Raw genomic sequence first — 57,671 nt, 5'->3', positions numbered from 1 at the left:
GGCGGCGTTCGCCCTCGCCGCTCTCACGGTCGGGACGCGGCGCATCGCCGCGCGGCGCGCCGTTGCGCGCGCCGGCGGGAGCGGGTTCGCCCTCGCGCTCGGCGCGCGGCGCCGGAGCGCCGTTGGAGCCGCCGGTTTCGCCGGTCAGCAGCGCCTTGCGGCTCAGGTTGATGCGGCCTTGCGAGTCGATCTCGATCACCTTGACCATGATCTGGTCACCGATCTTGACGACGTCCTCGACGCGCTCGACGCGCTGCGGCGCGAGCTGCGAGATGTGCACCAGGCCTTCCTTGCCGGGCAGAATCGCGACGAACGCACCGAAGTTCATCAGTCGCGTCACGGTGCCCAGGTAGGTTTCGCCGGCCTTCACTTCCTTGGTGAGCGCCTCGACCATCTGCTTGGCCTTCTCGGCGCCCGCCGCGTTCGCGCCGGCGATGAAGACGCGACCATCGTTCTCGATGTCGATCTTCACGCCGGTGTCGGCGACGATCTTGTTGATGACCTTGCCGCCGGGGCCGATCACGTCCTTGATCTTGTCGGGGTTGATGTTGACCACGATCATGCGCGGCGCGAACTCGGAGAGCTCCTTGCGCGGCTCGGCGATCGTGTCTTTCAACTTGCCGATGATGAACAAGCGCGACTTCTTGGCCTCGGCCAGCGCCTTGCGCATGATCTCGAGCGTGATACCCGCGACCTTGATGTCCATCTGGATCGCAGTGATGCCGTCGGTCGTGCCGGCGACCTTGAAGTCCATCTCGCCCAGCGCGTCCTCGAGCCCCTGGATGTCGGTGAGGATCGCGTAGTCCTTGCCCTTCATGATCAGGCCCATCGCGACGCCCGCGACGTGGCCCTTGATCGGCACGCCCGCATCGAGCAGCGCCAGCGTCGAGCCGCACACCGAGGCCATCGACGAGGAGCCGTTGGACTCGAGCACTTCGCTGATCAGGCGCAGCGTGTAGGGGAACTCGTCCTCGGGCGGCAGCACCGGAACCAGCGCGCGCTCGGCGAGCATGCCGTGACCGATCTCGCGGCGGCCCGGCGAACGCATCGGACGCGTCTCACCGACCGAGTACGGCGGGAAGTTGTAGTAGTGCATGTAGCGCTTGTTGGGGATCGCGAGGATCCCGTCCAGGCGCTGCTCGTCGCTGATCGAGCCCAGCGTCGCGGCGGTGAAGACCTGCGTCTGACCGCGGGTGAACACGCCGGAGCCGTGCACGCGCGGAACGTAGTGCGTCTTGCACCAAATGGGGCGGATCTCGTCGGGCTTGCGGCCGTCGGGGCGGATCTTCTCGTCCACCACCATCGTGCGCAGCTCGTCCTCTTCCATCGCCTTGACGATCTTCTCGAAGTCCTTGTTCTTGGGATCTTCGATCAGCGACTTGACGACGGGGTCCGCCTTCTTCTCGAGCTTCGCCAGCGCGGCTTCGCGCGAGAGGTCGTCGAAGGCGGCGTTGCGCTCTTGCTTGTCGACGACGCGCATCGCCTTGGCGACTTCCTTCTGGAAGTTCTTGCGCATCCACTTGTCGAGCCGCTCGTCGGTCGCGAGCAGCGGGTACTCGCGCTTCGCCTTGCCGGCCTTCTTCGCGAGCTCGTCGATCGCTTTGACGATCTTCTTGATCTCGCCGTGCGCGAACTCGACCGCGCCGAGGAGGTCGTCCTCGCTGATCTCCTTCGCGCCGCCTTCGACCATCATGATGTCGTTGGCGGTGCCGGCGACGACGACTTCCATCCCGCCGGTCTCGTACTGCTCGAGCGTCGGGTTGGTGATGTACTTGCCGTTCTCGTCGCGGCCCACGCGCACGCAGGCGACGTTCTTCTGGAACGGGATGTCGCTGACCGCGAGCGCCGCGCCGGCGGCGATGACCGCGACCGTGTCGCTGTCGAGCTGCGGATCGGTCGAGAGGACGGTCGCGATGATCTGGACGTCATTGCGGAAGCCGTCGGGGAAGAGCGGGCGGATCGGGCGATCGATCTGACGCGCGCTGAGCACGGCGTGCTCCGAGGGACGGCCCTCACGCTTGATGTAGCCGCCCGGGATCTTGCCGGCTGCGTACATCTTCTCTTCGTAGTCGCAGGTGAGGGGGAAGAAATCGATCCCTTCCCGGGGCTTCTCTGACGCCGTCGCGGCGCAGAGGACGACGATTTGATCGCCGTAGCGGACGAGGGCGGAGCCGTTGGCTTGCTTGGCAAGCTCCCCAGTCTCGATGACCAGGCTGCGGCCTCCGATCTCGAGCGAGACGGATTCTGGCACGGGTTCTCCTAAATTTTGCTTCTGTTTTTCGCTTACTTTTCTACTCGTAAACGTGCCCCGCTTCGCCGCGCCCGCAAAACCGGCCTCCGCTCAGCGGGCGGGCACGCGAAAACGAAACGCCGGCGCGTCGTGGACGCACCGGCGTTCTGAGTGAAGCGAGGGGTCGGTTAGCGGCGCAGACCGAGGTCGGCGATGAGCTTGCGGTAGCGCTCGAGGTCCTTGTGCTGCAGGTACGCCAGCAGACGGCGGCGCTGGCCGACCTGCATGAGCAGGCCGCGGCGGCTGTGATGGTCCTTCTTGTGGACCTTGAGATGCTCGGTCAGCTGGTTGATCGACGAGGTCAGGATCGCGATCTGCACGTCGGCCGATCCGGTGTCGTTCGGGCCGCGGCCATACTTGGTGGCCAGCTCGGCCTTGATTTCTTTGGAGACGGGCACGGGAAAACTTGAGCTCCTTTCGACTCGCGCGTCTGCAGGCTCCGTGGGCCCGCGACGGCGACCGACGGATCATACCAGACCCGGCCACCTGCCGCAACGACCGGCAAGACGTGCCCCCGCCGGCGCGGAACGGGGCGGGCGTGAGCGACGACTTCGTGGCGGTGGCGCGCGTGACCGACCTTGCGCCCGGGACCGGGAAAGCAGTGTGGGTCGGGGCGCGCGAGATCGCGCTGTTCAACTCCGGCGGCCGGTACTACGCCTTGGACAACACCTGTCCGCATCAGGGCGGCCCGTTGGCCGAGGGGTGGATCGAGGGCGAGCAGGTGACCTGTCCCTGGCACGCCTGGACGTTTCGGCTCACCGACGGCGGGATGACGCTGGGCGAGTACGCCCGCGTCGCCGCCTACGAGGTCAAGGTCGAGGGCGAGGACGTTCTGGTCAGCCGCACGCCGCGGCCGTCCTGACCGCCTCGGCCGCTCGCGCGCCCCACGGCACCGTCAGCCGCAGCGTCACCGACGAGGGCGGTCCCGCGCGATCGATCGAGGTCAGGTAGTAGCGGTCGGTCAGGTTGTCGACGCCCAGCGCGAGCGAGGTGCCGCTCTTGAACTGATACGTGATTCGCTCGCCGACCAGGAACGCGGTGCCGATCGGCTGCTGCTGCAAGCTGTCGGCGAAGGTCGGACCGCTGTACGAGAGCTCGACCGCGGCCGTCACCGGTCCGGTCGTGCGCTCCACGTCGACCGCGGCGGCTTCGTCGGGGATGTAGGCGAGCCGCTTGCCGATCTGGATCGGCGTCCCTTGGGTGACGCGATCGTGGTTGAGCGCGCCGAACAGACGCACGTCGGCGCACGGACCGCCGCGCCGGTAGTCACCGGTGAACGTGTTGGTCGCGGTCTCGCCGAAGTTCGAACGCATCTGCACCGTCGGTGAGATCGTGCTGAAGCCCAGCGCGTCGTGCACGATCGTGCCGGTGTAGTCGACCGCCAAATGCGAACCGGGCGAGGCGACGTCGAACCCGACCTGTGCGGAGCGGCTGCGCTCGGGCGCCAGATCGGGGTTGTTCTCGTAGAGCGTGGTGCCGATGCGGTAGCTGCGGATCAGCTCGTTGAGGAACGGCGCCCGCAAGCCGGTGCCGTACGCCGCGCGCATCGTCGTCGCCGGCGAGAGGTCGTACTTGGTGTCGAGCCGCGGCGAGATCGCGTTGGCATCGCGCGGTCCGAGCGCGTCGGTGTGCACGGCGTCGTAGCGCGCGCCGAGCACCGCGCCGAAGCGGCCCTCGAACGTGCGCTGCAGCGCGAAGCCGTCGAGGCCTTGCGTCCCGGCGATGTTGCTCTGCGTGACGCCCGCGCCGGAGACCTGATCGTTCCAGCCGCTCACCAGGTGCCGCTCGGCGATCAGCGAGTACGCGCCGCCGGGAACGGGATCGTCCCAGCGCGCGCGCACGCCGGCGTCCGAGGTCGGCACGTACTGCGTGTAGAGCAGCGCGCCCGGATGCGTCGTCGTGTTGTCGGCCAAGTTCGTCAGCTTCGTCTCGCGCGCGAACGCGGTCAGCGCGAAGGTCTGGATCGTGCCGGTCGTCCAGGTCGCGGCCAGCTGGTCCAGGCTGCGCGAGAAGCCGTCGTTGGGTTGACCGTCCTGCTGCGCGTCGGTGCCGACGATGGCGTCGAACGCCAGCGAGTTGCCGGGATCGCTGTGCAGCAGGCGCACGTGCGCGGTGTCCGCGGTCGAGACGCCGGGCCGGTCGATCGATTCTTCGAGGTTGGTCGGCACGACCCCGAAGCTCAGGCGCGTCGACGAAAGCGTGATCGCGCTCGCCCAACTGCCGAAGGCTTGAGTCGAGGACATCACCGCCGTGCCGTGATCTTCGCCGCCGTAGCTGCCCTCGACGACGCCGCCGTCTTGCAGCGAGGGTTGCGTGGTCGTCAGCGAGAGCACGCCGCCGATCGCGCCCGAGCCGTACAGGGCGGAGCCCGGACCGCGCAACAGCTCGCCGCGCGCGATGCTCAGCGGCGCGTACAGATTCCAGTCGACTTGACCGCCGAAACCGTCTTGCGCGGGGATGCCGTCGACGAACAGCGCGCCGCGATCCTGGCCCGCGCCTTCGAACGAGAGCCGCAGCTGCCCGTAGTTGGTGAACGGTGCGTCGCCGCGACTGCGATCGAAGCCCGGCAGCGTGCGCAGCGCGGCGTCGAGCGAGGTCGCGGTCGAGGCCTGCAGCGCGCTCGCGCTGACGACCGACGTCGCTTGCGGCGCTTTGTGCAGCGACTCCGGGCTGCCGGTGACGACCGTGACGTTCCCGATCGACGCGGGCGGCGTCGGGCTGGGGCTCGGACTCGGACTCGGGCCGGCGGTGGCGACGAGCGTGGCGGTCAGCAAGGCGCCGATGAGCGGCATGGCGTTCCTCCCACCCGGCGGGTGGCTGGTAGCCTACGCCAATGCGTCGCGCAGGTCCCCTAACGTGCGCGAGCCGGATGCGAACACGGCGATGCGCAACGCGGTGAGCAGCTCGTCGATCAGCTCGACGACGGCCGCATCGGAGGTCTCGGCGGCTCGCAAGAACGGCAGCGCCAGGCCGACCAGATCGGCGCCGAGCGCGATCGCCTTGGCGACGTGCACGCCATTGCGCACGCCGCCGCTGGCAACCAGCGGGACGCCGGGCAACGCCGCGCGGATCGCGGCCGTCGCGGCCGGCGTCGGGTAGCCCCAGTCGCCGAACGCTTCGGCGATTCGTTCGCGCGACGCGTCGTCGGCGCGTCGTCCCTCGACGAGCGCCCACGAGGTCCCGCCGGCGCCGGCGACGTCGATCGCGGCGACGCCGCACTGCACCAGCCGGGCGGCGGTCGACGGCGCGATGCCCGACCCGACGCTCTTGGCGATGACCGGCACCTCGAGCCGCGCGCACAGCGTCGCGATCGCCGGTTCGAGATTGCGGAAGTTCGTGTCGCCGCCGGGCTGGATCGCTTCTTGCAGAGGGTTGAGATGCAGGTACAAGCCGTTGGCGCCGAGCGTGTCGACCAGCCGGCGCGCGTCGTCGACGGTGACGCCGTAGTTGAACTGTACCGCGCCCAGGTTGGCGAACAGCGCCGCTTTCGGCGCCACCGGCCGCACGTCGAACGTCGCGCGCAGGCGATCGTCCTCGAGCATCGCGCGTCCGCTGCCCAGGCCCAGCGCGATTCCGGCCGCTTCGGCGGCGCGCGCCAAGCGGCGGTTGATCTCGGCGGCGCGGCCGGTGCCGCCGGTCATCGAGGAGATCAGCAGCGGCGCGCGCAGCGGCAGGCCCAGGAAGCTGGTCGCGAGCTCGACGTCCGCCAGCGCCAGCTCGGGCAGCGCCTCGTGGCGCAGGCGCACCCCGTCCCAGCCCGCGTCCAGCCGCGAGGCGACGTCGTCGTGGAGACAGACGTCGAGGTGGCGGGTCTTGCGCGCTTCCGTCGATTCGGCCATCCGCGCCAGGCCTCCGCGCCGCGAGTGGCGATCACCTCCCCGATGGATGCCGCGTCGACGCCCGCCTACGATGGGACGCTGGGAACCGCCGGCGGCCGCGCCTTCGGGGCCGCCCTGGCCGCGCTGGCCGCCGGCCGGGACCTCGACGTGCCCGGCTTGGCCGCCGCGGCCGAGATCGACCCCGACCTGCTGGCGGCGGTCGTCGCCGGCGAAGCGCGTCTGGCGGTGCCGGCCCTGGCCCGTCTGGCCCGGGCGCTCCGGCTGCGCGCGATCGCCTTCCTCCAACAGACCGACCTGTTGGGGCTGGCGACCTACGCCGGCGGGCTGGACCCGCTGTACTTCCTGCCCGACGGCCAGATCCGGTACGACGCGCGCATTTACATGCGCGAGATCAACCCGCGCCACGCCGTCCCCGAGTACGACATGACCAAGCGTAATCCGGTCCTGGCCGGCCTGGCCGGCGACCCCGTTCTCGACCCGCTCGGCAAGCTGGAGCTGGAGCTGGCCTACCTCTTGCGCGCCGCGGTCCAGCAGACCGGCGGCACCCTCTGAGGGCTGGGGCTCGCCAGAGAGGCGGGCTGGGCGCCTGGTGAGAACGCCCCGTCCCCATGGACATCGAAGGGAAACGGATCGCGGCCTTGGTTGGTGACGGCTTCGAGGAATCGGAGCTGGTCGAGCCGCGCCGCGCGCTCGAGGAAGCCGGCGCGGTCGTCACCATCGTCGGCGTCGACGATCGCTCGTTGCAGAAGATCCGCGGCAAGCGCGGCCTGGACGAAGGGCAGAGCGTGAAGGCCGAAGAGCTGGTCGCGGACGTCACCGCGGACGACTTCGATGCGATCCTGATCCCGGGTGGTCAGTCGCCGGATCACATCCGCACCAACAAGGACGTGCAGCGCTTCGTGCGCGAGTTCGACCAGGCGAAGAAGCCGATGTTCGTCATCTGCCACGGACCGCAGGTACTCATCTCGGCCCAACTGGTACGCGGACGCACCCTGACCGGCTTCGCCGCGATCGCCGACGACATCCGCAACGCGGGCGGTCTGTACCGCGATCAGCCGGTCGTGCTCGACGGCAACTGGGTGACCTCGCGCAATCCGGGCGACCTGGTGCTGTTCAACCGCGCCATCGTCGAGAAGCTCGCCGCGCAAAACCAACCGGTCTGACCGGCTTCGGCTGCGCCGAAGCGTTCGCGGTCCTCGCTGCGCTGCGTTCCGCTGCGCTACGCTACTGAGGTGAGCCGCGGGTTGGGGCGCTCGGGGCGCCCCACCTTGTGGCACTCGCGCCAGCCCGCGCCGAGGTCGAGCGCGACGATGTCGGCGGTGAAGTCGAACTCGCCCGCGCGCTTGAAGAACGCGCTGCCGACGGCGTAGGCGTCGACCGGGACGCGCGCCGCCTCGAACGCGTGGATGCGCGGAACGTCGAAGCCGCCGCTCACGACGATCTTGACGTGGCCGAAGCCTTCCGCGTCGAGCGCGCTGCGCACGTTGTGGACCAGCCGCGCGTTGACGCCGGTCGGGTTGAACGTCCCCATCTGCGGGATGACGCTGGCGTCGACGAGCGTCCCCGAGGTGTCGAGCCGCACGCCCCACAGCCGCGTCCCCAGCGCGCGCGCGACCGCCAGCGACGTGCGCACGCAGTCGTTGTCGAAGTCGACCAGCGAGATCACGTTGACGGCCGGATCGATGTACTGCGCGAACTTGCGCGTCGCCAGCACCGTGTCGCCGGCGTAGGCGGCGATCAGCGCGTGCGGGACCGTCCCCATCCCGCGCGAGCCCCACCACTCGGCGTTGGCGTCGGTCGAGACGCCCAGCGCGCCGGAGATGTACGCCGCGTAGCCGTCGCCGGTCTGCACGAGGTGGTGGTCGAAACGCGCGGGGAAGAACAGCACGTCCTTGCCGGCCGCCGCGTCGACGATCGCGCGCGCGTTGCTCGCGATGCGCGTGCGGCGCGCCAGCACGCCGAGATACTCGGTCTCCAGGTGCGCGAAGAGCGCGTAGTCGCCCTCGATCGTCATCACGGTCTCGTACGGACCGATCGCGTCGCCGTCGTAGAGCGCGCGGACCGTCAGCGCGTTCCAGCCCTCGTCCCACCCGCCGTCCGCGGTGCGGCGCCCGCTGCACAGGCGCAAGATCGCCAGCGCTTCGTCGATCCCGCACAGCACGGCCTCGTTGCGCTGGAAGACCTGCATGCGCACGCGCGGATGATAGTCGTCTCGCTCGAGGATCTCGCGCGCCCGGTTGAAGTAGACGTCGGAGTAGTACCCCTCCCGCATCTTCTCGACCGGAAGGTTGAAGATCGAGGCGTCGAGGCGGTGGCGCTCCGTGCCGGGCATGGGGACGCCCTACGCGGGGCCGGACCGAAGTCCTCGCTCGTGGAAGCTCGCCGTCCGCCATGGCCACGCTGACCAACGCCGATATCGCGCGGCTCTTGCGCGAGATCCGAACCCTGATGGAGTTCGCGGGCGAGCCGTTCTTCAAGTTCATGGCCTACGAGCGGGCGGCCGAGACGCTGGAGAACGCCCCGCCGCTGGGCGCGAGCGTCGACGTGGAGGCGCTGACGGCGCTGCCGGGCGTGGGCAAGACCATCGCCGGCCGGATCGCGACCATGGTCGCGACCGGCACCGACCCGTACCTCGAGGAGCTGCGCGGACGCTACCCGGCCACGCTGCTGGAGGTGCTGACCGTCCCCGGGATCGGGATGAAGACCGCCCAGCAGCTGTTCGAACGGCTGGGAGTGGCCTCGCTGGCCGACCTGGACGCCGCGCTGCGCGACGGCGCGATCGCGACCATGCCGCGGCTGGGCGCGAAGTCGATCGAGAACATCCGGCGCGGCGTGCTGGCGGCCAAGGGCCGGGCGCGCCGCACGCCGCTGGGCGTCGCGCTCCCGCTGGCGCACGAGATCATCACGTACTTGCAGCGCATGAGCGACGCCGCCGACTTGACCCCGGCCGGCAGCGTGCGCCGCCAAGAGCCGACCGTCGGCGACATCGACATCATCTGCACCTCGGCCAACGCCGAGACGGTGATCGCCGCCTTCACGGCCTGGGAGCGGGCGGCGTCGGTGCTGGCCGAAGGCCCGACCAAGGCCAGCATCTGGCTCGAAGGCGGACTGCAGATCGACCTGCGCGTGCTGCCGGCGCATCTCTACGGCAACCTCTTGCAGCACTTCACCGGCTCGCGCGAGCACAACATTCAGTTCCGCGAGCTAGCGGTGCGCAAGAACCTGCGGGTGAGCGAGAACGGAATCGTCGACCTGACCGACGGCCGCACCATCACCTCGCGTCACGAAGAGGACGTCTACGCGGCGGTCGGGCTGCCGTACATTCCACCCGAGCTGCGCTTGGGCGTCGGCGAGATCGAGGCCGCCCGCAACGGAACGCTGCCCGAACTGGTCGCGCTGAGCGACCTGCGCGGCGACTTCCACATGCACTCGACCTGGTCCGACGGCCGCGACGCGCTCGACACGATGATCGCCGCCGCCGCCGCGCGCGGCTACGCGTACCACGCCATCAGCGATCACTCGTGGGGCCGGGGCGCGATCGGTCTGAGCCCCGAGAAGCTGCGCGAGCAACGCGCGCAGGTGCGCGCGATCGGCGAGCGCTACGGCGTGCACACGCTGTGCGCGGCCGAAGTCGACATCCGCGCCGACGGCAGCTTGGACTTCGAGGACGCGGTCCTGGCCGAGCTGGACCTGGTGGTCGCTTCGGTCCACTCGGCGATGCAGCAGTCGCGCGAGACGATGACCGCCCGCCTGATCCGCGCCTGCGAGAACCCCTACGTCACCGTGATCGGGCACCCGACCGGCCGCAACGTGGAGACGTTCCCCGGGTACGACTTCGACCACGATGCGGTCTTCGCGGCTGCGGCGCGGACCGGGACGGCGCTCGAGATCGACGGCCAGCCCAAACGGCTGGACCTCCCCAATCCGCTCGCGCGCCACGCGCGTCAATTCGGCGTGACGTTTGCCTGCGACTCGGACGCGCACGGCGTCGCCGACCTGGCCAACGTGTCCTTCGCGGTCGGTCAGGCGCGCCGCGCCTGGATCGGCCCGGCCGAGGTGCTCAACGCCCGGCCGCTCGAGGAAGTCTTGGCCTTCGTGCAGGCGAAGCGCTCGCGGAGAGCTTGATGGCGAAACGACCGCCGGTCCCCGCGGACGAAGAGCGGCGACTGGCCGCCCTCCACGAGTACGAGCTCCTCGACAGCCCGCCCGAGGCGGTTTTCGACGCGCTCACGCGGGTGGCGCAGGAGACCTGCGGGGCGCCGGTCGCGCAGATCAACCTGATCGACCACGCGCGCCAATGGACCAAGTCGTGGGCCGGCATCGAGAGCCCCGAGGTGCCGCGCGACCTCTCGTTCTGCGCCCACACCGTGGCCGGCGCGGGGCTGCTCGAAGTCGCCGACACGCACGAGGACGCGCGCTTCGTCGACCATCCGTTCGTGACCGGCGGCCCGGAGGTGCGCTTCTACGCCGGCGTGCCGCTGCGTTCGTCGGACGGCCACGCGATCGGTGCGCTGTGCGTCGCCGACGTCAAGCCGCGCACGCTCGAGCCGCACCAGCGGGCGGCGCTCGAAGCGATCGCCGCGGCCGTCGTCCAGGAGTTCGAAGCCCGGCGCACGCTGCTGCGGCTGTTCGACTCCTCGCACACCGAGCTGTACCACGTCGACTTGGGCTCGCGGCACGTCGTCTTCGCCAGCGAGGCCGCGCGCCGCAACCTGGGGTACTCGCTCGACGAGTTGCACGCGCTCCCGCTCGCGCAGCTGTTGCCCGCGCTCGAAGCCGACGGGGAGCTCGACGCGCGTCTGCGCGAGCTGCACGCGGCGCCCGACCGCCGCCTGACGATGCGCACGACCGCGCGGCGCAAGGACGGCAGCACCTATCCGATCGAGCTGCGGCTCGAGCTGATGCACGCCCGCGGTCACGAGTTCGCGATGGCGGTCGCGACCGACTTGACCGAGCGCGAGCAGGCTCAAGAGCGCATCAACCTGCTCTCGACCGCGATCGAGGCGGCGCACGATCCGATCCTGATCACCAAACCGTCGGCCGATCCCGACCAGAGCTCGACGGTCGTCTACGCCAACGAAGCGTTTCTGCGCCAAATGGGCTATCCGGCCGATCGCGTGCTGGGGCGCCGCGTCGACACCTTCTTCGGCGCGCGCACCGACATGGTCAGCATCGACGCCGCCCGTCACGAGCTGCTGAACGGACGGCCGGTGCGGATCGAGTTCATCTCGTACCGCGCCGACGGCTCGACCTGGCATGCCGAGGCCAGCGTGCGACCGTTGCCCGACGAGGACGGCCGCACGGCGTACTTCGTCATGGTGCTGCGCGACGTGACCGAGCAGGTGCTGCGCGGCGTGCAGCTGGCCATGCAGAACGAACGGTTGACCGCGATCACCTCGATCGCGCGCACGCTGTTCGCCTCGCTCGAGCCGACGCTGCTGGTCGAGGCGCTGCTCGGCGGCGTTCGTCAGCTGGTCGACGGCCGCGCGACGCTCTACGTTCCCGGCACGCGCGGCGGCTTCGTCGCTACCAGCGATTTGGCGCCCGATCACGACACCGCGACCGGCGACCCGTTCGTATCGCTGGCCTCGCGCACCGACGTGGCGGTGCTCGACGAGGCCGAGCAGCGGGTGGCGGTGCGCATCGTCGGCTCGGGCGGCGGCACGGCCTACGTGCTCGACGTCCAGCGGCAGACGCGTTTCACCACGGCCGACGTCTTCGCGCTAGGTCTGCTCGGTCAATACTTCGGCGTGGCCGCGCGCAACGTCGAGCTGTACCAAGAGCTGGCCGCGCGCCGCGACGCCGTGGTCGAGCTCAACCAGGTCAAGAACGATCTGATCGCGATGCTGGCGCACGACTTCAAGGGCCCGCTGACGACGATCGTCGGCTTCGCCGACGTATTGGCCGACGACGACCGCTTCGACGCCGAGTCGCGGCAGTATCTGGGCATGATCTCCTCGAGCGCGATGCGCTTGGCGGCGCTGGCGACCGACACGCTCGCGCTCTCACGGCTCGAGCAGAATGAGCTCGCGCTGACCCTGGACGAAGTCGACTTCGGCGCGATCGTGCGCGAGGTGGTGCGCGTGCTGGGCGTCACCCGGCCGATCGAGCTGCGCGTGCAAGGCGATCGGCTGTCGGTCTACGGCGACGCCAGCCGCTTGCGCCAAGTCATCGAGAATCTGATCGGCAACGCGATCAAGTATTCGCCCGGGGGCGAGCCCGTCGAGGTGACGGTGCGCGCGCGCAACAAGCACGTCGAGCTGGCCGTGCGCGATCGCGGCATCGGGATTCCGGAGAACGAGCGCGCCAAGCTGTTCGGGCGTTTCGCGCGCGCCAGCAACGCGCGCGCGCTCGGCATCGCGGGGACCGGCTTCGGTCTGTACCTGACCAAGACGATCGTCGACATGCACGGCGGCTCGATCGAGGTCGAGTCGGCCGAAGGGCAGGGCGCGACCTTCCGCGTCGCGATCCCCACGCGCGCGGTCACGCGCGCGGCACCCTCGCTGCGCCTGGCGCTGCTCGACACCGACGGCGACGCGCGCTCGTACATCGCGCACACGCTGCGCGACGACGGCGCGGCCGTCACCGTCGCGACCAGCGGCGAAGAGCTGCTGCGCGTCCTGGCCGAAGGCCGTTTCGACGCCGCGGTGGTCGACGGCGATCGCCTCGAGCTCCAGCCGGGCGTCTTTCTCCGCCGCGCGGGCGCGCGCGTACCGCTGATCTGGCTCGGACTGCGTTTCCCCGCCGAACGCGGCGGCTGGTCGGCGTTCTTGACCAAGCCGTTCTTGATGAAGGATCTCTACGGCGCGGTGCGCACCTCGCTCGACGGCACCTCGCACGCGACCTCGGCCTGACGTCAGCTCGGCGCCGGCGAAGCGGACGCGGCCGGCGCCGGGCTGGGCGCGGCAGCCGCGAGCGCGTCGGCGCGCTGCTGTTCGAGCCACTCGACGGTCGACTCGTCGTAGTGCCACGAATACAGACAGCCGTTGGGATCGAAGACGATGGTGGTCGGCAGGACGCCCTTGGGCGTCAGCGCGTCGAGGAAGCCGCCATTTTCGTCCATCGCGATGCGATAGGGGATGGCGAAGCGCTTGCGCCAGGCGCGCACGGTGTCGTCGCGCTCCTGGACGTCGACCGCCAGCACGACCGTGTCCGGATGCGCGTTCGCGAAGGTGACGAAGGCGGGCTGTTCCTCGACGCACGCCGGGCACCAGGTCGCGAAGAAAGTGGCCACCACGACGGAGCCGCGGTGATCGGCCAAGTGGAAGTCGGGACCGTCGAGCACCCGAATCCGCCAGTTCGTCGGCACCCCGAGCTTGAGCGAGGGTGGGCGATTCGAACCGTCGTTGGGCAAGATGACCGCGACCAGGCCGGTCAGGAACTCCGCGCGACCGAGCATGGGCGGAAATTAGCCACTTCGCCGTTCCCTCGCCTGCTGGCGTACGCGGCGGCAATTTGGTATACCACGAAATAGGAGAGCACCGATGGACGAGCGCAGACCGCCCGAGCGGGCGGAAGAGGGCGAGAACGTCGTCGGCCGCCCGGCCGTCGAACGGCCGACCACGGCGTTTCACGCGCCGACCGAGACGGCGGCCGAGGAGCGCGAGCCGTTCAACGCGGAGGAAGCGCTGCGCGAGGGCGGCAGTTTTGACGGGCTCGGCCCCGATGGCAGCGCCGAGCGCGAGGAGTAGCGGTTGGATACGATCGACCTGATCGGCGGGAACGTCCCGCTCGGCCGAGCCGCCCGGCTCGGCCGGCCCGGCGACGAGCCGCAGCGGCGCAAGAAGCGGCGTGAGGGTCGCGGGCGCCCGGTCGATCCGGCCGCGCTGGCCGAGGTCCGCGCGCTGCTCGGCGACGAGCCGCGCCGGCGCGACCTGCTGATCGAGCACCTGCACAAGATCCAGGACCGCTACCACGCGCTCTCGAGCGCGCATCTGACCGCGCTGGCCGACGAGATGCGGCTGGCGCCGGCCGAAGTCTACGAGGTCGCGACCTTCTATCACCACTTCGACGTGGTCGCCGACGGCGCGGCCGCGCCGCCCGTGATCACGGTGCGCGTGTGCGACGGGCTCTCGTGCGAGCTGGCCGGCGCGCGGCAGCTGCTCGGATTGTTGCGCAACGGCGGTTATGGCGAGGGCGTGCGGGTCATCACCGCGCCGTGCGTCGGTCGCTGCGAGGTCGCGCCGGTCGCGCTGGTGCAGCAGAACGCGCTCGGAGGCGCCACCGTCGCCGACGTCGACGCCGCGCTCGAGGCGAAGGCGTACGACCCGGTCGTGCCCCCCTACACGACCTACGAGCAGTACGTCGCCGCGGGCGGTTATCGGACGCTGGTCGCCTGTCACGACGGGCGCCGCACGCCCGAGGACGCGATCGCGACGATGGAGCACTCCGGGCTGCGCGGTTTGGGCGGCGCCGGCTTCCCGTCGGGGCGCAAGTGGAAGATCGTGCGTGCCGAGCCGGCACCCAAGCTGATGGCGGTCAACATCGACGAAGGCGAGCCCGGCACGTTCAAGGACCGCTGGTATCTCGAGCGCGACCCGCACCGCTTTCTCGAAGGGATGCTGATCGCGGCGTGGGCCGTCGGGATCGACGCGATCTACGTGTACCTGCGCGACGAGTACGCGCACGTGCGCCGCATCCTGACCGACGAGATCGCCGCGCTGCAGGCGCGCGCGTCGTTCCCGATCCCCGCGATTCACCTGCGGCGCGGCGCGGGCGCGTACATCTGCGGCGAAGAGTCGGCGATGATCGAGTCGATCGAGGGCAAGCGCGGGATGCCGCGCTTGCGGCCGCCGTTCGTCGCGCAAGTCGGGCTGTTCGGGCGGCCGACGCTCGAGCACAACATGGAGACGCTGTTCTGGGTGCGCGACATCCTCGAGAAAGGCGGTGACTGGTTCGCCGGGCACGGCCGGCACGAGCGTAAAGGGTTGCGCTCGTTCTCGGTCAGCGGCCGCGTCGCCAAGCCCGGCGTGCACTTGGCGCCGGCCGGCATCACCATGCAGGAGCTGCTCGACGAGTACGCCGGCGGCATGCTGCCCGGTCACACGTTCTACGGCTACTTCCCCGGCGGCGCGTCGGGCGGTATCCTGCCGGCCGCCATGGCCGACATCCCGCTCGACTTCGACACCCTCAACACGTACGGGTGCTTCATCGGCTCGGCCGCGATCATCGTGCTCTCGGACCAGGACACGGCGAAGGACGCCGCGCTCAACATGCTGCGCTTCTTCCACGACGAGTCGTGCGGGCAGTGCACGCCGTGCCGCGTCGGCACCGCCAAGGCGGTCGCGTTGATGGAGCGCGCCGATTGGGACGAGACGTTGCTGCGCGACCTCTCGGCGGTGATGATCGACGCCTCGATCTGCGGCTTGGGCCAGGCGGCGCCGAATCCGTTCCTCTCGGTGTTCAAGTACTTCCCCCACGAGGTGTCCTAGCGTGGCCATCACCCCGCAACAGATCGACCAGGCGCGCAACGCCGCGATGAACGGGGAGGTCGCGGCGACCAACGGCGCGCCGGACGTCAGCTTCACGCTCAACGGCGCGCCGATCGTCGCGCGCGCCGACGAGACGATCCTGCAAGCCGCCGACCGTCACGGCGTGTCGATACCACGCCTGTGCTACAAGGACGGGTACCGGCCCGACGGCAACTGCCGCGTCTGCATGGTCGAGATCGAGGGCGAGCGCGTCCTCGCGCCCTCGTGCTGCCGTCGCCCCAGCGAGGGGATGAAGGTGCAGAGCACCAGCGAGCGCGCCGTGCGCTCGCAGAAGATGGTCACCGAGCTGCTGCTGACCGATCAGCCGGCCGCGACCTCGCCCTACAAGCGCGACTCCGAGCTCGACCACTGGGCCGCGCTGCTCGGCGCGAGCGCCGGCCGCTATCCGCAGCGCGCGCAGTGGCAACCCGACCTTTCGCATCCGGCGATGGCGGTGCACCTCGACGCCTGCATCCAGTGCGGCCGCTGCGTGCGCGCGTGCCGCGAGGAACAAGTCAACGACGTCATCGGCTGGGGCGGCCGTGGTGAGCACGCCAAGATCGTGTTCGATTTCGACGACCCGATGGGCGGCAGCTCGTGCGTCGCGTGCGGCGAGTGCGTGCAAGCCTGTCCGACCGGTGCGCTGGCGCCCGCCAACGGCGCCTACAACGTCGTTCCCGACGCGCAGGTCGATTCGGCGTGCCCGTACTGCGGCGTCGGCTGTTTGCTGACGTACAACGTCAAGGACGGGAAGATCATCTCGGTCGAGGGCCGCGACGGTCCCTCGAACGCGAGCCGCTTGTGCGTCAAGGGCCGCTTCGGCTTCGACTACGTCAACAACCCCAAACGGCTCACCGTGCCGCTGATCCGGCGCGCCGACGCGCCGAAGAGCGCCGACCTGGTCGATCCCGACGACATGATGACGCTCTTCCGCGAAGCGAGCTGGGAGGAGGCCCTCGACCGCGCCGGCTTACCGCTGCGCGCGATTCGCGACGAGCACGGGCCCGGCGCGCTGGCGGGTTTCGGCTCGGCCAAGGGTTCGAACGAAGAAGCGTACTTGTTCCAGAAGCTGGTCCGGGTCGGCTTCGGCACCAACAACGTCGACCATTGCACGCGCTTGTGCCACGCCTCGTCGGTGGCCGCGCTGTTGGAGGACGTCGGTTCGGGCGCGGTCTCGAATCAGGTCGAGGACGTCGCGCTGGCGGAAGTCGCGATCGTCATCGGCGCCAATCCGACCGTCAACCATCCGGTCGCGGCGACCTTCATGAAGAACGCGGCCAAGCACGGCACCAAGCTGATCCTGATGGACCCGCGCCGCAGCGACCTGGCGCGCCACGCGACCTACTTCCTGCAGTTCAACGGCGACACCGACGTCGCGCTGCTCAACTCGATCATGCACGTCATCGTCGAGGAGGGGCTGGTCGACGAGCGCTTCATCCGCGAGCGCACCGAGAACTACGAAGCGCTGGTCGAGAACGTCGCCGACTACGCGCCCGAGAAGACCGCCGCGATCACCGGCATCGACGCCCGAACCGTGCGCGAGGTCGCGCGCCTGTACGCGACGGCGAAGGGGGCGATGATCTTCTGGGGGATGGGGATCTCGCAGCACGTCCACGGCACCGACAACGCGCGCTGCCTCATCTCGCTGGCGCTCATGACCGGCCAGATCGGCCGGCCGGGTACCGGGCTGCACCCGCTGCGCGGGCAGAACAACGTGCAAGGCGCCTCTGACGTCGGGCTGATCCCGATGATGTTCCCGGACTATCAGCGCGTCGACAATCCCGACGCGCGGGCGAAGTTCGAAGCGTTGTGGGGAACGCCGCTCGATCCGAAGGCCGGGTTGACCGTCACCGAGATCATGGACGCGGTCCATCACGGCACGATCCGCGGGATGTACATCATGGGCGAGAACCCGGCCATGTCGGACCCCAACGTGCAGCACGCGCGCGAAGCGATGGCGATGCTCGAGCACCTGGTGGTGCAGGACATCTTCTTCACCGAGACGGCCAGCTACGCCGACGTCATCCTGCCCGCCTCGGCGTTTCCCGAGAAGACCGGGACGTTCACCAACACCGATCGCCGCGTGCAGCTCGGCCGCAAGGCGATCGATCCGCCCGGCCGGGCGCGCCAGGACCTCGAGCTGATCCAGGAGATCGCGCGCCGCCTCGGGCTGAACTGGCAGTACCCCGACGCGCGCGCGGTGTTCGAGGAGATTCGCGCGGCGACGCCGAGCATGGCCGGCATCACCTGGGAACGGCTCGACGCCGAAGGCTCGCTGACGTATCCGCTCGAGCACGAAGGCGATCCCGGCGAGCCGGTGATCTTCACCGAGCAGTTCCCGCGCAAGGGCGGTCGCGGCTTGTTCTATCCGGCCGCCTTCACGCACGCCGACGAGCTGCCCGACAACGCGTACCCGTTCATCTTCACCACCGGCCGGCAGCTCGAGCACTGGCACACCGGCTCGATGACGCGCAACGCCAGCGTGCTCGACGCGCTCGAGCCCGAACCGGTCGTCAGCATCCATCCCGACGACCTGGCCGCGCTCGGCGTCGAACCCGGCGGCTTGATCACGCTCTCCTCGCGACGCGGCTCGCTGACCGCGCACGGGCGCGCCGATTTCGGCATGCAGCGCGGCGTGCTGTTCATGCCCTTCGCCTACAACGAGGCGGCGGCGAACCTGCTGACCAACGACGCCATCGACCCGTTCGGCAAGATCCCCGAGTTCAAGTTCTGCGCCGTCCAGCTCAGCAAGGGCGAACGCATCCCCGCTCGCATCTGAGCGACACAAGAGAAGAGGCCCGTGCAGTGCACGGGCCTCTCGTGTCATCAGACCGCCGTCATTGGAACAGTTTGGCGGCGTTGATGCAGGTCAGGACCACGCCCCACAGGAGCGGGATACCGACGAAGGCCCAGGCCAGGAACAGGGCCACGGCGTTCGAGGACGATGGAGGCGTGTTCGTGTTCATCGTTCTCCCTCCTCAGGCCACGGCTTCGGCAGCGCCGGCCGGCACGTAGAAGCGATCAGCCACCGGCCGGATCAGCAGGTTGCAGATCAAGCCGAGCACGAGCAGGATCGCCATGACGTACATCGTCACGCCGTAGGCGTCATTCTTGGCCACGCCGTGGTCCAGCTCGAACTGGCGGATGTAGTTGATCAGCACCGGACCGGCGACGCCGGCCGCCGACCACGCCGTCAACAGGACGCCGTGGATCGCGCCGACCTCGACCGTTCCGAACAGGTCGCGCAGGTAGGCCGGTACCGTCGCGAAGCCGCCGCCGTAGAACGTGAGGACGATGCAGTACGCCAAGACGAACAGCACGACGGCGTGAGTTTGTCCGAGCGTCGGCGTGAGCGCGTACAAGATCGCGCCGACGACGAAGAAGATCACGTACGTGCCCTTGCGCCCGATGAAGTCCGACATCGAGGCCCAGAAGATGCGGCCGCCCATGTTGAAGAGCGAGAGCAGGCCGACGAAGCCGGCCGCCGCCGCGGCGGTGACGCCCAGGACGTCTTGCGCCATCAGCGAGGCTTGGCCGAGCACCCCGATGCCGGCGGTGACGTTGAAGAACAGCACCAGCCAGAGCAGGTAGAACTGCGGCGTGCGCAGCGCCTGCGCTCGCACCACTTGGCGGGTGGTGATCATCTTGCCCGACTCGTCGGTCGGGCTCCAGCCGGCAGGGCGCCAGCCGGGAGGCGGGACGCGCACGATCTGCGAGCCGACCATCATCCAGATCAGATACAGCACGCCGAGCACGACGAACGTCGGCGCGACGCCGACCGAGGTCGGGCCGCCGAAATGCTTCATCAGCAGGACCGAGAGCGGCGATGCGATCAGCGCCGCACCCCCGAAGCCCATGATCGCCGTCCCGGTCGCCAGGCCCGGGCGATCGGGGAACCACTTGATCAGCGTCGAGACGGGCGAGATGTAGCCGATGCCCAAGCCCCAGCCGCCGATCACGCCGTATCCGAGATAGACCAGCCACAGCTGGTGGACCTGAACGCCGATCGCCGAAACGAAGAAACCGGCGGCGAAGGCGATCGCGGCCCAGAACATCGCCATGCGCGGGCCGACGCGCTCCATCCAGCGGCCCCAGACCGCCGATGAGATGCCGAGCACGGCGATGGCGACGCTGAAGATCCAGCCCAATGCGGGGATCGACCAGTCACCCGGGGCCGGTGCGGTGATGCCGATCGCCTGGCTCAGCGGCTTGTTGAAGACGCTGAACGCGTACACTTCACCGATACACAGGTGGATACACAGCGCCGCGGGGGGCACGAGCCAGCGGTTGAAGCCCGGGCCGGCGACAGAACGGGAGCGGTCGAGGAAGTTGGTAGCCAAGTCCTCTCCTCCGCGTCGTGGAACGACGCAAGCGACAAATGTCCCCTTGGTCGTACGGGTGACGGGCGCTTCTACCCTGCGAGCGGTCGGGTGCAGGTATTTTCCGGATATCGGCTCAGTCGCGGACGACGTCGGCGTCGAAGCCGCGCTCGCGGATCGCCGCCAGCACCCCGGCCAGATCTTCGGCCCGCTCCAGCTCGACGGTGAGGTCCAGCTCGGCGACTTTCGCCGGGACCGTCCCCAGCACGCGGTGGTGCGCGACGTCCAGGACGTTGACCCGCGCCTGGGCGATCGCCTCGGCGACGCTGGCCAGCTCCCCCGGTTTGTCGACCATCCGCACCCGGATGCGCACGACCCGCCCGGCGCGGATGCGCGCGCGCACGATCACCGACGCCAGCGTGCCCAGGTCGATGTTCCCGCCGCACAGCACGATCCCGACCCGCAGGCCGGCGAACTGCGCCGGGCGCATCAACAAGGCCGCGACGCCGGCCGCGCCGGCGCCTTCGACGACCAGCTTCTCCTCTTCGAGCAGGGTCGCGATCGCGGTCTCGACGGCCGGCTCGTCGACCAGGATCGTCTCGCGCACGGCGTCGGCGACGACGGCCAGCGGCAAGCTGCCCAGCCGCGCGACCGCGATCCCCTCGGCGATGGTCACGCCGCCCGGCACCGCGTCGCCGTGGCGGGCCGCCGCCAGCGAAGGGAACGCCTCGCTCTGCACGGCGACCACGGTCGCGCCCGAACCGTGGGCCGCGCGGGCGAGGACGGCCCCGGCGATGAGCCCGCCTCCGCCGACCGGGACCAGCAGCGCGTCGAGCGGGCCGGCGTCCTCGAGCAGCTCGAGGGTCGCGGTGCCTTGCCCGGCGATGACGTCCGCGTCGTCGTACGGGTGGACGAGCACCGCGCCCGTCCGCGCCGCCAGTGCCTGCGCGTGCGCGGCCGCGTCGGCGAAGCCGTCGCCGACGAGCACGACCTCGGCGCCGAAGTCCCGCGTCCGGCGGACCTTGAGCAGCGGCGTGTTCTCCGGCATCACGACGGTCGTGCGCAGTCCCAGCCGCGTGCCGTGGAACGCGACGGCTTGGCCGTGGTTGCCGGCCGACATGGTGACGACGCCGCGCGCGCGCGCGTCGTCCCGGTGCACGAGCAGCGCGTTGAGCGCGCCGCGCTCCTTGTACGCGCCGGTCGCCTGACGGTTCTCGAGCTTGAGGTGGACCTCGCCGCCGATCAGCTCGGAGAGGACGCGCGAGCGCGCGGTCGGCGTGCGCAGCACGCCGCCGCGAATGCGCGCGGCGGCGGCGTGGACGGCGTCGGCGTGGAGCGGGAAGGCGGCGGTCATCGGAAGCCTTTCAGGAACGCGGCGGTGCGGAAAAACGAAAAGCCCCTCGGCCGAATCCGGCGAGGGGCTTGCACGTCTGCGATCGTCGTTCGTCTACGCGGAAGCTGCTCGTCGGCCCGGAGGAGCCGCGATAATGATCCGAGAGGCGATGATGATCGAGGACGAAGCGAACATCGGTGTGGCGTTGTGTATCACGGCTGCGCCGCGCGTGTCAAGGGTGGACTACAAACCGACCGTTCGTTGGGGGAAGCCGGCAGCGTCGATGTAGCGCTCGCCGCCCGCGCGCTGCCATTTGACGACCGTCTCGAGCCCGAACAGACCCGGCGCCGAGACCTCCTCGCCGTGCGTCACCACCGGCATCGTGCCGCCCGGCATCGCCTCGAGGAACGGGCGGCCGAGCAGTACGCCTTTGGCGACGTGCCGCAGGTCGAGCCCGATGATGCGCGCGATCGTCATCCCGACGTCCGCGTTCGAGACCGGTGCGGTATCGACGAAGCCGCGCTTGAAGTCGGGGCCGATCGCGGCGGTGAAGTTCGCCGTGTCGGCGCGGCTGAACGAGCCGTGCATCCCTTGGCCTTGCTGCAGGGTCGTGTCGGCGATCTCAGCCGTGCAGCGCAACGCGTTCTCGCAGCCGGTGCCGCGCGAGCGGAAGCTGACCGCGATCGCCGGGTGCGGGGTGATCGCCTTGCCGACGAGTGAAACCGCGTCGGCGGGCAACGTGCCCGGGTACGCGCCCAACCGCGGGTCGACGAACAAGCCGCTCACGTAATCCTGATGTTCGAGAAAGGTGACGATCGTCGGCGCGAGCGCGACCGCGTCATCCTTGGGCAGATAGATCAGATCGCTGCCGCCGTTGGCGGCGACGATGACCTCGGGATCGGTGATGCTGGTGCCGATCAATCCGTCGCCGTGACTGGGGAACTTGTGCTCGAGGTCGGGGTGCACGACGGTGTCGTTGGCGTCGGGATCGCTCAGCGGCAGGTTCAGCGCGGCGGCGAGGTCGAGAGCGAGGAAGCCGGGCGGGAGCTGGCCGGCCGGGACGCCGGTCAGCGCGTACTTCGCGGACGGCGAGGTCTGCGTGTCCTTGGCGATCGTCGAGAAGCCGTGATCGCTGGTCACGATGACGTCGGTCGTGCGCTCGAGTCCGAGATCGCGCAGGCTCGCGCGCAGCGCGCGCAAGTCGTCGTCGGCGTTGCGGATGGCCGCCAGCGAGGTCGGGCCGTTGATGCCGGGGACGAGCCGGCCCAGCGAGTCGCCCTGGTTGTGCTGCGTGCCGTCGGGGTCGCGCGACCAGAACACCAGCACGAACGGTTTGCCGGCGGCTTTGAACGCGGGCAGCACCACCTTGGTCGCGGCGGCCACGAACCAGTTCTGCTGGTCGGCGTTGGTGCTGGTCGTGCCGGGCGTCGTCGCGCTGCCGGCGACGCCGTTCGCGCCGCGGGTCGGCGCGATCGCGGTCCCGGTCTGCTGTGCGAGCGCGCTGACGACGTCGGCCGGCAGCGGACGGCCGATCAGCTTGCCGCCGGGATCGGTGTGGCCGGTCTGGTCGTCGATGACCAGCGTGCGCGTGCCCTGCACGTCGGCGGCGTCGAAGATCGCGACCGGACCGACCTTGCCGACCGCCGCGGTGGCGAAGCCGCGCGCGTGCGCGAGCGCGAGGATCTCGTCCTCGTCCAAGTAGTTGCCGGCGAAGCGTTCGTCGACGTCGGCGATGACCGGATCCGACTCGAGGAAGGGCGTGAACGAGTAGCCGGCCGACGGCGCCTTGTAGCCGACGTCGATCGTGTTCGAGAAGTCGCCCGTGTCGCCGAGCAGATGGCCCGTCGCCATCGTCGAGGCGTTGGCGGTGGTGAAGGTCGGAAAGATGGCGTGGCTGTTGGAAAAGGTGACGCCGGCGTGCCGGAGCGCGTCCATGGTCGGCGCGGTGGTCGCGTCGACCATCGCGCCGCGTAGGCCGTCAGGGACGAACAGGATGACGTTGTGCGGCGCCGGTTGCGCGTCCAGCGGCGCGTTCGGCACCAGCGGCGCGGCGGTCGCGAGCAGAGAGGCGAGCGCGGCGGTACCGGCCCGGCGAAGAACGGACGACATACGCGGGACGGTACGGGTCGAAGGTTAAGGTGAGTCTAAGCCGGCGTCATTTCGCGCACCGCGATCGAGCCGCCCGGCGACGAACACGCGATAGACGGCGACGATCACCAGCCCGACGACGATGACGGGAAGCATCGTGGCCAGCGCGATCGGCGATTCCGGCACGGTGTAGATGCTCAGCCCGTTCGCCGCCGCCGGAAACCCCGGCAAGAGGTAGGGAAACACCGTCGCGCCGGCCGAGCCGAGCATGCCGGCCAGGAACAGCGACGAGGCCGCGAACACCAGCCGCGGCTGCGCGCGCAGTGCGACCATGCCGATCAGACCCGCCAGCGAGGCCAGCGGCGCGAGCGCGATCCACGGCATGGCGACCAGGTTCGGCCACGGCGAGTGGACGCGAAAGGTGGCGTAGGTGATCACCACCGCAAGCGCCGTCACGGCCGGCCAGAGAATGCGCTGCGCTCCGACCGCGCGATCGGCCGGCCACCCGTCGACGCGCATCGCGACCCAGGCGGCGCCGTGCAGCGCCAGCGCCAGCACCGCGAGCAGGCCGACACCGAGCGCGTACGGGTTGAGCAAGAACGCAAAGGTGCCCTCGAAGTAGTGCGACGCGTCGAGCGGCACGCCGCGCACGACGTTGCCCAGCGCCACGCCGAACAGCAGCGCGAGCAGCGCGCTCGCGAGCGCGAACGTCACGTCGAAGAACTGGTGCCAGAGATCGCTCGGGAAGTGCCCGCGCAGCTCGAGTGCGATGCCGCGGAACATCAAGAGCCAGAGCACGACGATGAACGGCAGATAGAAGCCGCTGAACGACGAGGCGTAGACCAGTGGGAACAGGCCGAACAGCGTGCCGCCGGCCGCGATCAGCCAGACCTCGTTGCCGTTCCAGAACGGACCGATGCTGGCGATCGTCGCGGCGCGCTCGCGATCGGTGCGCGCGACGAAGAGATGGAGCATCCCGACGCCCAGGTCGTAACCGTCGAGCAGCACGTAGGTGCCGAGCATGAGCAGCAGGATGACGAACGCGGCGACGATCACGGTACGCCCTGCGCGGACAACGCCGGCGTGTGCTGCTCGTCGGGCCCGACGCCGATCTCGTGCAAGACCAGCAGCATGAAGAGCAAGCCGAGCAAGAAGTACATGCCGACGAATCCGGCGATGGTGAAGATCGTCTCGCCGCCGGCGACGTTGGCCGACGCTCCCTCCGAGGTGCGCATCACGCCGTAGACGATCCAGGGCTGGCGCCCGACTTCGGTCGTCACCCAGCCGGCTTCGTTAGCGATGTACGGGAACGGCATGGCCAGCATCAGCAGCCACAGCAGCCAGCGGCTGCGTTCGAGCAGCCGCAAGCGCCACAGCACGATCGCCAGGGTGGTCAGGCCGAGAAAGATCGTGCCCAGCCCGACCATGACGTGATACGCGTAGTAGGTCACCGCGACCGGCGGGCGTTCGTCCGGCGGATAGGTCGCGATGCCGCGGACGTTGGCGCGGAAGTTGCCGTAGGCGAGGAAGCTGAGCAGGTCGGGCACCGTCACGGGATCGATCAACGTGCCTTTGTCGGTATCCGGCATACCGATGATCGCGAGCGGCGCGCCGGTCTCCGATTGGAACAGCCCTTCCATCGCCGCGAGCTTGGCCGGCTGATAGACGGAGATGTCGGAGCCGTTGCGATCGCCGGTCGGAAACACGGCCAGCACGGAAAACGCGAACGCGACGACGATCCCGGTCCGCAGGAAGAGCTGCCCGTGGGGTTCTTGCCGGCGCGCGAGCAGATAGTACGCGCCGACGCCGGCCATCACGAAGCCGCCGGTCAGCACCGCGCCCGTGAGGACGTGCGCGAACTGCCACCAGGCGAACGGCGAGAGCAGGACGGCGCCGAGGTTCGTCAACACCACCTGGCCGCCGCCGGCCACCGCATAGCCGACCGGGTGCTGCATCCACGCGTCGGTGACGACGATGAAGAAGCCGGACAGCCAGGAGCCGAGCCAGACCAGGATCGCCGAGGCGGCGTGCAGGCGCGGCGAGATGCCGCGCCCGTACAAGAAGACGCCCAGGAAGACCGACTCGAGGAAGAACGCGAAGATGCCTTCCATCGCCAGCGGTTGACCGATGACGGCGCCGGTGCGCGCGGAGAACAGCGCCCAGTTGGTGCCGAACTGGAACTCCATCGGAATCCCGGTGACGACGCCGACGGCGAAGTTCACCGCGAAGATGCGCGCCCAAAAGCGCGCCGCCCGCTGGTACGCGGCGTCGCCCGTTCGCAGCGCGCGCAACGTGTACCAGGCGACGAAGGGTGCCAAGCCCATCGTCCCGATGGGGAACAAGTAGTGAAACATGATGGTGAACGCAAACTGAATGCGATCCGCCGCCAGCGCCGTTTCCAAAACCGCTACCTCCCGCCGTGCTCTCGTTCGCGCCCGTCCGCGCCGTCCGCCATACCGTTCGCGACGTCGACGAACGCCGCGATCGCCGGTAGCTTCGCGGTCTCGCGCCAGAGGGCCCAGCGCTCGATCGTCGCCGGCGGCTCGAGCCGCACGTAGCGCAAGCCCTCGATCGCGATCACGCGCGCCGAGCCGGGTACGATCGCGACCCCGGCGCCGCTGGCGGCCAAGCCGCAGATCATCGGGATCTCGTTGACTTCCTGCGCGACGGCCGGCTCGAAGCCCGCGTCGTGGCATAGGCGCAGTACCTCGTCGTACAGGCCGGTGCCCTTCGTCGGCGGGTAGAGCACGAACAGCTCGTCGCGCAGCTCGCCGATGCCCAGCGTCTCGCGCGGCGCCAGCGGATGGGTCGCCGCCAGCGCGACGTACAGCTCCTCGGTCGCCACCCGCACGCCGGCCAACTCGGGATCCCAGACCGGACCGCGCGCGATTCCGACGTCGATCTCATCGGCTTTGAGCGCCGCGATCTGCTGCGCGGTGCTCAGCTCGATGAAGTGCAGCCGCACGCCGGGATGCGCGGCCCGGTACCGGCGCACCAGCTCGGGCATGATGCGCAGCGCCGAGGAGTCGATGAAGCCGATGCGCAGCTGACCGATCGTGCCGTTGCCGACCATGCGCGCGGTGTCCGCCGCGACCGCGGCCTGCGCCAGCACCGTGCGCGCCTCGCGCAAGAACGCCGCGCCGGCGTCGGTCAGCTCGACCAGATGGTGGGCGCGCGCGAACAGCGCGACGCCCAACTCGTTCTCGAGCTTCTTGATGGCCTGGCTGAGCGAGGGCTGCGCGAGGTGCAGCGCCTCGGCGGCGCGGCTGAAGCTGCGCGCTTGCGCGACGGCGACGAAGTAGCGAAGGTCGCGGAGCTCCACCTCAGCTCGGGGCGGTACGCGTGCGCAGCGCGCCCGTCGTCGTGCCCGCTGCCGCCAGCACGATCGCGGCCAGATAGAACAGTGCGACGTCGTCGGCGGGCCAGCTCACGCCCAGGCCTTCGCCGGTCCAGAAGATGCCGAACGCGGTGACCATCACGCCGACGACGTACTTGAGCGCGTTCTCCGGAACGCGCTCGAGCGGGCCGCGGACGGCGACGCCGAGCAGCGCGACCGCGACGATCGCGATCAGCGCGCCGCCGGTGGCCGCCGCCAGCGTCTGCGTGGTTCCGCTGCCCAACGCGAGCACGATCGCGACGACTTCGATCCCTTCGGTCAGCACGCCGCTGAACGCGGTGGCGAAGGCGGCGGCGTCGTCGCCCGCGGCGACCTTGGCGCGACCGCGCTCGAACGCCGCGTGCTCGTCGCGCAGCGCCTTGCGTCCGGCCGCGCGCAAGATCGCCTTGCGCAGCCAGGTGACGCCCAGGTAGAACGCGATCAGCCCGACGATCAAACGCACGAAGCGCAGGTCGGCCAGTTCCGGCAGGCGCGGGCCGGCCAGTGCGACGACCGCCGCCAGCACGACGATCGCGCAGAACGCCGCCGTCAGCGCGCGGCCCCATCCGCGGGTGACGCCGACGGCGACGACGATCGTCAGCGCCTCGATCGCCTCGACGGCACAGGCCAGGAACGCCGTGATCCCCAGCGCCAGCGCGTGCGCGGTCACCGCGCGAACGCCCCGTACGGCGGCGGCGTCGCCTGTGCGCCCTTGATCGCGCGCCAGAGGATGTCGTTGAAGGTGGCGTCGTCCACGCGGTCCTCCTCGGCGAGATCGAAGCGCGCGCTGTCGGCCGCCCGGTATGCCGTCCGGCCGTTCTTCGCGTGGACGTCGGTCGTTTCCGCGAGGGCGTCGTAGGGGCGCAGGTTCGGCGTGGCGGTGAAGGCCGCGCTCAGCGGCGGCGCACCCGCGTCGTAGGTCGAGAGCGGCGGCAGGCCGAGGATCAGCTCCATCGTCCGCAGCACCGAGGCCTGGCTGTACGCGAGGTGCTGCACGCCGCCGGCGGCGTACGGCGAGGCGAGATAGAACGTCGAGCGCTGCTCGTCGACGTGATCGGGACCGTTCTGCGCGTCGTCCTCGATCACGAAGACGGCCGTGCTCGACCAGTCCGGCGCGTGCGAGACGGCGTCGACCAGCCGGCCGACGGCCTCGTCGTTGTCGGCAACCATCGCCTGCGGCGTCAGCGCGCCCGGCCGCGTGCCGGCGGTGTGATCGTCGGGGAACCGTACGATCTCGAGCGCCGGCAGCGTGCGGGTGCGCTCGTAGGCGTCGAACTCGCGCTTCCACTCGGTGAACCGGTCGGCGTCGGGGACGTCGAGGTCGAAGGTCGCGAAGTTGCGATCGGTGTTCACCCGCAGCGTCGGATCGGCGACCGAGACCGGCGTCGGCGCGCTGGGGCCGCCGGTCGCGAACTCGCCGTAGTTGCGCAGCGTGACGTGGTGGGCGACGGCGTCGTCCCACAGATAGCCGCTGTGCGGCACCGCCGGTTCGGCGGCGTCCTCGAAGTCGTACGGGCGGCCGCGGTCCGCGTAGTCTTGCGGCCACATCTTCTCGAGGTAGTCGTTGGCGAATGCGGCCGTCGACCAGTTGTGGCCGTCGGCACTGACGTGCGCGTCCTCGAAGAAGCGGTCGAAGACGCCGAAGCGCTGGGCGATCGCGTGCTGGTTCGGCGTCACGTTCGCGCCGAACAGCACCAGCGATGGATCGCCGTCGGCGCCGGCCAGATCGCCCAGCACTTCGTCGTACGAGCGGTTCTCCTTGATGACGTAGATGACGTGCTGGATCGGGCCGTTCGCGCGCACGATCGCGCTGGGCGGAACGACCGCGTGCTGCGCCAGCTCGCGCACGGTCGCCAAGCCCTGCGCCAGCGTCGCGTCGTCGGGGATCGCCATGCGCCGGATCGAGCCGACCAGGTTGTCGGCGATGTAGTCCGTCCGGCCGCCGTGCAGCGGATCGTAGCGCGGGTTCGCGTGGCTGGACTCGCCTTTGCCGTCGGCGACGTAGAGGACGCCGTGCGCGCGGTCGACCGCGACCGCGGTCGGATACCAGCCGGTCGGGATCGCGCCCAGCGGCGCCAGGCCGGCGGCGCTCAGCCGGAACACCGCGACCGCGTTGGCCGCGCCGCAGCTCACGTACAGGCGGTCGGCGTCGAGGGTGAGCGCGTTGGGCGAATCGCCGAACACGCCCGGCTGGTGGAAGGGCAGCGGAACGCGCGCGACGACGCGGTTCGTCCTCACGTCGACGATCGCGACGTCGTCGTCGTCGGCGTCGGCGACGTAGAGCCGGTTGCCGCGCAGCGCCAGCGCGTCGGGGTGCAGGCCGACGGTGATGCGGGTCGCGATGCCGACCATGGGGTGGGCCGTCGTCGGCAGCGCGACGACGTCGACGTCGCGTTCACCGCGCTCGGCGACGTACAGGTGCGCACCGTCGGGCGCGAACGCCAGCGCGGCCGGATGCAGTCCGACCCGCGCGAACCCGACGACTTGGTCGGCATGCGGGTCGACGAAGGCGATGCGTCCGCTCAAGTCGCCCGCCACCGCGAGCAGGTCGGCGTGCGGCGCGCGCGCCAGCGCGACCGGAAAGAACGGGATCGGCAGCGAGACGTCGTCGTCGACGGTTGCCGTCGCCGTGTCGACGTGCGCGATCTGCTCTTGAAAGCCGCCTGGGATGCCGATCCACACGCCGCTCCCGCTCGGATCGCGCAGCGGCGTGCCGTAGGCGCCGTTGAGCGGCAGGCTCCGCAGCTCGTGCAGCGTCGCCGCGTCGAAGACGCGCAGCGCGGGCTTGCGATGACCGCCTTCGATCTCGATCAGCGTGCTGCCGCCGGGGCCGAGCGCGAGCCCTTCAGGCAGGGTACCGACGGTGACGACCGGGCCGTCGTTGCCGACGATGCGCCAGCCGGTGGGCAAGGTCGTGATCGCCGGCGCGGCCAGCACGACGCCGCCGAGCGCGAGCGCGCCGAGGGCGGCCAAGAGCAGGGTCCGTTTCACGCGGTCCTCCGGAGATGCGGTGCGGAGCGGAATCAGGCCGAGGTGCGGGCGCGACCGACGGCGACGACGCGCGGGCCCAGGCCCACGACGAGCGCGAGCGTCATGACGAAGAAGGTCGGGTGGACCCACGGCAGGTCGCCGTGCGGGATGAGGCGGCAGCCGGCGTCGGTGAACGCCATCGCCATCGCGAAGATGCCGTAGGCCAGCTGAAGGTTGCCGCGCGCGTCGAGCGCCCGGCCGAACAGCGAGCGCCGATGTGCCGGCAGCGACCACCACAGGATCGGCAGCGCGAGCGTGAGACAGAGCGCACCGCTGACCAGTCCCCACGTCACGTCGAAGGCGCGCGAGCCCTCCAGGAAGCTCCAGTCCACAACGGCGCGTGGTTCGAGAATCGTCGTGCCCGTTCCCAGCCCGTGGCGCTATACTGCTCGCGTGGCAGCTTCTACGACCCTTCACGTCAACGGGCGCCCGCGCGAGGTGCACGCCACGCCCGACACGCCGCTTCTTTACGCGCTGCGCGACGAGCTCGCGCTGACCGGTCCCAAGTTCGGGTGCGGGCTGGCGCAGTGCGGCGCGTGTACCGTCTTGCTCGACGGCAGCCCGATCCGCTCGTGCGTGACGCCGCTGGCCGCCGTCGGCAGCGGTCGCGTCACCACCGTCGAGGGATTCGGCGACGCCGACCATCCGGGTCGCGTGCAAGCCGCGTTCATTGCCGAGCAGGCGGCGCAATGCGGGTACTGCATCCCCGGCATGGTCGTCGCCGCGAGCGCGCTGCTCGATCAGCACCCGCACCCGAGCGACGCGCAGATCCGCACCGCGCTCGACGGCAACTTGTGCCGCTGCGGCACGCACTTGCGCATCTTGCGCGCCGTCAAGCGCGCCGCCGAGACGCCGGCATGACGACGCTCGATCGTGCGACCTTCCTGCGCCGCGGCGCCGGACTGCTCGTCGTCGGCTTCGCGACCGGCAGCGTCCCCGCGTTCGCGCAGACCTCGAGCGGCGCACGGGAAGCGAACCCGCTCGGGACGCGCGGCAAACCGGACGTCGACGCCTGGCTGACCGTCGATCGCGACGGCGCGGTGACCGTGCTGTTCGGCAAGGTGGAACTCGGCACCGGCGTCGACACGGCGATGGCGCAACTCGTCGCCGACGAGCTGAGCGTCGCCTTCGAGGCGGTGCACGTCGCCGCGGCCGACACCGCGCTCACGCCCGACCAAGGCTACACCGCCGGAAGCCAGACGCTGACCAGCGGCGCGACGCCGGTGCGCGCCGCCTGCGCGGTCGCGCGCGAAGCGCTGGTCGACTTGGCCGCGACGCGGCTGGGCGTCCCGCGCGAACGGCTGGCCGTGCACGACGGCAGCGTGTTCGTGGCCGCCGATCCATCACGGCGCATCGGTTACGGCGCGCTGCTCGACGGGCATCGCTTCGGCCGCACCATCCCGCCGCACCCGCCGCTGCGCTCGCCGAGCAGCTATCGCATCGTCGGCACGCCGGTGCCCCGCGTCGACCTGCCGGGGAAGGTCACCGGAAGCTATCGCTACGTCCACAACGTGCGCCTGCCGGGGATGCGCCACGGTCGCGTCGTGCTGCCGCCGCGCTTGGGCGCGACGCTGGAGCACGTCGACCAGACGTCGTTGCGCGGGCTGGCCGGCGTGCAGGTCGTGCAACGGAAGAATTTCTTGGCCGTCGTCGCGCGCGACGAGTGGACCGCGATCCGCGCCGCGCAAGCATTGCGCGCGCAGTGGAGCGGCGGCAAGACGCTGCCGGCGCAGGCGGACCTGGCGGCGGCCGTCGTCGCGACGCCGGGAAAAGAACGCGTGCTGATCGACACTGGCGACGCCGACGGCGCGCTGCAAAGCGCGGCGCACGCGCTGCACGCGCGCTACACCTGGCCGTTCCAGTCGCACGTCTCGATCGGGCCGTCGTGCGCGGTGGCCGACGTGCGCGACGGCGCCGCGACCATCTGGTCGGGGACGCAGGGCGTCTTCCCGCTGCGCGGCGCGATCGCGCAGCTGCTCGGGCTGCCCGCGACCAAAGTACGGGTGCGCTACGTCGAGGCGTCGGGCTGCTACGGTCACAACGGCGCCGACGACGTCGCCGCTTCGGCCGCGCTGCTCTCGCAGGCGGTCGGCGCGCCGGTGCGGCTGCAGTACATGCGCGCCGACGAGACGGGCTGGGACCCCAAGGGGCCGGCGATGGTCGTCGATCTGCGCGGCGCGCTCAACGCGAGCGGCACCATCGCGGCCTGGGACTACCGGGTCTGGACGCCGACGCACAGCGGTCGCCCCGACGGCCTGGCCGGCAACGTCTTGCCCGGGCAGCTGATGGGCGAGAGCGCGCCGCCGACGTACATCGGCGGCGATCGCAACGCGCCGAACGACTACGCGATTCCGGCGCAGCGGGTGACCATCGTCGATCAACCGACGGCGCTGCTGCGCCAGTCGGCGCTGCGCGGGCTCGGCGGGCCGGGGAACACCTTCGCCAACGAGTCGTTCATCGACGAGCTGGCGCACCAAGCCGGCGCGGATCCGTTCGCGTTCCGGCTCGCGCACCTGACCGACCCGCGCGCACGCGCGGTGGTCGAGGCGCTGCGCGCGGACTGGAAGCCCGGCCGCGGCTTCGCCTTCTGCCACTACGAGAACACGCAGGCGCTGGTCGCCGCCATCGCCGACGTCGACGTCGATCGTGCCAGCGGTGCCGTGCGCGTGCGACACCTGTGGATCGCACACGACTGCGGGCTGGTCGTCAACCCCGACGGCTTGCGCAACCAGATCGAAGGGAACGCCGTGCAGGGCACCAGCCGCGCGCTCAAGGAGGCGGTACGCTTCGACCGGCACGCCGTCACAAGCGTCGACTGGGAGAGCTATCCGATCCTGCGCTTCAGCGAGGTGCCGGCGGTGACGGTGCGCGTCGTCGACCGCCCCAACGAAAAGATCCTCGGTGCCGGTGAGGCGACGACGACGGTCATCGCCCCGGCGGTCGCCAACGCGATCTTCGCCCGCACCGGCGCGCGGCTGCGCAGCGTACCGTTCACGCCGGAGGCGGTGAAGGCGGCGCTGCGCGCCTAGTCGGCGGGTGCGCCTTGTGCGGCCAGCGTCGGGTAGTCGGTGTATCCGTGTGCATCGCCGCCGAAGGTGTGGTCCCAGTCGACTTCGTTGAGCGGCGCGTCGATGCGCAGCCGCTCGACCAGGTCGGGGTTCGCGACGAACGCCCGCCCGAAGGCCACCAGATCGGCCTTCCCGGCAGCGAGGGTCTCGACGGCGAGCTCGCGCGTGTATCCGTTGTTGACCATCCACGGACCGTCGAACGTGGCGCGCAGCGCCGCGAAATCGAAGCCGTGAAAGTCGCGCGGTCCTTGCGTGTGGCCTTCGATGACGTGCACGTAGGCCAGGTCGAAGCGATCGAGCTCGCGCACGAACGGGACGTAGACGGCGGCCGGATCGCTGTCGAACGAGCCGCTCGCGGGCGACACGGGTGAGATGCGGATTCCGGTGCGGTCGCTGCCGACGCTGGCGGTGACGGCTTCCACGATTTCGAGCGGCAGGCGCATCCGATTGTCAACCGTCCCGCCGTAGCGGTCGGTGCGGTGATTGCTGCCGTCTTTCAGGAACTGATCGAGCAGGTATCCGTTCGCGGCGTGGATTTCGACGCCGTCGAAACCGGCCTCGATCGCCTTGCGCGCCGCGTCGGCGTAATCGTCGACCAGCCCGGGCAGCTCGTTCAGCTCGAGCGCGCGCGGCGTTCCGACCGTGACGAACTCGCCGGTCTCGATGAACGTGCGCTGGTTCTCCGGCGCGATCGCCGACGGCGCGACCGGGAGCAAACCGCCCGGCTGCAGCGCGGGGTGGGAGAAGCGACCGACGTGCCACAGCTGCAGGTAGATCGCGCCACCGGCTGCGTGCACGGCGCCCGTGACGAGTTTCCAACCGGCGACTTGTTCGGGTGAGTAGATGCCGGGGGTGAACGCGTAGCCCTTGCCGTAGGGCGAGATCTGCGTCGCTTCGGCGATGATCAGTCCCGCGCTCGCTCGCTGGCGATAGTATTCGGCGTTGAGCGCGTGCGGCGCGTCGGTGCCGGGCGTCGCGCGGTTGCGCGTGAGGGGCGCCATGACTACACGGTTGCGCAACCGCAAGCGACCGAGCGTGAACGGCGTGAAGAGGATGGATGCATCGAGCGACATCGTCCGCTTCGACACGCGCCGGGCGACGGGCGTTGCATCGCTCAGCGCGCGGCGTTCACCTGTGCGAGGAACGTTCGCGTCAGCGCGGTGATCTCGTCGGCCGCTTCGTCGAGCGCGAAGTGGCCGGCGTCGAGCAGGTGCACCTGGGCGCCGGGAACGTCGTCGCGATATGCCAGCGCGCCGGCCGTCTGGAACGAGGGATCGTAGCGGCCCCACACGACCAGCAGCGGCGGCTGCGTCGCGCGCAAGAACTCTTGCCACGCCGGATACGACGCGACGTTGGTGCGGTAGTCGTAGAACAGGTCGCTCTGGATGTCGATCATGCCCGGCTGGGTGAGAAACCGGTACTCGTCGACCCACAGGTCCGGGCTGTAGCGCTCGGGATGCGGGGTGCTGCCGATGTGGCGCTGCTTCGTCGCCGCGAGCGAGAGCAGGTTCTCGCGCAAGGCGGCTTCGTTGGCCGCGCGGTCGCGCCAGAACGCGCGCCGCTGGTCCCACAGCGGGCCCAGCCCGGCTTCGTGCGAGACGGCGTTCTGCACGATCAGCGCTTGCAGCCGGTCGGGATGCGCGACGGCCAGCCGCATGCCGATCGGTCCGCCGTAATCTTGGACGAAGAGCGTGTAGCGCCGCAAGCCGACGGCTTGCGTCCAGTGCTCGGCGATCGCGGCCAGCCGATCGAACGTGTACGCGAATCGGTAGGCGGGCGGCGCGTCGGAGTGCCCGAAGCCCAGGTGATCGGGCGCGATCACCCAGAACGCGTCGCCCAGGCCGGGGATGAGCTGTTCGAACATGCGCGAGGACGACGGAAAGCCGTGCAGCAGCAGCAGCGCCGGCGCGTCGCGGTCGCCGGCCTCGCGGTGAAAGATCGACAGCCCGTCGACGGTGGTCGTATGGTAGGAACCGGGTGAGCATGCTGCGTTCGCATGCCCGTGCTGACGAGTCCGGCGCGCGCGACGGTTGCGTTACGGCTTGCCGACCGTCTCGTGGCGTCGTGACTCGGTGGTCGGCGTGAGGTAGACGCGGCTGTCGAGGTAGTCGATGCCGACGGTGAACATCCGCAAGAAGCCCGACCCGATCAGCCCGTCGCTGCCGTCGTCGTAGCTTCCCTTCGAGGTGACCCGGTAGCCGACGAAGTCGCGGAAGAGCAGCTTCGAGAGCTGCAGCCGGGCGATCGCATACGGGCGCGTGTCGAACTCGCCGCCGACGCCGTAGAACTGGACCGGCTGGCTGTACCGCCCGCGATTGCCGGCGTCTTGGAGCGCCTCCGGGTGCCGGCGCGTAGTCGTCGTGCAGGATGCCCGATGGCCATCAGCAGTCTACACTCGGCAACGCGACCAGCTCGCCGTACGGCGTGACCTGGTTCCGCAGCGGCATTAGATCGCGCGCACTGCGAGCGAGGTCAGCCAATACAAACCAGTGACTCGGCAGTCTTGCGCTTTGCGCCATTGCGGTGCTTAACTGCGTGATCATGCGCAGATGCCTGTCCATCAATTCAGGAGATGGCGTGCTAGAAGTGCGAGCGATTCCAGTGCCGGTCCAATGTCAGCCGCATCCAGGCCCTGCGCAACCGCAGAAATGGTGGCTCCGCCGAGCTCGGTTACAATGTAGCTCTGCCGCACCGCCGCCTCGCTGTTGCCCACGAAACTTTGGGCCGCCTCTCGCATAGATTGATCGATGAAACGAATGTAAGCGCGCTCATCATCTGATAACGCCACAACATGTAGTCCGGGCTGTTGAAATGAGGCACCAACATAGCGGCGCAGCGTGCGAAGGTCGGCAGTTTCAACAAGCCTCTTATCTTGAATCGACGACAGCCTAACATGATGCAATATCTCTCGAGAGGATACCGGCAAGAAAAATAGACCCGCTCTGCGCGCTCGAACTAGAAAGGAGAAATAGTCCTCGTCGGCTAGCTTCTCCCGCTCATTCAGCGCGAGCATAATGTCGAAAAGTGAAATTACAGAGGCGCGGTTTCCCGTCGTAGAAAAACGATTCGCGAAGCGATCGTCGACGACAACGGCACCAGTTCCGTCGACAAATTCAAGCACCGCGGAAATCGACCGCGTGTTCATTCGCTCTGTGTCATGATGATCACCGTGCCATGAAATTTCAGCAAACTTGCCTCTCGCCGACGCGTCGCGAACCAGGTTGACAAGCTTATCTAGATCTTCTAAACGCTCGTCCTTCTGATCGGCTTCCTCCACCTGGCGCTCCAAAAATGCGTAGTCCCGGCTAGAAATCCGAAGGTCGTATCCCGCGTTTAGAAGGACTCCGATGAGGTCAGTTTCGTGAAGCATCTCAAGATACGCGGCATCAATAAGCAGCGGACGATCGGGGTGAATCGACACACCGGCAGCCTCCTGTTCTCCGACGGTACCCATCCGCGCCAAAGCGCGCAATTTGTCGCCCTCTGAGAGCAGAGAATCCATGTAAAGATCTTCGACCAACTTGCGAATGTTAAGAGCAACATCGGACAATATCGGCGATGGTTCTACCGGGCCAAGGCGTGGATCTAGGGGCGGAAGCGTGGTCACGTAGTTGCCACCATTGTTCTTAGCCCAGCGAGCCCCATCATCCGATTCGATAACATCAATGCCACCGCGTTGAATGGTCTTAAGGAGAACGCGCATGTGGTCCATGTGTGCCGGCTGCGCGGACCCGATCTCCTCGCGCATGGCGAAAAACAATTCGATCAGCTTGTCGTCTACGATGTATTGATCCCGAGCATCCAGCAGTTGTTCCATTACTCCAAGGTATTGCGCCTGCACTATGGTCGTGACGTCGAGCGCAATCGTCGCCGCGTCAAAAAAGGACTGCGGCTCGGGCGCTCGAGATCCGTGGCGTACATATACGGGGGCCCAATATTTCGGCGAGCGTGATTGATTCTGTTGAGGATACGTATGATGCGAGGTGAAGATTGGAAAATTCAGCGCGTCTGCAATGACGTGGATTGGTAACGTGCCGGACCGATACTGGTCGTTGGCCACCTTATTTCTATATGCAATGTTTGATACAAGCTCAGCCACGTCATCAAAGGATTTCGCTGATACGCTGTCGTGACCGGCTAGTGCCAGGCGCTGCATCTGATGCACGAGCTCTTTTGTCTTCGTATCGCGTCCAACGCGATATGCCGTCGAAAGGGCAAGTGTGACAAGATCGTCTGGTATGCCGAGCTCGATTGCTCGATCCCAAAGTGCGCCCGCGTCGCTTGGGGACGAGTCCGCCAGGCGAGCAGCAAAGCGAAGAGCAATTTCAGGTGTCAGGTCCGCCGTCGTCCGAACAATCCGAGAGAGCACGGCTATTTGCTCGAAATCGCCGACCTCAAAGAGAATATTACAGGCTAAATCGATGCTCTCGGCGGTAGGGTCGTCATCGATTAGTTCTAAAGCTGCGCGTATTGCGTCGCCACGTCGCTTCGCGTTCCAAAGGGAGATGATGTACGCGCGTCGGGTGCCGGTGTGCTTCGCTAAGCGCGTCCAGTCTGCGTTTTTCTCATATAGTTCAATAAAGTTCGCGTACCGCCGCTTATTGATCAGCGCGTATAAGACCAAGCGAATAGAAACCTGGCAACGAATATCTTGCAGAAGCCTCTTTTGGGATTTTTCTATAAAGTCCCAATCGCCGCGCTGAGCAGCTGACCGAGCGTCATGGAGCAACTGTAAGGCGTCGCTGGTACTGACGCGCGAACTGGTACCCGCCGCGGCCCTCGCCTCATTGATGCGGTCTCGTAGTGCTTTAATATTGCCCGAGTCCTCGTCTTCGATCACCGTAAGCGCGCCGCTGTAGTCCTTCGCCTCAACGAGCGCGAGCGCCAGGGCGACCTTCCGCTTAAGGCGATCAAGCTGTGTTTCCTGAGCAGGCACCCCCCGCAATATCGCTATTGCATCTTCACCCAAACCTTGCCACGTCTTGTACCAGGCAAGGGCGCGTCTTTGACTAGACGTTATGGTATTGTCGGATAGTCGGCTTTGGGCGTCACTGAGCCACGCCGTGAGGTCAACGGGTAAGTCGTAGGTGAGGACCCACCTGATGGCGTCGTTGTTTGGGAGAGTGCGGTACAATAGTGAAGTCGCAAGCTCGACGGCCTCTTCAATGCGATCGACATCGGGCGCCACGCATGCGAGGCGCCAGAGCTCAATCGACGAGATGAGCCAGCTTTCCAAGTCAAGCGACACCAATATACTTGTAAATAGCTCGTAAGCGCGGCGTAGCTTTATGAGAGCGTCGTGGTCAATGCTGAGTAGTTCAAATGGAGGCGGCTCCGGCGGATCGCTCACGTCAGGGCCGATTAAGGCCGGGGGGGTGGAGAAATAATAGTTCGCGACAGCGAGCGTTGCTATTACCCGTACGTGCTTCGGTGCGAGCGCGTACGCGCGCTCGGCCTCTTGGAGTGCAGCCTCACGCTGTCGTAGTGTCAACCGCGCGATGGCCAGAAGGCGGTGTACTTCTGCGTTCGCTGGGTGGAAGTCAGACACAGCGTCAAGTATCTGAGCCATCTCTTGCGACCGTCCCACCATGTGAAGTAAAGTCGCTCGCAAAAGCACGGCGTTCAGGGAGCTTTCGTCTGGAAGTGCGCTGAGAGCCGCGTCGGGACCATGCATCGCAAGCGCAATCTTTGCCTCTAGGAGTCGCTGCTCGATGCCATTGTCTAGCTCCTTTGCCTTGGCGCTGAGCGCATTTGCCAGGATGAAATCATCATCTAGGAGCGCGATGTTTGCTCTTACGCGGAGATAGCCAGCGCGAACGCTATTTGGTAAAACGTTGAAACGTTCATCACTCAGCTCTTTGTCGAGCGCTCGGCGCGTTTGCGCATATAAACCTTCGTCTAAGTCTACTCGAAGTCGTTGAAGCTTTTCTTCGGATAGTTCTTGTAGACCCAGCGTCAGTGATTCAAGGCTATAAGCATGAATTTCGCGGCCCCCACTTCCGAACGTACGCTCGTCGTCGTGGACGGATACTTCGGGCACTGAGAGCTCGCGCATGGGAGGATGCCATGAAGCTAATTGAGGAAACGCTCGGACGACGAAGTCGCTAGGAATGGCGAAACTCTCTGTGCGCCCCGATGCACCTACCGAGCTCATCAGTACGCCTACCACTCGGCCGTTCTCATCTTTATAACAAGCGCTACCAATCGCACCGGCTGGCACGAACCCCTCTCGAAAGACTAAACGATATTCTCCGAGCAGGCCCGAAGGCGCGTCTTCACGGCCCGCGACCTGAAACGGCATCGCCCGGGGGGTTTGAGCGTCTATCGGGAACCCGAGTGCTGTGCACCGCGTGTATGGGGATACCGGCGCGTAGTCGAAATCGATTGCCACGCCCACGTCTGCGCGCAGCTCGATCAGCGCGATATAGCCGAAGGCCGTGGGCCCACTGTGCGATGGATCGACGGAATGAACTGCCAATGGAGTCGCCGTTGCGCCGTCGACGGCAACGACGATTTTGGCCAAGTCAACCACGCCGTCGCCCCAGGGGGGAACCGTTATCAGGTGGCGTGGGTGCACGAAGAAGCCGCTAGACCATATCGCGCCCATCTGCACCGTGGCGATCTGGCGCGCGTGACGTTGGATCTCCATTACAGGTGTACTGTAGCGGCTGGCATTGGCACCTACTCTACAACAAGTCCTGTTCTAGGCTTGAGCGCTGCATGCGACCAGGATCAAAAGTCAAGCCCAGTGCAGTAAACCTACTCTGAATAGATTGTAAGACCGTGTCGTACATAGTCTGCCGCATCCTGGGAGCAACCACTATCTTATTCAGCAACGCGTCCAACTGTAGCGGGTCCAGTGACTGCATCTGGTAGGGCTCGGGAACCGGGTTCAGAGAGACTTGTATCGACCTAATCTCTTGCTCGCTTTTGTATTCGTGCCTCTTATGAAAAAAGAGCGTAAAAATGTCGGGTATTACGCTCGGCAGCGGCTCATAAGCGACCTCTCCAACTCGAACCTCACCTCTCCTCTGAAGAGCATCTCGGAGAGCCCCAACAGTCGTAGCAATGGCAACGGCGTAGTCATCGGAGCCGTAAATGCGCCACATTGCATACGACTCGTACCCTGGATGCTTGAACCAGCATGTTACGACAGCATGTCGTCGAGCTTCACGAATAAGCTCTGCGTTTTTTGCCGGAATGAAGTGCTGAACACCGTTAGAGTCATAGAACCGGCGGGGACTTACGTTCAAAACTTGAACTACTGACGGATCCAGTTTCACACTGGCGTATCCGTAAGCCCCCTCGGAGCCGTCAGCGAAGGCGTCGACACGCGTTTGGAATAGTGCGCCTTGCACGAGCATCTCAAGGAACGGCCCCAAGCGCATGTAGCGCCAGATCGTGGTTTCGTCCGCGACCTTTTCATAGTCGGCCAAGGCAGTGAGGCGGCTTTCTGCGTCGGCTTGCAGCTCGCCTGCCTTGCCTGGGTGGTGGCGCTCTTGTGCGGAGGACTATCGCTATAATTTTCACGATTGTTGACCGGTAAGCGCCGCGCCGCCGAGAGACTAAAGTGAAACGTATGACTAGGCCCGCAGCAGCGCGCCCGCGAACGCCGCGGCCAGCACGACGATCCAGGGTGCGATTCGCCACACGGCGACCAGCGCGAAGGCAGCCAGGGCGATGCCGATGCGCGGCGGGCCGTTGCCCAGCGAGAGCAGGACCGGATCGTAGAGGATCGCGCCGAGCAGTCCGACGACGCTGGCGTTCGCGCCGCGCAGCGCACCGCCGGCCCGAGGCAGCGCGGCGAGACGGTTCCAGGCCGGCGCCAGCGCGAACAGCAACGCGTACGAGGGCAAGAAGATCGTCACCGTCGCGACGAGCGCGCCGAGCGCACCGTGCAGCGGCGAGCTGTTGGCCGCGCCCAGGAAGCTGGCGACGGTGAACAGCGGTCCGGGCATCGCCTGCGCCGCGCCGTAGCCGGCAAAGAACAGCTTCGACGAGATCAGCCCTTGCGTCACGGTCGTCTGCAGCAGCGGCAACACGACGTGGCCGCCGCCGAACACGAGCGCGCCGGCGCGCACGAGCGTCGCCAGCAGCGCGAAGACCGGCGCGGGCGGAAGGAACGTCAGCGCGATCAGCGCGAGGAACAGCGCGCCGGCGAACGCGGCGACGGCGCGCGGCACGCGCAGCGGCAAGGCCTGCGCCGGCGGCGCGCCGGCGTGCAGCCACAGCGCGCCGGCCAGCGCGCCGAGCAGGATCGGCGCCCACTGCAGGCCCGGGAGCGGGCGCAGCGCCAGGGCCACGACGGCCGCGCCCAGGCCGACCGTCTGGGTCGGGCGATCGGGGCACAGCGTGCGGGCCAAGCCGAGCACCGCCTGCGCGACGACCGCCGCCGCGGCGGCGAACAGCCCGTCGAGCAGGCCGCCGAACCACGGCGGCGGATCGGCGGACGTCGCCGCCAGCACGATGCCGATCGCGCCCATCAGGATCGCCGAGGGCGCGGTGAAGCCCAGCCAAGCAGCGAACGCGCCCGCCGGACCGCCGCGAACCAGGCCCAGCAGCATGCCGACCTGGCTGGAGGTGGGTCCCGGGAGGACCGAGCAGAAGGCTACGATTCGCGCGTATCCCGCCTCGTCGATCCACCGCCGCTCTTCGACCAACGCGCGTCGAAAGTAGGCGAGATGAGCGATGGGGCCGCCGAACGACGAGCATCCCAGTCGCAAGAACGTCACGAAGACCTCGCGCACGCCGCTTGCTTCCCTTCGGAGGACCCCGATTCCATGCAGCTCGGTGACCTGACGGTCTACCACAACGGCCGGTTCATGCGCTACGACGACGCGCGGATCGGATTGTTGACCCACGGCCTGCAATACGGCACCGGCTGTTTCGAGGGCGTGCGCGGGTTCTGGAACGCGTCCGAGGACGAGCTGTACCTGCTCGAGCTGGACGCGCACTTCGAGCGCCTCGAGCAATCGGCGCGCATCCTCTTGGCGAAGCTGCCGCACGCGGTGGCGGAGCTCTCGGCGCTGACGGTCGAGCTGTGCGCGCGCAACGAGTTCCGCGGCGACGTCTACGTGCGCCCGTTCGCGTACAAGGCGAACGAGGACGTCGGCGTACGGCTGCACGACGTCAAGGACGGCTTCGCGATCGTCGCGCTGCCGTTCGAGCGCTACTTCGACGCCCAGCGCGGCCTGCGTTGCGGCGTGAGCGCGTGGCGCCGCATCGACGACACGATGGCGCCGGCGCGCGGCAAGATCACCGGCATCTACGTCAACAGCGCGCTGGCCAAGAGCGACGCGATCCTCTCCGGTTTCGACGAGGCGATCATGCTTTCGGCCGAAGGTCACGTCTGCGAAGGCTCGGCCGAGAACATCTTCGTCGCGCGCAAGGGCGTGCTCTACACGCCCGATCCTTCCCAGAACATCCTCGAAGGCGTCACCCGCCGCATCGTCATCACGCTGGCCCGCGAAGAGCTGGGGTTGGAGATCTGCGAGCGCGCGATCGACCGCAGCGAGCTGTACATCGCCGACGAGGTGTTCATCACCGGCAGCGCGGCCGGCGTGCAGTGGATCGAGTCGATCGACCACCGTACGATCGGTGCCGGCGAACGCGGTCCGATCGCGACCAAGCTGATCGAGCTCTACGACCGCGTCGTGCGCGGCGGCGTCGCGAAGTACCGCCACTGGCTGACGCCGACCTACGCGACGAAGGTGCCCTCGCCGAACGGCGCGACGGTACCGCCGACGTCGATTCCGTCCTCGCCGTAGTTGCCGTTCACGCGCACGTAGAGCGCGCTCGGGCGGCCCATGCGGACGCCCTGCTCGCTCACGAAGCGCGTGCCGTCCCGGTGATCGACGAGATGGTGCCGCATCATGTAGGCGGCCAGCGGTCCGGTCGCGCTGCCGGTGGCGGGGTCTTCGACGACGCCCAGCTCCGGCGCGAACATGCGCGAGTACGCGCCGCGCGGCGTCGCCGCGAACACGAACAGACAGGTCGGGTCTTCGTCCGAGCCGTGCAGCGCGGCGACCAGCGAACGTTCCGTCTTCGCGCGGTCGACCGCGGCGGGGTCCGTCACCGCGATGAAGACCGTCGGATTGCCGGCGCTCACGAACTGCGGCGGGACCGTCGCCAGCAGGTCGTCGTCGCGCAGGCCGAGCGTGCGCGCGCACGCGGCGCGCTTGTAGACGCGGCCGAAGGTGATCGGCGGCGTGGTCAGCCACAGCATCCCGTCCGCGTCGGCGCGAATCGGCACCGGCCCCACCTGTTCCTCGAACGCGAAGCGTTCGGTGATCGGAATGCGCTGCTCGTCGCGCAGCACCCACGCGGTGCCGATCGTCGGGTGGCCGGCGAACGCCATCTCCATCGTCGGCGTGAAGATGCGCACGTGCGCCACCGTCAGCGGGCCGCTCGGCGGGAAGACGAAGGTCGTCTCCGAGAGGTTGAACTCGCGCGCGATGCGCTGCATGGCGGCCGTCTCGAGCCCGCGCGCGTCGGGGATTACGGCGAGAGGGTTGCCTTCGAAGGCGCGCTCGGTGAAGACGTCGACGACGCGGTAACGGTAGCTGGCCATGGCGGGAGGTTCGCGACGGATTCGGGCGCGCCCCACGGCATGCGCAGCATGACGATCGCGCTGACCGTGGCGTAGGTCACCGACGCGAGGCCGACGATCGCGAACAGCGTGCCCAGTCCGGCGTGCAGCGCGCCGACCGCGTACCACCCCAGTCCCGCCGCGATCAGCAGCCGCGCGGTGCCGGCCAGCACGAGCCAGACGACGCGTCCGGCGCCCTGGCCGGCGAAATACAGCAACAGGCCGAAGCCCGTCGCGCCGTAGACCGGGCCGACGGTACGCAGGTACAGCGTGCCGAGCGCGACGACGCGCGGATCGCGGCTGAACAGCTCGAGCCAGGCCCACGGCGCCAGCGCGGCGGCCAAGCCGATCGCTTCGGTACCGAGCGCGCCGATCAGCGCGCCGGTCCACGCGATGCGCCGCGCGCGTGCGTGCTGGTGCGCGCCGACGTTGGTGCCGACCATCGTCACGACGGCCGTCCCCAGGCCGAACAGCAGCGGGATCAGCACGTAGTCCAGCCGCGAGGCCATGCCGTACCCCGCCAGCGCATCGGTGCCGAACAGGCCGACCGCCCCGGTCACCAACGCCACGGTCAAGTTCGTCTGCACCGAGCCGAGCGCCGACGGCAACCCGACGCGCAGGATGTCCCAGAACGGGCGTCCGCGCAGCGGCACCAGCCGCAGCGTGACGCCGCCCCGGCCGCCGGCGAGGTAGCGCAGCAGCCACAGCGCCGCGGCGAGATAGTAGAGCGTCACCGCGATGCCGGCACCCGCGATGCCCAGCCGCGGCACCGGGCCGATGCCGAAGATGAAGGCCGGCGAGAGCGGAATGAGCACGCACGCGGCCACCAAGTTGACCGTCGCGGGGACGCGCACGTTGCCGGCGCCGCGCAGCGCGGACGAGGCCAGGTTGACGGTCCAGTTGGCGATAGCGCCGATGAAGACGAAGGTCGAGTACGTCAGCGCGGCGTGCAGCGCGGGGCCGTGCGCGCCGAGCGCGCCGTAGATCGCGGGCCCGCAGCCGAGCGCGAGCGCGGTGAAGAGCGCGCCGAAGAGCAGCGCGATCGCGATCGCGTGCGTCGCCAGCGCGTCGGCGTCGGCGCGCCGTCCGGCGCCCAGCGCGCGCGCGACCGCCGACGCGACGCCGCCGCCGATCCCGCCGTTGGAGGCCATCGTCATCAGCATCAGCACCGGGAAGACGACGGCGACGCCGGCCAGCGCGTCCGTGCCCAGGAAGCCGACGTAGAACGTCTCGGCGACGCCGACAGCGGTCTGGATCACCAGCACCGCAACGGTCGGACCGGCCAGCGCCAGGATCGTCTTGGCGATGGGCCCGTGCAGCATCGCCGCTTGACGCGCGGTCGGTTCGGGCATATATATGCATATACAGGTAATGTCACGCCGTGTCAACGGCGACCGCGCCGAGGGTGCGGCCGCCGATCCGATCGATCTGCGCGAGCTGCGAAGCTGCACCGCCGCTCGGTTGCGGCGCGCGGCGCGGCGCGTCTCGCAGCTCTACGACGACGCGCTCGAGCCCGCCGGCGTGACGATCGCGCAGTTCGGCCTGTTGGCGCAGCTGGAAGGCTCGCTGGCGCAGAGCACGACCGGGATCGCGCTGGGCGAGCTGGCCGAGCGCATGACGACCGATCCGACCACGCTGACCCGCAACCTGCGCCCGCTCGAAGCACGCGGTTTGTTGCGGACCGCGCCGGACACGCAGGACCGCCGCGTGCGCCGCATCCGCATCACGCCGACCGGCCGGGCGGCGTTGCGCGCCGCGATCCCGCTCTGGCGCCGCGCGCAAGCGCAGGTCGAAGGCGCGCTCGGCAGCGGCGACGTCGGCACGCTGCGCGCGCTGCTCGAGCGAACCGCCGCGGCGAGCTTCTAGCTAGGTCGGCTGCGGCGCGGGCGAGGCGACCGGGCTCGCGTCGGGCTCGGGTTCGTCCGGTGCCGGAACGCCGGCCGGTACCACGCTGTCGGCCGGCGCGGCCGAGGAGGGGTTCGTGGGCGCCCACATCCGCAGGTCGGCCGGGGTCGCCGCCGTCGTCGCGTCGGCGGCCGGGAAGCCGAGGTCCTCGCTGCTCGCACGCCAGACGCTGAAGTGCTCGAGCGCGGTGTAGGCCATCCGCGAGACGCCGCGGATGAACGAGCGCCCCGCGTCGAGGTCGGGCAAATCGGTCGTCATCACCGCGATCACGTACGCGTCGGTGCCGGGGAAGACGATGCCGACGTCGTTGAGCGTGTCGTGCAGCGAGCCGGTCTTGTGCGCGATCGGCGTGCTCGGCGGCAACGGTTCGGGCAGCAGGCTGTTGTGGTGCTGGCGTTCGAGGATCGCGATCATCGCGCGCGACGACCACGGGTCGAGCAGCTGCTGCTTGGCCATCTTCGCCAGCAGGCGCGTCATGTCGGACGGGCTCGAGCGCAGCGCCCAGCGGATCGGGCCGTTCGAACGGATGAAGTCCGACAGCCGCGTGTGCGTGAGCCCGAGCCGCGCCATGGTCGCGTTGATGTGCTGGCGGCCGACCAGGCGGATCAGCATGTTGGTCGCGGTGTTGTCGCTGTCGTCGATCATCAGCGAGAGCAGCGTCGAGACCGGATAGCCTTTGCCGGGCCGCGCGTCGCACAGCTCGCCCCAGCCCCAGTCACGGTCGCTCGCCTCGAGGTGCACGACCCGGTTCAAATCGAAGCGGCCCAGCCCCAGTTGGCGGAAGACTTCGACCATGACCGGGATCTTGATGGTCGAGGCGGCCGGCATCTCGGCGAACTCGTTGATGCCGGTGCTGGCCCCGGTCGCCACGTCCTGGACTTCGATCGCGACGTGGCCCGGCGCGCGCATCGTGAGCGCGTTGAGCGCCGCTTGAAAGCCGGCCAGCGGTCCGGGGACCGCGCTGGCGCCGGCCGGTGCGCTCGGAACCAGCGGCAAGAACAGCGCGCAACTCGCGAACAAGAGTCGTGGGACGACTCGCATTGTCTATCATATGTCGGCCCGCCGCGAAAAAAGTCAAGTCGCACGCGGTGAAATCACACACCGTGCGCTTTCGACGAACGGAGTGTACGTTTACGGTCGGACGTACGGAACGCCGTCGGACTTCGGCGCGCGCACGCGTCCGGCGAAGCCCGCCAGCGCGATCAGCGCGGCGAGATAGGGGAGCGCCTGCATCACCTCGCTGGGCACGCCGGCGCGCTGCAACGAGAACTGCAGCGCCGCGAAAAACCCGAAGAAGATCGCCGCGCCGGTCGCGCCCAGCGGCGTCCAGCGGCCGAAGATGACGGCCGCCAGCGCGATGAAGCCGCGCCCGGCGGTCATCCCGTCGGAGTAGAGATCGAGCTCGGCGAGCGAGAGGAAGACGCCGCCCAGCGCCGCGATCGCCCCGCCGATCACGACCGCCGTGAAGCGCGTGCGCAGCGCGTCGATCCCGGCCGATTCGGCCGCGCCGGGGTCCTCGCCGCAGGCCCGCACCCGCAGGCCCCATGGGGTGCGCGCCAGCACGACGTGCAGCGCGACCGCGGCCACCAGCGCCAGCACGATCAGCACGTCTTCGCCGCGCTGGCCGAGCGCGGGCACTTCGCGTGAGGCGCCCGGCTGATGGTAGACCAGCACGAGCCCGAACGCCGCCGCCGCCAGGGCCGCGATGTTGAGCCCGGTCCCGGCCACGATCTGGTCGACGGCCAAGCGGGTCGCGGCATAGGCCAACAGCGCGGCCAAGAGCGCGCCGGCGATCACGCCGGCCAGCGCGCCGAGCAGCGGGCTGCCGGTCGCGCCGCTGACGACGACGCCGGTGAACGCGCCGGCGATCAGGATCCCTTCGAGCCCGATGTTGACCACGCCCGAGCGCTCGCTGAGCACGCCGCCGAGCGCCGCGTAGATCAGCGGCGTCGCCTTGACCAGCGTGAGCGCCAGCAGGCCGACGATCGCGGCCAGCGAGCCGTTCACGTCGTCCTCCGCGCGGCGACGACGCGCCGCCCGGCCAGCGCGATGATGACCAGCCCCGTCACCAGCGAGACGACTTGCTTGGGCACCTCGGCCTCGGCTTGCATCGCGATGCCGCCGCTCTGCAAGATCCCGAAGCCGAGCGCGGCCAGGCAGATCCAGAGCGGGTCGAGGTTGCCGACCAGCGCGACGGCGATGCCGATGAAGCCGTACCCCGGCGAGAGCCCGACGTTGAAGCGGTGCAGCACGCCGGCGACGATCGTGGCGCCGCCCAGCCCCGCCATCGCCCCGGAAAGCGCCATCGCGACCAGCGCCGTGCGGCCGAGGTCGATGCCGGCCCGCTTGGCGGCCTCGGGCGCTTCGCCCGCCGCGCGCAGCTCGTAGCCGAAGATCGTGCGCTGCAGCAGCCAGCGCAACACGAACGCGGCGACCAGCGCCAGCGGAAAGGCCCAGGTCAGGCGCGAGTCCACCATCAGGTCGCCCAGCTGCGCGGCTTTCGGCAAGATCGCCGTCTCCTGGGCGCCGCCGCCGGCCTGCATGAGCGGGCCCGTCACCAGATACGTCGCGAGCAAGACGGCGACGACGTTGAGCATCAGCGTCGCGATCACTTCGTTCGCCCCGAAACGCGCGCGCATGAAGCCGGGGATCGCACCCCAGATGCCGCCGGCGACGAAGCCGGCCAGCAGCACCATCGGGATCGCGAGGATGCCGGGCAGCGGGAACTCGGCGCCGACCCACCCGGCCGCGAAGCCGCCCAGGATCAGCTGCCCCTCGGCGCCGATGTTGAACAGGCCGGCGCGGAACGCGATCGCGATGCCGAGCGCGGGGAAGAGCAGGTTCGTCGTCTGCACCAGCGTCTCGGCGATCTCTTCCTTCGTGCCGAACGCGCCGTCGAAGAGGGCCGAGAAGCCGTCGATCGGCGAGACGTGCGCCAGCAGCATTGCGAGCGAACCGACGCCGAACACCAGCACCAGCACGATCAACAGGTCGCGCGCCCCGCGCGAACGCAGCGCGGCTTTCATCGCTGGCCCGCCATCAGCGCGCCGATGCGACCGCGATCGATGCCGGCGCGATCGAATGCGCCTACGAAGCGGCCGCCGGCGATGACCAGCACGCGATCGGCGCACGCGAAGATCTCGTCGAGCTCGAACGAGATCAGCAGCACGCCCACGCCCGCGTTGCGCGCTTCGATCAACCGCGACTGCACCAGCGCGGCGGCGCCGATGTCGATTCCGCGGGTGGGCTGGTAGGCGATCAGCAAGCGCGGTGCGCTGAGCAGGGTGCGCCCGACGACGATCTTCTGCTGGTTGCCGCCGGAGAGCGCGCCGACGATCGCGTCCGGGTTGGGCGGGCGGACGTCGAAGCGCTCGATCACCTCGCGCGCCGCGGCGTCGAACTTCGCCAGCGGCAGCGAACGCTGGCGTCCGAGCGCGACGTTGTCGCGCACCGTCCAGTCGAGCACCAGCGCTTCGTGCAAGCGATCTTGCGGGATGACGCGGATGCCGCGCGCCAGCCGCGCGGCCGGCGTCTCGTCGGCGCGCAGCGCGTCGCCATCGAACGACAGCTCGCCGGTGAACGGCGCCAGGCCGGCGATCGCGTCGACCAGCGCCGACTGGCCGTTGCCCTCCACGCCGGCGACGCCGACGATCTCGCCGGCCCCGACCGAGAACGTCGCTTCCGCCAACAGGCTGCCGCCGGACTGGGCCGAGAGCGCGTGCAGCTCGAGCAGCGGGCGCGGCGCGGTCGCCGCGCGCTCGGCCAGCGGCGGCAGCTCGCCGCCGACCATCTCGCGCGCGATCTCCTCGGCGCTGGTGTCGGCGGTCCGGTGTCGCGCGACGACGCGGCCGTGCCGCATGACGGTGACCGCTTGCGAGTACGCGATCACCTCGGCCAGCTTGTGGGTGACGACCATGACCGCGGTGCCGCGTGCCGCCAAGCCTTGCACGGTGGTGAAGAACGACGCGATCTCGGCCGGCGCGAGCGACGCCGTCGGCTCGTCGAGCAGCAGCACCGAGGGCTCGCGGTCGAGCTCGCGCAGCAGCTCGACCCGCTGTTTGATGCCGACCGGCAGCGTTTCCACCAGCGCGTCGGGATCGACGGCCAAACCGTAACGTTCGCCCAGCTCGCGCACGCGTGCGCGGGCGGCCGGTACGTCGATCGTCCAACCTTTGCGCGGCTCGCGGTTGAGCAGCACGTTCTCCCATACGCGCAGCCGATCGATCAGCTTGAAGTGCTGGTGGACCAGACCGACGACGCCGACCGCCTCGACCGTCCCCTCGTCGGCGCGCACGGCGCCGTACGCGATCGCCGCCAACGTCGATTTGCCGGCGCCGTTCTCGCCGACCAACGCGTGGATCTCGCCGGCCTGCAGCTCGAGGTCGACGCCGTCGACGGCTTGCACGGCGCCGAAGCGCCGTCGCACGCCGATCAGCCTCAGAGCTGGACGCGCGTGAACGATGCGAGTCCCTCCCGCGTGGACGGCACGACGATCTTGCCGGCGATGATCGCCGCGCGCAGCTTGTCGAGCTCGGCGATCTTCGGCGGCGTGACGACGCTGCGCGTGTACGTGAAGTCGGTCAACCCGACGCCGCCTTGCGCCAACCCCAGCACCAGGTGACCCGGCAGCGGGCGGTGCTTCACCAGCGCTTCGCAGACGCGGAAGACCCCGATGTCGACCCGTTTGACCATCGAGGTGAGGATTTTGCCCGGCGCCAGCGCGTCCTGGTCGGAGTCGACGCCGATGATGTAGGCGCCGGGACGCTGCTTGGCGGCGTCGATCGCGCCCAGCCCGGCTTTGCCGGCCGCGCAGTAGATGATGTCGGCGCCTTCGTCGTAGAGCACCTGGGCCAGCTCCTTGCCCGAGGCGACGTCGTCGAACGAACCGACGTACTTGACCAGCGTCTTGACGGTGGGATCGACCTCGCGCGCGCCGGCGGTGTAGCCTGCCTCGAACTTGCGCAGCAGCGGCAGATCGACGCCGCCCAGAAACGCGATCGTCTTGGTCTTGGTCACCATCGCGGCGAGCGCGCCGGCCAAGAACGAGCCTTCCTCTTCCTTGAACGTCACCGAGGTGACGTTGGGCAAGTCGACGACGGCGTCGATGATCCCGAAGTGGCGCTGCACGTACCGCTGCGCCACCTCGCTGACGTCCTCGGCCATCAGGAAGCCGATCGCGAAGATGACGTCGAACTCTTTGTTGGCCAATACCGTCATGTTGACTTGATAGTCAGCCGCCGAGCTCGACTCCAGGACGGTGGTCGCGACGCCCAGCTCGCGGTGCGCGCGCAGCAAGCCGGCGTAGGCAGAGTCGTTGAACGAGTGGTCACCCAGGCCGCCGACGTCCGTCACCATCCCCACCCGCAGCACGCCGGGTGGAAACCGCTTCGAGGCGCAGTCCGCCAGGCCGGCGGCGAGCGGAACGAGCGCGAGGCCGAGGAAGGCCGCGCGCGTGGGGGCGGGCATCGGCCCCTCCTACGACGTCGGGACGGGGCGGCCTCTCCGTCCTGCGGAAGAGAGGTCGGAATGAGCGCCGATCCCACCAACCTCCGCCCGCGCCGCCGGGTCTCGCGCGCCGAGCGCAACGTGACCTTCTGGCTCAAGACGCTGGGGCTGATCGCGGTCGCGATCTACCTCACCGTGGGCGTGCTGGAGTTCCTGGGCAACGTCAAGGCGACCGCGCTTCTGTTCGTGGTCGCGCTGTTCTTCGCGTACATGATCTTCCCGCTGGTGCGGCGTCTGAACGAACGCTTGCCGCTGGGCGTCGCCGTGCTGCTGGTGTACTTGTTGATCGCGATCGTCGGCGCGGCGATCTTGCAGCTGCTGATCCCACCGCTGGTGAGCGACATGCAGAGCGTCGCCAAAGCACTGCCGGGTCTGGTCACCCGCTACTCGCTGCTGTTCGCCGATCCCCACACGCCGGTGCTGCGCTGGCTCACGCCCAGCGAACGCGGCTACCTGGCCACGATCCCCGCCCAGATCCAACACTTCATCACCGTCAACGCGTTCAGCACCGCGACCAAGACGCTGGCCGTCGTGCTCTCGACGATCTCGGTCATCGCGACGATCGTCGTGGTCCCGGTACTGGCGGCCTACATGCTGCTCGACGCGGAGAACCTCAAGAAAGGCTTCCTCGCGATCTTCCCGACGCGCGGCGCGGCCCGCCACAAGGCCGAGGTGATCATCGGCGAGCTGGACTCGGTCGTCGGCGGCTTCATTCGCGGCCAGCTGATCGACGGCTCGATCTTGGGCGCGATGCTCACCCTCATGCTGTTCGTGATGCACGTGCCGTACGCGCTGCTGATCGGGGTCGTCTCGGGCGCGCTGAACTTCATCCCGTATGCCGGCGCGGTGGTCGCGTTCGTGCCCGCCGTCGCGCTGGCGTTCGCGTACAACGGCCCGATCAACGCGCTGGTCGTCGCCGGGCTCATCGCCCTCATCCACCAGATCGACGGCAACTTCATCGCGCCGCGCGTCCTCAAGGAGAACGTCGGCCTCTCGCCGTTCTGGATCTTGCTGGCGATCCTCGGCGGCAGCGAGTTGTTCGGCCTGGTCGGGACGTTCCTCGCGGTGCCCGCCGCGGCGATGATCCGCGTCGTGCTGCGCGCGCTGCTGCCGCATCCGGTGTCGCGCACCGAGGCGCAGCCCGCGGTCACCAAAGAGCCGCGCGACGAAACGGCGTTGCCGAAGGAACCGGCCCGTTCGGCGCGGCGCGCGCGCCGGCCGTGAGCGCGTCTATCCGGTCGTGAACGAGCCGGCGGTCATCGGAAACGAGGTCGGGCACGCACCGGAGCCGCCGACCGAATAGGTCGCGCGGACGGTGTAGCTCGTGTTCGCGCTCAGCACGGGCACGCCGATGCTGAAATAGACGATCGTCCCCGGCAGCGGCGAGGCCAGCGGACTCGGCAGCGGCGAGGGCGCGCTCGTGGGCGTCGCCCCCGAGACGATCGTTCCGGCCGGCGAGCTGACGGTCACCGTGACGTTCCCGACCGTCGGGCTGCTCTCCGCGAGGACGAGCTCGCCGATGCTCGGGCTCACGCCCGTGCTGCCGCCGGGCGGTGAGGCGAGCTGAACGATCGGAATCGGCGGCGTGCTGCACACGTTCGTGCCGGGCCCGCTCGCCGCGCTGCATCCGCACAGCGCGAGCGCGACGGCGACGCTCGCCGCAAGCAAGGAAGAACGCATGGCAATTCACTCCGTCTCGTCTGAACGATGGTAGGCGCGCGCGTGCCGGTACGTCAATCGCAACGCGGCTAGCAGTTCCGGCAGTCGGCGCGCCGGAGCACCGCGGGGGCCGAAGCATGACGCCGGGTCATGGCGCCCGGGAGGCGGGCAGCCTCTCCGGCGAAGCTGGGGGCATGCAGACCGAGGTGAGCCCGCAGCTCCGTCGACCGGCCAAGCGGGTCGGGCGGGTCGACGTCGTCGGCGTGCCGATGGACCTGGGCGCCGACCGGCGCGGGGTCGACATGGGGCCGTCCGCGATTCGCTACGCGCGCCTCAAAGAGTCGCTCGAGAAGCTTGGGTTCACGGTCAGCGATCACGGGAACTTGCGGGTGCCGGTGCCCGAGTCGGCCACCGTTGCGGAGCAGAACGCGAAGTACTTCCCGATCATCAAGGCGGTCTGCGACGAGTTGGCCGTATTGGTGGAGGAGATCATCGCGGGCGGCGGATTTCCGCTCGTGCTCGGCGGCGATCACTCGATCGCGATGGGAACGATCACCGGCGTGGCCAAAGCGCGCGGGCGCGCGCCGGGCGTCATCTGGGTCGACGCGCACGGGGACATCAACACGCCGCTGACCTCCCCGTCCGGCAACGTGCACGGGATGCCGGTCCACTTCGCGTTGCAGGAACACGCCGTCGATCCCAAACGCATGGCCTTCATCGGCTTGCGCGACGTCGACGACGGCGAGAAGGCGATCATTCGCGAGCTGGGCGTGAAGGCGTTCACGATGGCGGACGTCGATCGCCTCGGGATGAGCCGCGTCCTCGAAGAGGCGCTCGCGATCGTCGCCGACGGGCCCGAGTCGGTGCACGTCTCGTTCGACATGGACGGCGTCGACCCGCAAGAAGCGCCGGGCGTCGGAACGCCGGTGCGCGGCGGCATCACCTACCGCGAAGCGCACCTGTTGATGGAAGGCGTGGCGGCCTCGGGAACGCTCGGCTCGCTGGAGATCACGGAGATCAACCCCATCCTGGACCGCGAGAACCAAACCGCGATCCTGGCCGTCGAGCTGATCCTCTCCGCGCTCGGGAAGACGACGCTCTGAGCTTCGATCGGGCCGCGTTCGAGCTGCGTCGCGCGACCTTCGACGACGTCCTCGCCCCCGACCTTACGCCCGAGCAGCGGGTCGCGCTGCAGGTGCGCGAAGGCGCGCGCTCGACCTGCCCGTGCTGCGGCTACCCGACCATCAACGGGCGCGGCGCGTTCGAGATCTGCCCGCTGTGCGGTTGGGAGGACGACGGCCAGGACGACGCCGAGCGCACGCGGCCCGGCGCACCGCGACCCGACGTCGTGGTCGGCGGGGTCAACAGCGACTACGCCCTGCGCGAAGCGCGCGAGAACTTCGCCGTCTACGTGACGATGTACCGGCCCACCGACCGCGACTTCGAGCGCGAACGGGCACGGACCGACGTCAAGCGCCGCATCGCCGCGGCCTACGACCGGTGCGTCGACGGCGAGCAGACGTTCGACGCGGCCGACGCCGAGGCGTGGGCACTCTTGGACGACCTGCCCTAGCGGCCGCTCCCGGTCAGCGGGAAGCGATTCCCCGGCTCGCGGCGCGCGCGAGAAGGCTCGATCCGCCGGTGTGGTATACCGACCGACATGGCGATCTTTGCTCCACTCGCCACGCTGAACGCCCGGCAGTGGCGAGCGTTCATCGCGGCCTTCCTCGGTTGGACGCTGGACGCGTTCGACTTCTTCTTGGTGACGTTCGTCCTGGCCGACATCGCCAAGGATCTGGGTGTCGTCAAACTCGACGGCACCCCGAACATCCCGACCGCCGCGTGGCTGATCACGCTCACGCTGATGTTCCGCCCGGTCGGCGCGCTCATCTTCGGCATGCTGGCCGACCGCTTCGGGCGACGCGGTCCGCTGATGGCGAGCATCCTGCTCTACTCGCTCTTCGAGCTGCTCAGCGGCTTCGCGCCGACCTTCACCGCGCTGCTCGTGCTGCGCTGTCTGTACGGCATCGCGATGGGCGGCGAGTGGGGCGTGGGCGCGGCACTCGCGCTCGAGACGCTGCCGGCCGAAGCCCGCGGCGTCGCATCCGGGATCATCCAGCAGGGCTACGCGTTCGGCTACCTGATCGCGGCGCTCGTGTTCGGCCAGTTCTTCAACCTGATCGGCTGGCGCGGGATGTTCTGGGTCGGCGTGCTGCCGGCGCTGCTGGTGCTCTACATCCGCTCGACCGTGCAAGAGTCACCGGTCTGGGAGGCGGGGCAGCACCGCAAGCTGGGCGAGCACGGCAATTTGTTGCGCTCGATCTTGCGCAACCCGCTGCTGTACGTGTTCGCGATCGTGCTGATGGCGGCGTTCAACTTCATGTCGCACGGTTCGCAGGACCTCTACCCGACGTTCTTGCGCGTGCAGCGCGGTTTCGATCAGCACACGGTGCAGAACGTCACCGTCGTGATGAACGTCGGCGCGATCGTGGGCGGAACGCTGCTCGGTGCGCTCTCGCAACGCATCGGCCGCAAGCTGACCATCTGCATCTGCTGCGCGCTCGGCGCCTGCAGCATCGCCATTTGGACCGGCGCACAGACGCCGCTGCTGCTCGCCGTCGGCGCGTTCATCATGCAGTTCTTCGTGCAGGGCGCGTGGGGCGTCATCCCGGCGCACCTCAACGAGCTCTCGCCGGGCGACGTGCGCGGCACCTTCCCGGGCTTCACCTATCAGCTCGGAAACCTGATCACCGCCTTCGCGGCGCAATGGGAGGCGCTCTTCGCGACCAAGAGCTTCCCGTTGGCGCCGCCGGCGGGCGCCGACTACGGTCACGCCATGCAGATCATCATGCTGGCCGTGTTCGCGGTCGTGTTCATCGTGACGTTGATCGGACCGGAACGCCGCGGCATCTCGTTCACCGAGACGGAGACGAAGGTGGCGGCGTAGCCGCCGGCACGCCGTGCACCACCGTCTCGAACATGCGCACCCGGCCGCCGGCCGGCGCGACGATCGGAATCGTCGCGTCGCGCCGGCGGGACCGCCGCGGCGAACGCCAGCCCGGCGCCGATGCGGCGTCAGGCGGCCGGCGGCGCCTCCGCACGGTCGGCCAGGGCGTCGAAGGCGGCCAACTGGTCGCGTTCCCAGCCGGCGTCGCGCCCCAGCTCGGCCGCCAACAGCGAGGCCACGCGCGGCGCGCCGGCGCGCGCGGCCGCCGCGTCGAGGAACAGCGCGCGCGTGCGGCGCGCCAGCACGTCGTCGACGGTGCGTGCCATCTCGGCTCGCGCCGCGTAGGTGACCTCGGCCTGCGTGTACGGCAAGCGCGGATCGAGCAGCGCGGCGGCGGCGGGCGCGGCGGCTTCGAGCGCCAGCACCGCGGGCGCGTCGCTGCCGTACACGTGCAGCCGTTCCTGCGCCGGCAAGGGTCCGAGCGCACCGTGCAGCGGCAGGTGCTCCGTCACGGGCGGCGCCGGTGCGAGCGCGCCGACGCGCATCGCGACGTCGATGACGTCGGCGGCCATCTTGCGGTAGGTCGTCCACTTGCCGCCGGTGATGGTGACCAAGCCGGAGTCGGCCACGTCGATCAGGTGCTCGCGCGAGAGCGCGGCGGTGCGGGCCGCGCCGCGGTTGACCAACGGCCGCAGGCCCGCCCACGCGGATAGGATGTCGGACTCGTCGAGCGGCTGCGCGAGATAGCGGTTCACCGTTTCGAGGATGTAGGCGATCTCCGCTCGCGTCGGCTGCGGGTCGAGCTCCGCGACCGGGGCCGGGACGTCGGTGGTGCCGACGACGACGTGCTCGTGCCACGGCACGGCGAACAGCACGCGGCCGTCGGGCGTCTTGGGGACGAGCAACGCGGCGTTCGCGTCGCCCAGCGCGCTCGCGCGCACGACGATGTGCGAGCCGCGGCTGTGCGTCAGCAGCGCGGGCGCGTCCGGGACGTCGAGCCGCCGCAGCGCATCGACGAAGATGCCGGCCGCGTTGACGACGACCCGCGCTCGGATCGTGAGCTCGTCGCCGCGTTCGGCGTCGCGCGCGCGCACGCCGGCGATCCGCGTACCCGCGTAGACGAAGCCGGTCGCGCGCACGTAGTTCGCCACCGCCGCGCCGCGATCGACGGCGGTGCGCGCTAGCGTGACGGCCAGCCGCGCGTCGTCGAACTGACCGTCGTGATAGACGATCGCGCCGTGGAGACCGTCCGCGCGCAAGCCCGGGATCAGCGTGCGCGCGCCGCGCGGGCCGACCAGCCGGCTGAGCGGAAACGCGTTGCTCCAGCCGGCCAGCACGTCGTACGCGGCCAGGCCGGCGCCGTAGTACGGCAGCTCGAGCCAGCGATACGCCGGGACGACGAAGGCGCGGTCGTGCACCAGGTGCGGCGCGTTGCGCACGAGCGCGGTGCGTTCGTGCAGCGCCTCGCGCACCAACCCGATGTCGCCTTGCTGCAGGTAGCGCACGCCTCCGTGGACGAGCTTGGTCGAGCGGCTGGAGGTCGCTTTCGCGAAGTCGTCCGCTTCGATCAGCGCGGTGCGATAGCCGCGCGCGGCGGCGTCGACCGCGGCGCCCAACCCCGTCGCGCCGCCGCCGACGATCAGCACGTCGAACCGCTCGGCGGCCAGCCGCGCCAAACCGTCGGCGCGGTTCACGCGCGCGCCCAGCCGCGGCTGCGCTCGACCGCGTCGCGCCAGCGCTCGAGCAGCGCCGTGCGGCGCTGGGCGGACAGCTGCGGAAGGAATCGTTTGTCCTCGCGCCACTGCTCGGCGAGGGTCTCGAGGTCGGCCCAGTAGCCGGCGTGCACGCCGGCCAAGTAGGCCGCGCCGAGCGCGGTCGTCTCGACGATCGCCGGTCGCGAAACGGGCACGCCCAGCAGGTCGGCTTGGAACTGCATGGTCAGGTCGTTGGCCGACGCGCCGCCGTCGACGCGCAGCTCGGTCAGTCGCACGCCCGCGTCGCGCTCCATCTCCGCGATGACGTCGGCGGTTTGGTACGCCATCGCCTCCAGCGCGGCGCGCGCAAGATGCGCGCGCGTCGTCCCGCGAGTGATGCCGACGATCGTGCCGCGCGCGTACGGATCCCAGTACGGTGCGCCCAAACCCGCGAAGGCGGGGACGAAGTAGACCCCGCCGGTGTCGTCGACCTGCCGCGCCAGGAACTCGACTTCGTCCGAGCGCTCGAACAGGCCCAAACCGTCGCGCAGCCACTGCAC

The 57,671-nt window shown here is 69.1% G+C and carries 47 protein-coding genes (2 of these 47 running past the window's edge); 16 read left to right on the top strand and 31 right to left on the bottom strand.

The window, feature by feature from the left end:
• Together pnp and rpsO are read right to left on the bottom strand one after the other, a co-directional pair.
• Positions 1-2,251, bottom strand: the 5' portion of a protein-coding gene (pnp, locus tag VMD91_09320) for a polyribonucleotide nucleotidyltransferase (protein ID HTW84253.1). 32 nt of this gene lie to the left of the window's left edge; 2,251 of the gene's 2,283 nt are visible here — the first part of the coding sequence; its start codon is at positions 2,249-2,251; its stop codon lies beyond the left edge, outside the window.
• Positions 2,252-2,418: 167 nt separating this feature from the next.
• Complete coding sequence (gene rpsO, locus VMD91_09315; GenBank protein HTW84252.1) at positions 2,419-2,688, bottom strand: 30S ribosomal protein S15; 270 nt, start codon at positions 2,686-2,688, stop codon at positions 2,419-2,421.
• Positions 2,689-2,828: 140 nt separating this feature from the next.
• Here rpsO and nirD point away from each other — a divergent pair, with 140 nt between their 5' ends.
• Positions 2,829-3,152 carry a nitrite reductase small subunit NirD gene (gene nirD, locus VMD91_09310; GenBank protein ID HTW84251.1) on the top strand — a complete coding sequence of 108 codons (324 nt, stop codon included), beginning with the start codon at positions 2,829-2,831 and terminating at the stop codon, positions 3,150-3,152.
• Here nirD and VMD91_09305 read toward each other — a convergent pair.
• Both VMD91_09305 and fni read right to left on the bottom strand, forming a co-directional pair.
• Positions 3,127-5,082, bottom strand: a complete 1,956-nt coding sequence (locus tag VMD91_09305; protein ID HTW84250.1) for a TonB-dependent receptor — start codon at positions 5,080-5,082, stop codon at positions 3,127-3,129. The two genes, nirD and VMD91_09305, sit on opposite strands and share 26 nt — an antisense overlap.
• A gap of 33 nt (positions 5,083-5,115) precedes the next feature.
• Positions 5,116-6,129, bottom strand: a complete 1,014-nt coding sequence (gene fni / locus VMD91_09300; GenBank protein HTW84249.1) for a type 2 isopentenyl-diphosphate Delta-isomerase — start codon at positions 6,127-6,129, stop codon at positions 5,116-5,118.
• A 24-nt stretch (positions 6,130-6,153) separates the two neighbouring features.
• Between fni and VMD91_09295 the strand changes: the two genes are divergently transcribed.
• Both VMD91_09295 and VMD91_09290 read left to right on the top strand, forming a co-directional pair.
• Entirely contained in the window at positions 6,154-6,681 is a 528-nt protein-coding gene (locus VMD91_09295) for a hypothetical protein (protein HTW84248.1), read from the top strand.
• A 56-nt stretch (positions 6,682-6,737) separates the two neighbouring features.
• A complete protein-coding gene (locus tag VMD91_09290) occupies positions 6,738-7,292 on the top strand; it encodes a type 1 glutamine amidotransferase domain-containing protein (GenBank protein HTW84247.1) in 555 nt (184 codons plus the stop codon).
• Positions 7,293-7,348: 56 nt separating this feature from the next.
• Here VMD91_09290 and VMD91_09285 read toward each other — a convergent pair whose 3' ends face one another.
• Positions 7,349-8,461: a hypothetical protein gene (locus VMD91_09285; protein ID HTW84246.1), complete on the bottom strand. Its 1,113-nt coding sequence runs from the start codon at positions 8,459-8,461 to the stop codon at positions 7,349-7,351.
• Positions 8,462-8,520: 59 nt separating this feature from the next.
• Here VMD91_09285 and polX point away from each other — a divergent pair, with 59 nt between their 5' ends.
• The gene (gene polX, locus VMD91_09280) at positions 8,521-10,254 is read left to right on the top strand and encodes a DNA polymerase/3'-5' exonuclease PolX (GenBank protein HTW84245.1); all 1,734 of its coding nucleotides are present in this window, start codon (positions 8,521-8,523) and stop codon (positions 10,252-10,254) included.
• On the top strand, positions 10,254-12,983 hold the full coding sequence (locus VMD91_09275; GenBank protein ID HTW84244.1) for an ATP-binding protein: 2,730 nt from the start codon (positions 10,254-10,256) through the stop codon (positions 12,981-12,983). The genes polX and VMD91_09275 overlap by 1 nt, the downstream gene beginning before the upstream one ends.
• A 2-nt stretch (positions 12,984-12,985) precedes the next feature.
• Here VMD91_09275 and VMD91_09270 read toward each other — a convergent pair whose 3' ends face one another.
• Entirely contained in the window at positions 12,986-13,528 is a 543-nt protein-coding gene (locus VMD91_09270) for a TlpA disulfide reductase family protein (protein HTW84243.1), read from the bottom strand.
• Positions 13,529-13,613: 85 nt separating this feature from the next.
• Between VMD91_09270 and VMD91_09265 the strand changes: the two genes are divergently transcribed.
• The 3 genes from VMD91_09265 to fdhF are packed head-to-tail and all read left to right on the top strand — an operon-like array spanning position 13,614 to position 18,378.
• Complete coding sequence (locus VMD91_09265; protein ID HTW84242.1) at positions 13,614-13,820, top strand: hypothetical protein; 207 nt, start codon at positions 13,614-13,616, stop codon at positions 13,818-13,820.
• A 3-nt stretch (positions 13,821-13,823) separates the two neighbouring features.
• Positions 13,824-15,560, top strand: coding sequence for an NADH-ubiquinone oxidoreductase-F iron-sulfur binding region domain-containing protein (locus tag VMD91_09260; GenBank protein ID HTW84241.1), 1,737 nt, complete (start codon positions 13,824-13,826; stop codon positions 15,558-15,560).
• A gap of 1 nt (position 15,561) precedes the next feature.
• Entirely contained in the window at positions 15,562-18,378 is a 2,817-nt protein-coding gene (gene fdhF / locus VMD91_09255) for a formate dehydrogenase subunit alpha (protein ID HTW84240.1), read from the top strand.
• Positions 18,379-18,436: 58 nt separating this feature from the next.
• On the opposite strand, the gene VMD91_09250 is transcribed toward fdhF, so the two are convergent.
• The 10 genes from VMD91_09250 to VMD91_09205 all read right to left on the bottom strand — a co-directional run bounded on the left by VMD91_09250 (position 18,437) and on the right by VMD91_09205 (position 30,077).
• A complete protein-coding gene (locus tag VMD91_09250) occupies positions 18,437-18,565 on the bottom strand; it encodes a hypothetical protein (GenBank protein HTW84239.1) in 129 nt (42 codons plus the stop codon).
• 12 nt (positions 18,566-18,577) lie between these two features.
• A complete protein-coding gene (locus VMD91_09245) occupies positions 18,578-19,939 on the bottom strand; it encodes an OFA family MFS transporter (protein ID HTW84238.1) in 1,362 nt (453 codons plus the stop codon).
• Between the two features lie 115 nt (positions 19,940-20,054).
• On the bottom strand, positions 20,055-21,272 hold the full coding sequence (locus tag VMD91_09240; GenBank protein HTW84237.1) for a pyridoxal-phosphate dependent enzyme: 1,218 nt from the start codon (positions 21,270-21,272) through the stop codon (positions 20,055-20,057).
• 222 nt (positions 21,273-21,494) lie between these two features.
• Entirely contained in the window at positions 21,495-23,360 is a 1,866-nt protein-coding gene (locus tag VMD91_09235) for an alkaline phosphatase family protein (protein HTW84236.1), read from the bottom strand.
• Between the two features lie 24 nt (positions 23,361-23,384).
• Positions 23,385-24,395 (bottom strand): cytochrome d ubiquinol oxidase subunit II, encoded by a 1,011-nt coding sequence (gene cydB / locus VMD91_09230; protein ID HTW84235.1) that lies wholly within the window; start codon positions 24,393-24,395, stop codon positions 23,385-23,387.
• Positions 24,392-25,741 (bottom strand): cytochrome ubiquinol oxidase subunit I, encoded by a 1,350-nt coding sequence (locus tag VMD91_09225; GenBank protein HTW84234.1) that lies wholly within the window; start codon positions 25,739-25,741, stop codon positions 24,392-24,394. Before VMD91_09225 ends, cydB begins: the two co-directional genes overlap by 4 nt.
• Positions 25,742-25,746: 5 nt before the next feature.
• The gene (locus tag VMD91_09220; protein HTW84233.1) at positions 25,747-26,661 is read right to left on the bottom strand and encodes a LysR family transcriptional regulator; all 915 of its coding nucleotides are present in this window, start codon (positions 26,659-26,661) and stop codon (positions 25,747-25,749) included.
• A 1-nt stretch (position 26,662) separates the two neighbouring features.
• Positions 26,663-27,385, bottom strand: coding sequence for a hypothetical protein (locus VMD91_09215; GenBank protein HTW84232.1), 723 nt, complete (start codon positions 27,383-27,385; stop codon positions 26,663-26,665).
• A complete protein-coding gene (locus VMD91_09210; protein ID HTW84231.1) occupies positions 27,382-29,706 on the bottom strand; it encodes a hypothetical protein in 2,325 nt (774 codons plus the stop codon). Before VMD91_09210 ends, VMD91_09215 begins: the two co-directional genes overlap by 4 nt.
• A 32-nt stretch (positions 29,707-29,738) precedes the next feature.
• The gene (locus tag VMD91_09205; protein HTW84230.1) at positions 29,739-30,077 is read right to left on the bottom strand and encodes a hypothetical protein; all 339 of its coding nucleotides are present in this window, start codon (positions 30,075-30,077) and stop codon (positions 29,739-29,741) included.
• Positions 30,078-30,138: 61 nt separating this feature from the next.
• Between VMD91_09205 and VMD91_09200 the strand changes: the two genes are divergently transcribed.
• Both VMD91_09200 and VMD91_09195 read left to right on the top strand, forming a co-directional pair.
• Complete coding sequence (locus tag VMD91_09200) at positions 30,139-30,606, top strand: (2Fe-2S)-binding protein (GenBank protein ID HTW84229.1); 468 nt, start codon at positions 30,139-30,141, stop codon at positions 30,604-30,606.
• Positions 30,603-32,774 (top strand): molybdopterin cofactor-binding domain-containing protein, encoded by a 2,172-nt coding sequence (locus VMD91_09195; GenBank protein ID HTW84228.1) that lies wholly within the window; start codon positions 30,603-30,605, stop codon positions 32,772-32,774. Before VMD91_09200 ends, VMD91_09195 begins: the two co-directional genes overlap by 4 nt.
• On the opposite strand, the gene VMD91_09190 is transcribed toward VMD91_09195, so the two are convergent.
• The 5 genes from VMD91_09190 to chrA form a co-directional block, all read right to left on the bottom strand.
• Entirely contained in the window at positions 32,771-33,886 is a 1,116-nt protein-coding gene (locus VMD91_09190) for an alkene reductase (GenBank protein HTW84227.1), read from the bottom strand. The two genes, VMD91_09195 and VMD91_09190, sit on opposite strands and share 4 nt — an antisense overlap.
• 41 nt (positions 33,887-33,927) lie before the next feature.
• The gene (locus VMD91_09185; protein ID HTW84226.1) at positions 33,928-34,707 is read right to left on the bottom strand and encodes an alpha/beta hydrolase; all 780 of its coding nucleotides are present in this window, start codon (positions 34,705-34,707) and stop codon (positions 33,928-33,930) included.
• 666 nt (positions 34,708-35,373) lie between these two features.
• Positions 35,374-39,336, bottom strand: coding sequence for a hypothetical protein (locus VMD91_09180; GenBank protein HTW84225.1), 3,963 nt, complete (start codon positions 39,334-39,336; stop codon positions 35,374-35,376).
• Positions 39,337-39,499: 163 nt separating this feature from the next.
• Positions 39,500-40,249 (bottom strand): hypothetical protein, encoded by a 750-nt coding sequence (locus VMD91_09175; GenBank protein ID HTW84224.1) that lies wholly within the window; start codon positions 40,247-40,249, stop codon positions 39,500-39,502.
• A 147-nt stretch (positions 40,250-40,396) separates the two neighbouring features.
• Entirely contained in the window at positions 40,397-41,560 is a 1,164-nt protein-coding gene (gene chrA / locus VMD91_09170) for a chromate efflux transporter (protein HTW84223.1), read from the bottom strand.
• A 33-nt stretch (positions 41,561-41,593) separates the two neighbouring features.
• Between chrA and VMD91_09165 the strand changes: the two genes are divergently transcribed.
• Positions 41,594-42,580, top strand: a complete 987-nt coding sequence (locus tag VMD91_09165; GenBank protein ID HTW84222.1) for a branched-chain amino acid transaminase — start codon at positions 41,594-41,596, stop codon at positions 42,578-42,580.
• Here VMD91_09165 and VMD91_09160 read toward each other — a convergent pair.
• Positions 42,511-43,383, bottom strand: coding sequence for a PhzF family phenazine biosynthesis protein (locus tag VMD91_09160; GenBank protein HTW84221.1), 873 nt, complete (start codon positions 43,381-43,383; stop codon positions 42,511-42,513). The two genes, VMD91_09165 and VMD91_09160, sit on opposite strands and share 70 nt — an antisense overlap.
• Entirely contained in the window at positions 43,311-44,753 is a 1,443-nt protein-coding gene (locus tag VMD91_09155) for an MATE family efflux transporter (GenBank protein ID HTW84220.1), read from the bottom strand. Before VMD91_09155 ends, VMD91_09160 begins: the two co-directional genes overlap by 73 nt.
• A 19-nt stretch (positions 44,754-44,772) precedes the next feature.
• On the opposite strand from VMD91_09155, the gene VMD91_09150 reads away from it, so the two are divergent.
• Positions 44,773-45,267 carry a MarR family transcriptional regulator gene (locus tag VMD91_09150; protein ID HTW84219.1) on the top strand — a complete coding sequence of 165 codons (495 nt, stop codon included), beginning with the start codon at positions 44,773-44,775 and terminating at the stop codon, positions 45,265-45,267.
• Here the strand turns inward: VMD91_09150 and VMD91_09145 are convergent, their stop codons facing one another.
• The 5 genes from VMD91_09145 to VMD91_09125 form a co-directional block, all read right to left on the bottom strand.
• Positions 45,268-46,326 carry a serine hydrolase gene (locus VMD91_09145; GenBank protein HTW84218.1) on the bottom strand — a complete coding sequence of 353 codons (1,059 nt, stop codon included), beginning with the start codon at positions 46,324-46,326 and terminating at the stop codon, positions 45,268-45,270.
• 111 nt (positions 46,327-46,437) lie between these two features.
• A complete protein-coding gene (locus tag VMD91_09140; protein HTW84217.1) occupies positions 46,438-47,313 on the bottom strand; it encodes an ABC transporter permease in 876 nt (291 codons plus the stop codon).
• The gene (locus VMD91_09135) at positions 47,310-48,332 is read right to left on the bottom strand and encodes an ABC transporter permease (protein HTW84216.1); all 1,023 of its coding nucleotides are present in this window, start codon (positions 48,330-48,332) and stop codon (positions 47,310-47,312) included. Before VMD91_09135 ends, VMD91_09140 begins: the two co-directional genes overlap by 4 nt.
• The gene (locus VMD91_09130; GenBank protein HTW84215.1) at positions 48,329-49,732 is read right to left on the bottom strand and encodes an ABC transporter ATP-binding protein; all 1,404 of its coding nucleotides are present in this window, start codon (positions 49,730-49,732) and stop codon (positions 48,329-48,331) included. The genes VMD91_09135 and VMD91_09130 overlap by 4 nt, the downstream gene beginning before the upstream one ends.
• An 11-nt stretch (positions 49,733-49,743) precedes the next feature.
• A complete protein-coding gene (locus VMD91_09125) occupies positions 49,744-50,772 on the bottom strand; it encodes a BMP family ABC transporter substrate-binding protein (protein HTW84214.1) in 1,029 nt (342 codons plus the stop codon).
• Between the two features lie 60 nt (positions 50,773-50,832).
• Here VMD91_09125 and VMD91_09120 point away from each other — a divergent pair, with 60 nt between their 5' ends.
• A complete protein-coding gene (locus VMD91_09120; GenBank protein ID HTW84213.1) occupies positions 50,833-52,035 on the top strand; it encodes an AI-2E family transporter in 1,203 nt (400 codons plus the stop codon).
• 6 nt (positions 52,036-52,041) lie between these two features.
• Here the strand turns inward: VMD91_09120 and VMD91_09115 are convergent, their stop codons facing one another.
• A complete protein-coding gene (locus VMD91_09115) occupies positions 52,042-52,491 on the bottom strand; it encodes a hypothetical protein (GenBank protein ID HTW84212.1) in 450 nt (149 codons plus the stop codon).
• A 173-nt stretch (positions 52,492-52,664) separates the two neighbouring features.
• Between VMD91_09115 and rocF the strand changes: the two genes are divergently transcribed.
• From rocF to VMD91_09100, 3 genes are all read left to right on the top strand, one after another.
• A complete protein-coding gene (gene rocF / locus VMD91_09110; GenBank protein ID HTW84211.1) occupies positions 52,665-53,573 on the top strand; it encodes an arginase in 909 nt (302 codons plus the stop codon).
• Positions 53,574-53,665: 92 nt separating this feature from the next.
• A complete protein-coding gene (locus VMD91_09105; protein ID HTW84210.1) occupies positions 53,666-54,043 on the top strand; it encodes a CPCC family cysteine-rich protein in 378 nt (125 codons plus the stop codon).
• An 87-nt stretch (positions 54,044-54,130) separates the two neighbouring features.
• On the top strand, positions 54,131-55,417 hold the full coding sequence (locus VMD91_09100; protein ID HTW84209.1) for an MFS transporter: 1,287 nt from the start codon (positions 54,131-54,133) through the stop codon (positions 55,415-55,417).
• 128 nt (positions 55,418-55,545) lie between these two features.
• Here the strand turns inward: VMD91_09100 and VMD91_09095 are convergent, their stop codons facing one another.
• Both VMD91_09095 and glpK read right to left on the bottom strand, forming a co-directional pair.
• Positions 55,546-57,111: a glycerol-3-phosphate dehydrogenase/oxidase gene (locus VMD91_09095; protein ID HTW84208.1), complete on the bottom strand. Its 1,566-nt coding sequence runs from the start codon at positions 57,109-57,111 to the stop codon at positions 55,546-55,548.
• Positions 57,108-57,671, bottom strand: partial view of a glycerol kinase GlpK gene (gene glpK, locus VMD91_09090; GenBank protein ID HTW84207.1) — the 3' end only. The gene runs 930 nt beyond the window's last position; 564 of the gene's 1,494 nt are visible here — the last part of the coding sequence; the start codon falls outside the window, past its right edge; the stop codon is at positions 57,108-57,110. Before glpK ends, VMD91_09095 begins: the two co-directional genes overlap by 4 nt.

The organism is Candidatus Sulfotelmatobacter sp. (assembly GCA_035504415.1).
Classification (GTDB): Bacteria; Vulcanimicrobiota; Vulcanimicrobiia; order Vulcanimicrobiales; family Vulcanimicrobiaceae; genus Vulcanimicrobium.
Note: the sequence above shows the minus strand (reverse complement) of the source record. Positions and strands in the feature narration are given on the sequence as shown.

Excerpts from the sequence above, each read along its gene's own strand:
- VMD91_09305 (HTW84250.1), bottom strand. The coding sequence starts at position 5,082 with ATGCCGCTCATCGGCGCCTTGCTGACCGCCACGCTCGTCGCCACCGCC.
- fni (HTW84249.1), bottom strand. The coding sequence starts at position 6,129 with ATGGCCGAATCGACGGAAGCGCGCAAGACCCGCCACCTCGACGTCTGT.
- VMD91_09290 (HTW84247.1), top strand. The coding sequence starts at position 6,738 with ATGGACATCGAAGGGAAACGGATCGCGGCCTTGGTTGGTGACGGCTTC.
- VMD91_09285 (HTW84246.1), bottom strand. The coding sequence starts at position 8,461 with ATGCCCGGCACGGAGCGCCACCGCCTCGACGCCTCGATCTTCAACCTT.
- polX (HTW84245.1), top strand. The coding sequence starts at position 8,521 with ATGGCCACGCTGACCAACGCCGATATCGCGCGGCTCTTGCGCGAGATC.
- VMD91_09275 (HTW84244.1), top strand. The coding sequence starts at position 10,254 with ATGGCGAAACGACCGCCGGTCCCCGCGGACGAAGAGCGGCGACTGGCC.
- VMD91_09270 (HTW84243.1), bottom strand. The coding sequence starts at position 13,528 with ATGCTCGGTCGCGCGGAGTTCCTGACCGGCCTGGTCGCGGTCATCTTG.
- VMD91_09265 (HTW84242.1), top strand. The coding sequence starts at position 13,614 with ATGGACGAGCGCAGACCGCCCGAGCGGGCGGAAGAGGGCGAGAACGTC.
- VMD91_09250 (HTW84239.1), bottom strand. The coding sequence starts at position 18,565 with ATGAACACGAACACGCCTCCATCGTCCTCGAACGCCGTGGCCCTGTTC.
- VMD91_09240 (HTW84237.1), bottom strand. The coding sequence starts at position 21,272 with ATGACCGCCGCCTTCCCGCTCCACGCCGACGCCGTCCACGCCGCCGCC.
- VMD91_09235 (HTW84236.1), bottom strand. The coding sequence starts at position 23,360 with ATGTCGTCCGTTCTTCGCCGGGCCGGTACCGCCGCGCTCGCCTCTCTG.
- VMD91_09195 (HTW84228.1), top strand. The coding sequence starts at position 30,603 with ATGACGACGCTCGATCGTGCGACCTTCCTGCGCCGCGGCGCCGGACTG.
- VMD91_09190 (HTW84227.1), bottom strand. The coding sequence starts at position 33,886 with ATGTCGCTCGATGCATCCATCCTCTTCACGCCGTTCACGCTCGGTCGC.
- VMD91_09165 (HTW84222.1), top strand. The coding sequence starts at position 41,594 with ATGCAGCTCGGTGACCTGACGGTCTACCACAACGGCCGGTTCATGCGC.
- VMD91_09160 (HTW84221.1), bottom strand. The coding sequence starts at position 43,383 with ATGGCCAGCTACCGTTACCGCGTCGTCGACGTCTTCACCGAGCGCGCC.
- VMD91_09155 (HTW84220.1), bottom strand. The coding sequence starts at position 44,753 with ATGCCCGAACCGACCGCGCGTCAAGCGGCGATGCTGCACGGGCCCATC.
- VMD91_09150 (HTW84219.1), top strand. The coding sequence starts at position 44,773 with ATGTCACGCCGTGTCAACGGCGACCGCGCCGAGGGTGCGGCCGCCGAT.
- VMD91_09135 (HTW84216.1), bottom strand. The coding sequence starts at position 48,332 with ATGAAAGCCGCGCTGCGTTCGCGCGGGGCGCGCGACCTGTTGATCGTG.
- VMD91_09125 (HTW84214.1), bottom strand. The coding sequence starts at position 50,772 with ATGCCCGCCCCCACGCGCGCGGCCTTCCTCGGCCTCGCGCTCGTTCCG.
- VMD91_09120 (HTW84213.1), top strand. The coding sequence starts at position 50,833 with ATGAGCGCCGATCCCACCAACCTCCGCCCGCGCCGCCGGGTCTCGCGC.
- VMD91_09115 (HTW84212.1), bottom strand. The coding sequence starts at position 52,491 with ATGCGTTCTTCCTTGCTTGCGGCGAGCGTCGCCGTCGCGCTCGCGCTG.
- rocF (HTW84211.1), top strand. The coding sequence starts at position 52,665 with ATGCAGACCGAGGTGAGCCCGCAGCTCCGTCGACCGGCCAAGCGGGTC.
- VMD91_09100 (HTW84209.1), top strand. The coding sequence starts at position 54,131 with ATGGCGATCTTTGCTCCACTCGCCACGCTGAACGCCCGGCAGTGGCGA.